Raw genomic sequence first — 57,671 nt, 5'->3', positions numbered from 1 at the left:
CCCGCAGCTTGGCGCTGACGTGGCGATTGGGCGGGAAGGCCAGGTACAGCGGCATGCTTTCCATGCTCCAGTCGCCGAACAGTTCCACCAGTTCCCCGCGCGCTACCGCATCCTGCGCCATGTAGCGCGGCAGCCAGAGCACGCCCATGCCGGCGATCCCGGCAGCCAGGTAGGCGTTGCCGTCGTCCACCGTGAGCACCGGGCGGCCGTGCACCTGCAGGGTTTCGCCGGCCTTGTGCATGGCAAAGGACAGCGGCTTGCCGGTGCGCGCCCAGAGGTAGCCGACGATACGTTGCTGGCTGTCTTCCAGGTCGCGCGGGTGCTCCGGCACGCCGAGCCGCTGCAGATAGCTCGGTGCCGCGAACACGCCCAAGGCCAGGTCGCCGACCTTGCGCGCCATCAGCGACTGGTCGGTGAGCTCGCCGCCGCGCACCACGCAATCGACGTTCTCGTCGATCAGGTCGACCAGGCGATCGCTCACCCCCAGGTCGATCTGGATATCCGGGTAGCGCTGGTGAAAGTCGGGCAGGGCGGGGATCAGCAGCAGGCGTGCCAGCGGGCTGGGCACGTCCACCCGCAATCGTCCGCGCGGCACGGCAGCCGCGCTGGAGAGGCTGGTCTCGGCGTCGTCCATGCCCGCCAGCAGGCGCACCACGCGCTCGTAGTAGGCGGCGCCGTCGGCGGTGAGGTTGAGCTTGCGGGTGGTGCGGTTGAGCAGGCGCACCCGTAGCCGCGCCTCCAACTGCTGGATCAGCTGGGTGACGCTGGTGCGGCTCATGTGCAGGGTGTCGGCGGCCTTGGTGAAGCTGCCGGTTTCCACCACGCGGGCGAAGGCTTGCATCGCATCGAAACGGTCCATGGGCGGCTCCGGCGGAGGGCTGGCGAGGGTCGGATTGTTTGGATTCTACAAACAATCCTGACCGGTGTTGCCCGATTATCCCGGCCGCTCGCCGCCGTAACCTGCCGCCATCGTTGAAACCGGGGCTGCGGTCCCTGATGGAGCAAGTCGATGAACACCCGTGACGTGGTATTCCCCGCGGGCCGCCAGGCCCTCTATGAACGCAACCGCTATTCCCCGGCGATCCGCAGCAACGGACTGCTGTTCGTTTCCGGCCAGGTCGGCAGCCGCGCCGACGGCTCGCCCGAGCCCGAGCTGGAAGCCCAGGTGCGCCGGGCTTTCGACAATCTCAATGCGATCCTCGCCGCCGCCGGCTGCAGCTTCGACGACGTGATCGACGTGACGGTGTTCCTGGTCAATCCCGAGCAGACCTTCGAGCGCATCTGGCAGATCGTCCCGGAATACTGGGGCGAGGCGCCGCATCCCACGCTGACCGGCATCGGCGTCACCTGGCTGTATGGCTTCGATTTCGAGATCAAGGTGGTCGCCCAACTGCCGGAGGGCCGCTAGGTATCGGCCAGCGCCCTGAGCATCTGCTCACGCAGCCAGCGCTGCCCTGGCCGGCTGGCGTGGCGCGGGTGGTAGAGGATGCGCAGGTGGTAGCTCGGCAGCTCGATGGGCGCCGGATACAACGCCAGCGTACCTTCGGCGTTGAGCTGTTCAGCCACTCGGCGGGGCAGGGTGAGCAGGTAGTCGGAGACGGCGACCAGGCTCGGCGCCGCCAGCAGGCTGGGCAGTTGCACGGCCACGTCGCGCTGGATGCCCTGGCGGGCCAGGGCCGTGTCGATCACGCCGACGGCATCGCTCCACGGCAGCACCGCCACGTGGCGCTCGGCCAGGTACTGCTCCAGCGACAGCTCGCCGGTGATCCGTGAATGCCCCTTGCGCGCGGCCACCACGTAGTCGTCGCTGAAGCAGTCGATGGCTTCCAGGGTGTCGTCCTGCAACCGCTGGTGGGAAACGCCCAGGGCGAAATGCACGCGACCTTCGCGCAGGTCGTCCAGCGAATCCTGCTGGGTGGCGTAGATCACCTTGATGCGCAGGTGCGGGGCGAGCTTCTCGATCCGCGCGATCAGGCCCGGCAGCAGGGTGAAGCTGGTGTAGTCGGTGGCGGCGAAGACGAAGGTCTGGGAACTGTGCGCCGGGTCGAAAGGCGCGGCGCTGGACAGCCGGTCGGCCAGCAGCGCCAGGGCTTCGCCGATGCCATCGGCCATCAGCTCGGCCTGGGCGGTGGGCTGCATGGCGCTGCCGGCGCGGACGAACAGTTCATCGCCGAGGCTGTCGCGCAGGCGGCCCAGGGCATGGCTGCAGGCCGACGGGCTCATGGCCAGTTCATCGGCGGCGGCCACCACGCTGCGCTGGCGGAACAGGGCGTCGAAGACCAGCAGCAGGTTGAGGTCGAGGCGACGCAGGCTGGCATGCACGATGTTCAGTATCCGGTGAAGAAAATGCAGTACGTGCATTCTGCGCTTTCATTATCCTGCTGTCTCCGATCCACCCGATTCGCCGGACCATCACCATGAACCAACCGACTTTCCGCACCGCCACCCTGGCCGACACCGACCGCTGCTTCGAGATCGAGATATCCGCCTACGAAGGCGACGAGGCCGCCACTCGGGAGAAGATCGCCACGCGTATCGCGCAGTACCCCGAAGGCTTCCTGATCATGGAGCTGGAAGGTGAGATCATCGGCTTCATCAACAGCGGCTGCGCGTTCGAGGTGGTGATGTCCGACGAGGCGTTCAAGGAGCTCATCGGCCACGACCCGGCAGCGCCCAACGTGGTGATCATGTCCGTGGTGATCGACCCGGCGCAGCAGGGCAGGAGCTATGCCACGCTGCTGATGCACACCTTCATCGAGCGCATGGGCGGCCTGGGCAAGCGCACCATTCACTTGATGTGCAAGGACCGCCACGTGCCGCTCTACGAGCGCTTCGGCTATCGCTACGTGAAGCCGTCGGCGTCCGACCACGGCGGCATGGCGTGGCACGAGATGGTGATGGAACTGCCAGCCGCCTGATCCCCGATGCTTGGCGGCCGGAGCTTCAGCGCTCCGGCCGGTCGTTCACCCGGTCACGGGTGGCGCGCTCGGCCAGCAGGTCGAAGGATTCCGGCAGCAGCGCGGCCTCGCCCTTTTCGTCGAGCAGCTGGCGGAACACCAGGTGGTCGGGGAAGCTGCGGCTGATCAGGGTCAGCAGCTCGTTGCCGCGCTCGGTCAGCTCGAAGTTGTTGCCGGTGCCGCCGTGTTCGCGCGGGCGTTCCTGGATGTAGCCGTTGGCGAACAGGTCACCCTCCAGGTCGCCGGCGACCTTCTTCAGGTGGTCGACGCTGCCGTCCACCGGCTCGCCCTGCAGCCGGTGCTGCTCGGCCACTTCCTCGCCGCACTCGCGGGCCTGGTAGGGTTGGTCGGCGCACTCCTGGGCGCGCAGCAGCAGACGTTCGATCAGGTCCCAGTCGTAGCTCATGGCGTGTCCTCCGGGTCATCAATGCAGGGCCTTCCTGAGTTGCGACCCGGCCGGGCGGGGAGGGTTCGAACTTCCTGCGCAGCGGTGCGTCATCGCCGGGCGGCGAATCATCAATACCGTCGAGTCTCACTATCGATGCAATCGAGTGGTGCGTGGGGCGCCCGCGGCTGACTATCTGTCCCACGAACCCGCTGAACCGGGGCCACGGAACAGAACCCATGAACACTTCGCGCCTTGCCTGTCGCCCATTGCTGGCACCGCTGCTGCTGACGCTGGCCAGCCTGACCGGCTGCGCCGCCACGTCGGCCACCTCCGAGAGCCAGCTGAGCTGGGACAGCCTCGGCGGTACCACCGCCCAGAGCAGCGACGCCTACCTGAGCTGCGTGGATGGCCGGGTGAATGCCCGCACGCCGATCTTCTTCAACGAGCAGGGCGCCACCCGCCAACTGCTTACCGGCAGCGCCGACCCGCTGCAGGCCAGCGGCATCGTCGAGGTCACGCCGATCGCTGGCGGCAATCACTTCAGCGCCTTCCAGCGCAGCGCCTGGCAGGACAAGGGCGAGTTGCTGGACGCCGCCTACCAGTGCGCGCAGCACAGTTGAATCGTCTTCGAGCGGGTCGCTCCCCCCAGCGACCCGCCCAGCGCCGGCAGGCGGCGAATAGCCTGCGTCAGTGTCGGCCATCGGGCTTGCGCTGATTCACTCTCCAGGGCGCTCCCCCCAGCGCCCGAACTGTCGCCCGGCGAGTCCCCCCACTCGGCGGGCGTTTTTTTTAATTTACGTCTGTTGTGTATTCTGATCGGGCATGCCAGTGTGTGCGCCCTGGCGGCTGTATTCGCCTTTCACAGCCTGTCTCGCTGCGCATCCGGTTTGTCCGCCGGGCGCTGAACCCTGCCGCCGGCCGACGGTACACTCACTCCCGTCGCGAAACAGAAGTACAAGAGAATTCAGATGAACACGCACTTTCCGACTTGCGCTGTCTTCGTCCTTCGCGACGCAGACCTGCCCCTTCCCACCAACCTTCAGCCGACGGTGACAGCATGATCGAGGTAACCGAAGTTTCCATTGCGCAGCTGCGTGAAGCCCTGGAGTCGGGCCGCACCACCGCGGTCGAACTGGTCAAGGCCTACCTCGCGCGCATCGATGCCTACGATGGCCCGACCCGGCTCAATGCCGTGGTCGTGCGCAATACCGAGGCCCTGAAGGAAGCCGAAGCCTCCGACGCCCGCCGCGCCCGTGGCGAGACCCTCGGCCCGCTGGACGGCATCCCCTACACCGCCAAGGACAGCTACCTGGTCAAGGGCCTGACCGCCGCTTCCGGCAGCCCGGCCTTCAAGGACCTGGTCGCCTACCGCGACGCCTTCACCGTCGAGCGCCTGCGCGCCGGCGGCGCCATCTGCCTGGGCAAGACCAACATGCCGCCCATGGCCAACGGCGGCATGCAGCGCGGCGTCTACGGCCGTGCGGAAAGCCCGTACAACCGCAAGTTCCTCACCGCGCCCTTCGCCTCCGGCTCCTCCAACGGTGCCGGCACCGCGACTGCCGCGAGCTTCTCGGCCTTCGGCCTGGCGGAAGAAACCTGGTCCAGCGGTCGTGGCCCGGCCTCGAACAATGGCCTGTGCGCCTACACCCCGTCCCGTGGGGTGATCTCGGTACGCGGCAACTGGCCGCTGACCCCGACCATGGACGTGGTGGTGCCCTACGCGCGGACCATGGCCGACCTGCTGGAAGTGCTCGACGTGGTGGTTGCCGAAGACAGCGAAAAGCGCGGCGACCTCTGGCGCCTGCAGCCGTGGGTACCGATCCCCGCCGTAAGCGAAGTGCGCCCGGCCTCCTACCTGGACCTCGCCGCCGGCCCGGAAGCCCTCAAGGGCAAGCGCCTGGGCGTGCCGCGCATGTTCATCAACCAGGACGAGCTCGCCGGCACCAGCGAGAAGCCCGGCATCGGCGGCCCGACCGGCCAGCGCATCAACACCCGCGCCTCGGTCATCGACCTCTGGGAGCAGGCCCGCAAGGCCCTGGAAGCCGCCGGCGCCGAAGTCGTCGAAGTGGACTTCCCGCTGGTTTCCAACTGCGAGGGCGACCGTCCTGGCGCACCGACCGTGTTCAACCGCGGCTTCGTCACCGAGCAGTTCCTGCATGACGAGCTGTGGGAACTGTCCGGCTGGGGCTTCGACGATTTCCTGCGCGCCAACGGCGACCCCAAGCTGAACCAGCTGGCCGACGTCGACGGGCTGAAAATCTTCCCCCACGATCCGGGCACGCTGCCCAACCGCGAGGATGACCTCTGCGCGGGCATGGACGAGTACGTCAACATGGCCAGGCGCGGCCTCAAGACGTGGGACCAGATCGAGACCCTGCCCGACGGCCTGCGCGGCCTGGAGAAGACCCGCAAGCTCGACCTGGAAGACTGGATGGACGAGCTGAAGCTCGACGCCGTGCTGTTCCCCACCGTGGCCGACGTCGGCCCGGCGGACGCCGACGTCAACCCGGAATCGGCCGACATCGCCTGGAGCAACGGCATCTGGGTCGCCAACGGCAACCTGGCGATCCGTCACCTGGGCGTACCGACCGTCACCGTGCCGATGGGCGTGATGGCCGACATCGGCATGCCGGTGGGCCTGACCTTCGCCGGTCGCGCCTACGACGACTCCGCGCTGCTGACCTTCGCCGCCGCCTTCGAAGCCACCGGCTCCAAGCGCCTGGTGCCACCGAGCACGCCGCCGCTGGGTTGATCGCTCTGCCGCTTCACGCTGCCTGAAAAACCGCGCCCCAGGGCGCGGTTTTTTTGCTGTCCCGAACGGCGGATTTTCCGGCGGATGCCCTTTGTAGGATGGGTGGAGCGCAGCGATACCCATGCTGTCGGCGATCGGGATTGATGGGTATCGCTGCGCTCCACGCCATCCTACGACGCTGCTTGAGGCGCTAGCCCCGCGCGAGCAGAACCCGCACCGGCGCCAGCGGAATATCCACGTGGCCGAGGTCGTCCACGCCGTCGAACCCGGCCTCGTGCAGCAATGCCAGCAGCTCGCCCGGCTCGGGCACCCAATGGCCGCGCAGGCGCAGCGGCAGGTAGTAGGGCAGTACCCGCTCGGCCAGCTCCGGCTGCATTTCCCAGTGCGCGTGCAGGCAGAGGAAGCGCCCGCCCGGCTTGAGTGCCGCGCGGATGCGCCGCAGCAGCCCGAGCCGGTCCTCGACGAAGTGCAGCACCGAGGCGCACCAGACCAGGTCGAAGCCGTCGCCCAGCTCGGCATCGCCCAGCTCTGCATCGCGCAGATCGGCGCCAATGGCCTGCAGGCGATTGGCGACTCCGGCGGCCCGCAGATTGTCCCGCGCCACCGCCGCGCTTTCCGGGAAGTCCAGCAGCACCCCACGGCAGTGCGGCCAGGCCAGCGCCAGGGCGATGGCCTGCAGACCGGGGCCGCAGCCCAGGTCGAGGAAGCGGCCATCCGCCGGCAGTTCGCCGAAGCCTTGCACCAGCCGGACCGCCGCCTCGGCGGTGACCGCCTGCTGCTCCTGGGCCAATTGTCGCCGCGCCGCCTCGGCCCAGCCGCTGCGCACGGCCTCGGCCGGTGGCGCGAAGGGCCCTGGCGAACCCAGCGCGGCACCGACTCGGCGCAACGCTTGCAGGCGCAGCAGCCAGGCCTCGCCGCAATACCGGGTGGAAGAAGGCACGAAATGGCGGCGGGCGACCTCGCTGGCGCTGTAGCGCTCGCCGTCGCGCTCCAGCAGGCCGAGGCTCCAAAGGCAGTCCAGCAGTGGTGCCAGGCTGGCGGCGGGCAGCGTGGTGCGCGGCATGAGGTGGTCGAGACTGACGGGCGCCAGCAGTTGGCTGAACAGCTCGTGCTCCAGCGCCGCACGCAGGCAGTCGGCGCCGACGCTGGCCAGCAGCAGGTCCCAGCTGCGGCGCAACGGATGCGATTCGAAGGGCAGGGTGGTCATGGCGGTACTCCAGCGTGATTGACGTGGCAGCCAGGGTGCGCGCTAATGCGAATGACTATCGTCTATTAACTCTGCGCGGCGGCGTTTTTCGTCTGCGCAATGCACGGCAGGAAGCCAATGGAGCCCTTCACGCAAAGCCGCCAGCTGGCGCCGGGATTGCTGCTGGTGCGCTCGCGCCTGCACCCGCTGCGGGACTGCCGCGAGCCCGGCGCATCGCCCCAGGGAAGCGCATCCCTGGTGATTACCCTCGGGCTGGCGGGGCGCTCCGCCTTTGTCGGCCGCGACGGCAATCGGGTGGATTTCCGCGAGGGCCACACCACTGTCACCAGCTTCCGCCACAGCGAGGGCCAGCGATGCTATCGCGGTGGGGAAACCCTCAGCCAGCTGCGCCTGATCGCCGACGAAGCCGTGCTGACGAATTACCTGGGCGCAGCTCGCGCCGGCGAGCTGCTGGGCAACGGCCACCTGCGCCGCCTGGCGTACCAGCGCACATCGCCGGCCAGCCTTGCGCTGGCCCGCGCGCTGCTGCGACCGGGGCAGGGTCTGCTCGACCTGCACCTCAACGGCCTGGCGCTGCTGCGCGAGCAGCTGCAGGGGCTGCTGCCGAGGGCGGCTATCGACCCGCAGCGCCGCTTGCAGACGGTGGAGATCGAATGCCTGGAGCAGGCGCGCGACTGGATGCGCGAGCGCCTGGATCAGCCCCTGACTGTGACATTGCTGGCGGCCGCTGCCGGCATGGGCGAGACCCGGCTGAAAACCGCCTGGAAGCGTCACTACGGCTGCACGCCGCAGCAGTCCCTCAACCAGCTGCGCATGGGGCATGCCCACGCCCTGCTCGAAGGCGGCTGCCAGGTGGCCCAGGCAGCCTGGGCAGTGGGCTATGGCCATGCGAACAATTTCAGCGTGGCCTTCGCTCGCTACTTCGGCTATCCGCCCCGCGCAGTGGGCAGGGGATGAGCGACGCAGCGGATGCTGGGTTCGCGAGCAAGCTCGCTCCTACCGTTCAGCTCTGGCTCGGATCGCTCTTCGCAGGAGCGAGCTTGCTCGCGAACCGATCGGGCGCCGGCCTTGTCGGCGGATCGCGGATGGAGCCCGCTCCTATCAGGGGCTCCAGCCGCCAAGCGTTCCCGTAGGGCGCATAACGCCTACGGCGTTATCCGCCGCCGTGGCGGATAACCCGTTCCGGGTTATGCGCCCTACAAAAAGCCGGAGCCGGCAGTCAGTTGCTCCTACAGAGGGCGCTCGACCGGGCGAAGGGCCTTGACGCAACCATGGCGCGCTTCCTTGGACGGCGAATAGCCGTAGAACGAGGTGTAGCACTTGCTGAAATGGCTGGGCGAGACGAAGCCGCAGGCCAGCGCCACCTCGACCATCGGCAGGCTGGAGTGCTGCAGCAGGCGGCGGCTTTCGGTGATGCGCAGCTCCAGGTAATAGCGCACCGGCGTGGTCCCCAGCTGCTCCTGGAACAGCCGCTCGATCTGCCGTTTCGAGCGTCCCACGTAGCGCGACAGCTGGTCCTGGTTCAGCGGCTCCTCGATGTTCGCGCTCATCAGGTTGATCGCCTCGCGCAGCGGCTCGCTGAGCTTCTCGTGCAGCGCCGGGCGGGTGCGGCGGAAACGCGATTCCTCGAAGGCGAGGATGTCGACGATGCCCTCCACCAGTTCGCGGCCGTGGCGCTGGTTGATCCACTCCAGCACCAGGTTGAAGGCGCCGGTGGGGCTGGCGGCAGTGAGCCGGTTGCGATCGGCCTGGTAGCTTTCGCTGGTGACTTCGCTGTGCCGGGCGATCTCCGCCAGCGCCGCGCGGTGCTCGGGGTGGATGGCGCAGCGGTAGCCGTCCAGCAGGCCGGCCTGGCCGAGGAACCAGGCGCCGTTCCACAGGCCGGCGAGGGCGATGTCCTTGTCGGCGGCGCTCTGCAGCAGGCGGGTCAGTTCGGGGATGGCGCGCAGGGGTGTGCGCAGGCCGCCGCAGACCACCAGCAGGTCCAGTTCGCCGAGCTGCGCCGGGGTCAGCGCGGCGCCGGGGCAGATCACCAGGCCGAGGTCGCTGGTGGCCGATTCGCCGTCCAGGCTGAAGGTCTGGCTGGCGAAGGTCTGCGCGCGGATCAGGTTGGCGGTGACCAGGGTGTCCAGCGCCTGGGTGAAGGCCGGCAGGGAGAAGTGTTCCAGCAGCAGGAAGCCCACCCGCGCGAGGCGGTCGGGCTGCTGCGGTTCACCGTCGAGGTAGCGCAGGTTGCGGCCCTGCATGGTTCCACTGAACTGGCGGCGTTCGACCAATCGGCACCTCGGCTGCTTTGTGGGCGATTGGCTCAGTTGCGCACGGCGCTGCGGCCGATGGCGGCCGGCGCGTGCGGCGAAGTGCGCCGGCTGGTCTGGCTGAGCAGGATGATGATCACCGTCAGCGCCAGGGTCGAACTCACTTCGATGCGGTGCGCGGGCATGCTGAACATCACCACCAGGATGAAGCTGATGATCCCGATCACCAGCCAGGTCAGCCAGGGGAACAGCCACATGCGGAACACCAGCTCATGGTTGCGCCGGCGCAGGATGCCGCGCATGCGCAGCTGCGACACGGCGATGGCGAGATAGACGAGCAGGGCGATGGAGCCGGAGCTGGCCAGCAGGAACTCGAACAGCCGCCCCGGCGCAAAGAAGTTGAGCAGGGTGGTGAACATGCCGATCAATGTGCTGGCGATCACCGCCGCGCGCGGCACGCCGGCCTTCGAGGTGCGCTGGATGAAGGCCGGCGCGTCGTGGCGACGGCTCAGCGAATAGATCATCCGCGAGGCGATGTACACCGAGGAGTTCAGGCAACTGGCCACTGCCACCAGCACCACCAGGTCCATCAGCAGTTGCGCGTTGGGGATGTTCAGCAGCTCCAGGGCACGCTGGTAGGAGCCGATCTCCACCAGGCGCGGATCGTTCCACGGCACCACCGAAATGATCACCAGGATCGACAGCAGGTAGAACACGCTGATGCGCCAGATCACCGAGCGCGTGGCCTTGGCGATGTTGCGGCTGGGGTCGCTGGATTCGGCGGCGGCGATGGTCACCGCCTCGGTGCCGATGAAGCTGAACAGGGTGGTGACCAGCGCGCTGAAGATGGCCGTCCAGCCGTTTGGCATGAAGCCGCCGTGCTCGTGCATGAGCTTGCTCAGGCCGCTGACCTCGCGCCCCGGCAGCAGGCCCAGCAGCGCGGCGGCGCCCAGCCCGATGAAGGCGACGATGGCGACCACCTTGAGCATGGCGAACCAGAATTCGAACTCACCGTACTTGGCCACGCTGAACAGGTTGGTGACGGTGAGCAGCAGCGTCATCGACAGGGCGAACACCCAGGTCTCCACCTGCGGGAACCAGTTGTTGAGGATGACCCCGGCGGCAATCGCCTCGATGGGGATCACCAGCACCCAGAACCACCAGTACAGCCAGCCGATGGTGAAGCCGGCCCAGCGGCCGATGGCCTGGTCGGCATAGGCGGAGAAGGAACCGGTGTCGGGGCTGGCCACGGCCATTTCGCCGAGCATGCGCATCACCAGTACCACCAGCAGCCCGGAAAGGGCGTAGGCGACGATGGCGGAGGGGCCGGCGGCGGCAATCGCGTGGCCGGAGCCGACGAACAACCCGGCGCCGATGATTCCCGCGATGGAAAGCATGGTCACGTGGCGGGGCTTGAAGCCCTGCACCAGATCGCCATTGGCGCCGTTTGCACTGGGAGCACTCATCTGTCGGCCTTTTCTTGAAATTGTTATGTAGGACGCGGCGACGTGGGATGAGCGCAACTTCCTTCCTGACCGATGGTTCCGCTCCTGGCGGGGTTGGGAATTGGCCGAGGAAGTGTGCAGCTGGATCAACACGCTTCACGCGGGACCCAAGCTAAGGCAGTGGATGGGCGGCGAGTTGCTCGAAATCGCCGCAGGCATGATCAAAAGCGACATGGACGGCCGGTGCAGTAGTGGCCATCAGCCGCTCTGCAGCGCTGCTTCCTGCTGGTCGGGACCTCGCGACGCCGGTGATCAGCCGCGGGTGCCGGGCAGGCTGGCGAGGAGTCTGGCCAGCAGCCCGGCCAACTGCTTCTGCTCGGCGGCGCTGAGCCCGGCGAGTACCTGGCGCTGGTTCTCGACATGGGCGCCGACTGCGGCGTCGATCAGCGCCAGTCCTGCTTCGCTCAGGCCCACCAGCGAGCCGCGGCCGTCCTCGGGGTTGGGCATGCGCTGCACCAGGCCCTGTTTTTCCAGGCGGTCGAGGCGGTTGGTCATGCTGCCGGAGGAGATCATTGCCGCCTCGTAGAGCACGGTGGGCGTGAGGCGGAAGGGCGGGCCGCTGCGGCGCAGGGTGGCGAGCACGTCGAACTCGCCCGGTTGCAGGCCGTACTCGGCGAACAGCGGGTTGAGGTGGTCGCGGGCGATCAGCTGCGCGGCCTCGCCCAGGCGGCCGAGCAGCAGCATGCCATCGGTGTCCAGCTCGGGGAGTTGCTCGCGCCATTGCGCGACGGCGAGCGCGGCTCTGTCCGGTGAGGTCATCGGGGGGCTTCCTTTTTATCTTGATGTCGAGATACATTGAATTTGTCTTGATGTAGAGATATTCGCCTGCGCCGTCCTCGCGATCAAGTGCTGGTGCCCACTGGAAGGATGTTTGCCATGTCTCGAACCGTTTCTCTTGTCGCCTGCCTGCTCGCCGTCGTGCTGGCCGGCCTCAACCTGCGCCCGGCGCTGGCCTCCATCGGCCCGCTGCTGGACGCATTGCAGGCCTCCGCGCAGTTGTCCGACAGCCTTGCCAGCCTGCTCACCAGCCTGCCGGTGCTGCTGATGGGCCTGGGTGCGCTGGGTGCTGCCCAGCTGTTGCGCCACTTCGGTGTGCGCCGTGGCGTGATGGGCGGCCTGCTGCTGATCGCGTGTGCCTGCGCACTGCGCCTGCTGCCGGGGCAGGTCGGGCTGCTCGGCGGCGCAGTGCTCGCCGGCCTGGGCATCGCCGCCTGCCAGGCGCTGTTGCCGGTGTTCATCCGCCGGCGCTTCGGTGCGCGGGTCGGCGGAGCGATGGGCGCCTATTCCACCGCAATCATGGGCGGTGCGGTGCTGGCCAGCGTCGCCTCGCCGTGGCTGGCGAAAGCCTGGGGCGAGTTGCCGGCGCTGGCGTTCTGGGCGTTGCCGGCCCTGTTGGCGCTGCCGGTGTGGAGCCGCGCCGCGAAGGGCGAGGTGCCCGCCAGCTCCGTCGCTCCGGCCTTTGCCGGTATCGCCCGGCGTGCGGTGTGGCTGGCGCTGTTCTTCGGCCTGGGCACCGGCGCCTACGTGCTAGTGCTCGCCTGGCTGCCGCCGTATTACACCGCCCTGGGCTGGAGCCCGGCCCAGGCGGGCGCATTGCTTGGCGGGCTGACGCTGACCGAGGTGGTCGCCGGGCTGCTGGTCTCGGCCTTCATCGATCGCCTGCCGGACCGTCGTCCGGCGCTGCTGCTGGCCATTGTCCTGCTGCTGGGCGGGCTGATCGTGCTGGTGCTGTGGCCACAGCAACTGGTGCTGGTGGCGATGATCTGTCTCGGCCTGGGCATCGGCGCGCTGTTCCCGTTGTCGCTGATCGTCGCCATGGACCGCGCCCGCAACCCGGCCGAGGCCGGTGCACTGGTGGGCTTCGTGCAGGGCGTGGGCTACCTGATCGCCGCGCTGTTCCCGCTGCTGGCGGGGCTGGCGCGGCAGTCCATGGCCAGCCTGGCGCCGGCCTGGATCGGCATGGCGCTGGTGTGCCTGGTGATGCTCGCCCTGGCCAGCCGCTTTGCGCCGGAGCGGCCGGCGGCGGGGCAGACGCAGGCCTGCTGAGAAATCCATGGCGCGGTCATTCGGGACTAGGCTGAGTACTTTCGTCTGCCCCAGGTGATCCGCCATGTCCCTCATCCTGTTCGGCCATCCGTTTTCCTCCTACACGCAGAAGGTGCTGATCGCCCTCTACGAGAACGCCACGCCCTTCGAGTTCCGCAGCCTCGGCCCGGATCAGCCGGAGCATGGCGCGCACTGGCTGCGCCTGTGGCCGCTGGCCAAGTTTCCGGTGCTGCTGGATGGCGAGCACAGCGTTGCCGAGACCAGCATCGTCATCGAGTACCTGCACCTGAAGCACCCCGGCCCGGTGCGCCTGCTGCCGGACGACCCGCTGAAGGCGCTGGACGTGCGATTCCTCGACCGCTTCTTCGATTGGCACGTGATGACCCCGGTGCAGCATGCCGTTCTCGGCGCCATGAGCGGTGAGGCGAACAAGCGCGCCGAAGGGCTGGCCCACGCCGTGAGCAAGCTCGAACTGGCCTACGCCTGGCTGGAAGAAGAGCTGGCCGGACGCACCTGGGCGGCGGGAGAGAGCTTCAGCCTCGCCGACTGCGCCGCAGCTCCGTCGCTGTTCTATGCCGACTGGACCCATCCCATCGGCGACCAATACCCGACCTTGCGCGCCTACCGCTCGCGCCTGCTGGCGCGCCCATCCTTCGCCCGCGCGGTGGAGGAGGCGCGGCCGCATCGGCCGCTGTTTCCGCTGGGGGCGCCGGAGCGGGATTGATCCGGACAAAAAAATCCCCCGGGCGCGGGTGCGAGCGGGGGATCAAGACCCGCGCAAGGGATGCGCGGGCGAGGTAGAAAGTTCGATATCAGGGGCTGTCTCCGGCCTCCGGCGCGATGCCGGCCTATCGCGGACGGAGTCCGCTCCTACGTAGTTTCCAGGCCGGTGTTTACAGGTGGATCAGGTCCGTAGGGCGCATAACCTGGAACAGGTTATCCGCCATGGCGTCGGCGGATTACGCTCACGCGTTTGCGCCCTACGACGACATCGCACGCGTGTGGGTATGGCGTAGGAGCGGACTTCGTCCGCGATGTTTCCGGCGTGCTGCGGAGCTATCGCGGACGTACCCATTCCCCACCTTCTCCAGCTGGCTTACAGGCGGATCAGCACCGACTTCAGCTCGGTGTAATGCTCGATGGCAGCGGCGCCCATCTCGCGGCCCACGCCGGACATCTTGAAGCCGCCGAAGGGCAGCGCCGGGTCCAGCGCGCTGTGGCAGTTCACCCACACCGAGCCGGACTTGATGCGCGGCACCATGCGGTGCACTGCCGCCAGGTCGTTGGACCAGATGCTCGCGCCCAGCCCGTAGGGGCTGTCGTTGGCCAGGCGCAGGGCGTCCTCGATGTCGTCGAAGGGCATGGCCACCAGCACCGGGCCGAAGATCTCTTCCTGCACCAACGGGTTCTTCTGGTCGACGTCGACGATCACCGTCGGTTTGACGAAGTAGCCGGGGCCGAACTGCTCGCCGCCGCAGGCGATGGTGGCGCCTTTGTCACGGCCCAGTTCGATGTAGTCGAACACGCGCTTCTGCTGCTTGGCGGAAATCAGCGGGCCCATGTCGATGCTCGGGTCCAGGCCGTTGCCCAGCTTCATGCCGTTGGCGATGCCGGAGATGTCGGCGATGACGTTGTCGAAGTGCTTGCGCTGCACGTACAGGCGCGAACCGGCGCAGCAGACCTGGCCCTGGTTGAAGAAGATCGCCTGCGCAGCGCCGGCGGCGGCGGTGGAAAGGTCCGCGTCGGCCATGACGATGGTCGGCGACTTGCCGCCCAGCTCCAGGGTCACGCGGGTCATGTTGTCCATGGCCGCCTTGCCGATTTCCTTGCCCACCGGGGTCGAGCCGGTGAAGGTCAGCTTGTCCACCAGCGGGTGGTGGGAGAGGGCGGCGCCGGCGCTGATGCCGGCGCCGGTGACGACGTTGAACACACCCGCCGGGTAGCCCGCTTCGAGCACCAGCTCAGCGAGCTTCAGCGCGGACAACGGGGTTTCGTCGGCGGGCTTCAATACCACGCTGCAGCCGGTGGCCAGCGCCGGGCCGAGCTTCCAGCAGGCCAGCAGCAGGGGGAAGTTCCAGGCGACGATGGCGCCCACCACGCCGACGGCTTCACGGCGGATGTAGCCGTGGAAGTCGCCATCGGGCATCAGCGGCATGGACACGTCCACGGTGCTGCCTTCGATCTTGGTGGCGTAGCCGGCCATGTAGCGCAGGAAGTCGATGGCCAGTTGCACGTCCATCACGCGGGCGACGGCGGCGCTCTTGCCGTTGTTCAGGCACTCCAGCTCAGCCAGCAGGTCGGCGTCGCGCTCCATCAGGTCGGCGAGCTTCCACAGCAGGTTCTGCCGTTCGCGCGGACGGGTGCGGCTCCAGGCCGAATCATCGAAGGCCTGGCGCGCGGCGCGCACCGCGCGGTCGACGTCGGCGGGGGTGCCGGCCGGCACCTGGCAGAGCACTTCGCCGGTGGCGGGGTTGCGCAGGTCCATCAGGGCGCCGTCGCTGGCGGAGGTCCAGTCGGCACCGATCAGCATCTTCGGGGCGCGCTGCAGGAAGGCGCGGGATTCGGGCTTGATGGGCAGGGAAGCGAGCATTGCGGTGGCCTCTTGTTGTCTGTTCGTGCTCCCGGTCCGGGAGGCGCTGAGGCGGAGCATCGCAACGGCTGTGCCAAGGATGGATTTATGATTCAACTATTTGAATTTGAAGAGATTATTTTATTTTTTGGTGCGCAGATGAAAAGGCCGCTGTCGCACATTGCGACAGCGGCTGAGATTTGTAGGGTTCGATTGGAAGGGAACTCTGGAGCTGGGCGTTCCCTCTCCCTAACCCTCTCCCTGAAGGGAGAGGGGACCGATCGGCGTTGTGCGATTTTTCACTTTCAGCCGGCACCGCGGGTGCAGGAAAGCATCGAGGCTTGCATTGCACGAACGCCCCCTCTCCCTTCAGGGAGAGGGCTGGGGAGAGGGGCTCTCCGGCATGGCACACCCCATCATTCGGTGATATCCCGATCCTTGGTCTCCGGCAGGAAGAAGATGCCCAAAATAGCCGTCATCACCGCGATGACGATGGGGTACCAGAGGCCGTAGTAGATGTCCCCGGTGGCCGCCACCATGGCGAAGGCGACGGTGGGCAGGAAGCCGCCGAACCAGCCGTTGCCGATGTGGTAGGGCAGCGACATGGAGGTGTAGCGGATGCGCGTCGGGAACAGCTCCACCAGCCACGCGGCGATCGGCCCGTAGACCATGGTCACGTAGATGACCAGCACGGTCAGCAGCACCAGCATCATCAGGTGGTTGATCTTCGCCGGGTCGGCCTTCTCGGGGTAGCCGGCTTCCTTGAGCGAGGCGGCCAGCTGCGCGGTGAAGACTTCCGACTGCACCTTGAATTCCGCCGCCGGCATGCCGGCCCCTTCGAAGCTGGCGATGACCTTGTCGCCGATGTGCACCTGGGCCAGTGCGCCGGTCTCGGCCTTGAGGTTCTCGTAGGGGATGGCGCGCTTGGCCAAAAGGCTCTTGGCCATGTCGCAGGAGCTGACGAATTTGGCCTTGCCCACGGGGTCGAACTGGAACGAGCAGGCATTCGGGTCGGCGACCACCGTCACCGGGTTCTTCTCCTGGGCGGCGAAGACGTCCGGGTTACCGTACTGGGTCAGCCCGTGGAAAATCGGGAAGTAGGTGAGGGCGGCGAGGATGCAGCCGGCCATGATGATCTTCTTGCGGCCGATGCGGTCGGACAGGCTGCCGAAGAACACGAAGAACGGCGTGCCCAGCAGCAGGGAACCGGCAATCAGCAGGTTGGCGGTCTGCGCATCGATCTTCAGCGTCTGCAACAGGAAGAATAGCGCGTAGAACTGCCCGGTGTACCAGACCACGGCCTGGCCTGCAGTGCCGCCCAGCAGCGCCATGATGACGATCTTCAGGTTCTCCCAGCGGCCGAAGGATTCGGTCAGCGGCGCCTTCGATGCCTTGCCTTCTTCCTTCATCTTCAGGAACACCGGCGACTCGGAGAGCTGCAGGCGGATGTAGACCGAGATGATCAGCAGCAGGATCGACAGCAGGAAGGGAATCCGCCAGCCCCAGGCCTCGAAGGCCTCGTTCCCCATCACCGTGCGGCAGGCCATGATCACCAGCAGCGAGAGGAACAGCCCCAGGGTTGCGGTGGTCTGGATCCACGAGGTGAAGAAGCCACGCTTGCCCTTGGGTGCGTGCTCGGCGACGTAGGTCGCCGCGCCGCCGTACTCGCCGCCCAGCGCCAGGCCCTGCAGCAGCCTCAGCGTAATGAGGATGATCGGCGCGGCAACGCCGATGGTGGCGTAGGCCGGTAGCAGGCCGACCACGGCGGTGGATACGCCCATGATGACGATGGTGATGAGGAAGGTGTGCTTGCGCCCGATCATGTCGCCCAGGCGGCCGAACACGATGGCGCCGAAGGGGCGTACCGCGAAGCCGGCGGCGAAGGCCAGCAGGGCGAAGATGAAGGCGGTGGTTTCATTGACCCCGGCGAAGAAGTGCTTGGCGATGATCGCCGCCAGGGAGCCATAGAGATAGAAGTCGTACCACTCGAAGACCGTGCCCAGGGAGGAGGCAAAGATGACCTTGCGCTCCTCCTTCGTCACGCCTTGGGAAGGAGCGTTGCCCGCGGACGGGCTGTATGTCTGTGCCATGTTCGTCTCCGTCTTGTTGTTGTTTTGGGCCGGAGTCCCTCAATACCGTTACCGCGCTCGAGCCCAGGGCTGATGTCAGGTCGTACGGATTGCACATGCAGGCAACCCTGCGAAAAGCCGCAAGGTCTTCTGAAAGCATAATCGTTCTCACGCATCTGGCCACTCGCCGCCATGGGCAAAGCCCCGGCTGGCGCGGATTGGCGCCTGTTCTGGACAGCTCGGATGAGGCGAGGCCTCTGGCTGGCGCTCCGAGGCTGTTGGTCCGCGCGGCATGGCCAGGAGCCATTAGACCATCGTCTATAACGGGTAGGGCTGTCGCAGACTGCTACAGCTGTCGCGATCTGCCACGAGCGGGCGGCCGTAAGGTCGTCGTAGCCTGCTGTTTCATAAGCCTTTTTTCGTCTGGCACGCAACGTGAAGAACCCAGGGTTCGCCCAGCGCCGCGTCGGCGCCGCACAAGGAGACCTGGCTTGAAGAGGATGCACCTGTCGTCGCCGTGGATCGTGGGGCCGCTGGCCGCCGCGTTGACCTGTCTGCTGTTGTGGCTGCTGCCCGTTCTGGGTAACGCCATCCTCTGGGTGTTGGCGGGGTTGATTGCCCTGGGTGCGCTGCGCAACGAGTGGCGTGCGCTGGCGTGGCCGGTGGCTGTCGGCGCGCTGTGCGGCGCCTGCCTGGCGCTGGGCCTGCACCTGGTGGCCGACCACTTCCAGCTGCGCTATGCCTGGCTCTACAGCAGTGCGGCGCTGCCGGCCTACCTGAAGTTTTCCAACCTGTGGGGCGGCGACGAGGGCACGGTGCTGCTGCTGGCGACCTTCTGCATGGTTATCGCCCTGCGCAGTGCCACCTTGCCCGGCTGGGCCGGGCGCGGCATGGCGTTGATCGCCGCCTGGTACGTCGCCACTGCCGCCTGGCTCGGCCCCTTCAGCGCCACGCCGGCGGACTGGCTGGCGGCTCAGCCGAGCCAGGGTATGAACGCCCACCTGCAGACCTTCTGGATGTCCCTGCATGCGCCGCTGATCCTCTGCGCCTACGCCTGGGTGCTGGCGCCCGCCGGCGCCGCGCTGGAAGCACTGGGGCGGGGAGGGCACGCCTACGCCTGGGTGATGCCGCGCTACAGTCGCCGCGCCTGGCTGATCCTCAGCGCCGGGATCGGCGTCGGCATGGCCTGGGCCATGGAGGATTTCACCTACGGCCAGCTGTGGCACTGGGACCCGGTGCAGACCTCGGCCTTCATCATCTGGGCCCTGCTCGGCGCGGTGCTTCACGGCGCCCGTCGCTGGCGCGCGGATGGCGCCTATGCACGGCTGCTGCCGGTGCTCAGCCTGCTGGCGGCGGCCATGGCCTGCGGCGCCATGGCGGTGACCCGCAGCACGGTGCTGGCCAGTTCGCACCGCTACATCGGCACTACTTCCTGGCTCAGCCACCTGGCGCTGACGGCGCTCCTGCTGGCGCTCGCCAGCTTCCATCTGCTCAAGGGCTGGCGCGCCGGCAGGCGGGCAGGGCGGCCGCGCGGGGCCAGGGACTGGACGCTGGACGTGGCCATCTACCTGTTCGCCGGCACCGGCCTGCTGGCCCTCGGCGCACTCCTGCAGGCGCACCTCTACGAGTGGCTGGGCATGGAGCGCCCGAGCGAGCTGAAACCCTTCTTCGAAACCCTCACCGCCTGGGCCACCACGGCGGAGATGGACAGCCTGCGCCGCGCCTTCGACCAGTGGGACGTCAACGGCTACAGCCTGGCTCCCTGGCTGGTACCGCTGTTGGCGGCGCTCGGGCTGATGGGCGGCTTCAGCTTCCTGCGCCGCTGCGGGCGGCCGCGGCTGGCGCTGCTGGCGACTGTGCTGATGGCCGCGGTGATGCTCTGGACCGGCTGGCGCGGTGGTTGGCTGAGCGACGGCTACAACGGCGACGGCATGCTCTCGCAGAACATCGTGCGGGTACTGCCGTGGCTGGATGCGGCGCTGCTGGGCGGCGCCTTCCTGATGCTCAGCTGCCTGCTCTGGGGATTGCAGACGATGTGGCGCAGCCGGCGCCTGGGCAACCTGCGCTACAGCGGCGGACTGGCGCTGGTGCACGGCGGCGCGGTGATCGCGCTGGTCGGCGGGCTGGCCGCCACCGCGCTGAACAGCTACCAGCAGATCAGCATTCCGGCGGGCACTTCCTTCGAGCAGTGGCACGCGGTGATCGGCGGCATGCAGATGCGCGTCTCGCCCGATGCCAGCCGGCCGGATTTCTCCGGTTACCACGCCCTGGCCAAGGTCGAATTGCGTGACGGCGAGCGTACGCTGGCCGGCCACGCGCTGTTCCAGGACAGCCGCGGCAACCCGCCGGCCTACCAGGGCCCGGTGCGCCAGCTCTGCGAAATCCTCGACTACCACTACGCGCGCTTCGCCTCGGATCGCGGCTACGTGCTGCATCCGTTCATCGTGCGCGGCTGGAGCGGCGATCTGCAGATCTGGGTGCCGGCCTCGGCGCGGCTGCTCAAGCAGCCCGGCGACGACATCGAGAGCGTGGTGGTGGTGCGCCGCTTCCCGTTCCTCTCGCTGGTCTGGGTCGGTCTGCTGACCATGCTGCTGGGCGCCCTGTTGCTGCCGGCGGGCGGCGCTTTGCGCAAGCCGGACCATACTGCTTCGCAGGGTGTTTCACCGGCCCTGTCTCAGAGTTAGACAGCAATCGCGAAATGTGACGCAGGCAAGGTGCCGTGATGCCTTGCCAGTGCCCGCAAGTGGCACCGAAAGCCTGATTCGGCGCGGCTTGCGCAGTAGTGGCACACAACCTGCTAAATCGCTTTGAAGAGCTCGCTCTTGGAATCTGCTTACGATCTTGCGAGCTAGAGCAGAACAAGGCGAAATCGGTTGAGGGAGCGGAGTTTACTCGCCGTAAATGAGCATCCCGAGACCGATTTCAACGCAGTTATGCCGACGCGCAGCAGATCGTAAGCAGGTTCTTAGCCCATCGGTGGGCGCGAATAACCAACAAGAATACCGAGGAGGCCTGACCTTGAAGATGACACGACTTCGGCACTATCTGGGTGCCGGAACCCTGGCCGCACTGGCCCTTGCGCTGCACCAGACGGCCCAGGCCGCACCCGAAGGCCAGGCGATCATCAACGCCAAGTGCCAGGCGTGCCATACGCCCGAAGGCAACAATTCCCTCAGCCGCATCAGCCACCAGCGCAAGACCCCCGAAGGCTGGCTGATGAGCATCGCCCGCATGCAGGTGATGTACGGCCTGAAGATCACCGACGAGGAGCGTCGCTCGGTGGTCAAGTTCCTCGCCGACAAGCAGGGCCTGGCGCCCAGCGAGACCGATGGCGTGCGCTACGCCCTCGAACGCCGGCTGAACACCGTCGAAGACTTCGATACCAACTTCGAGCAGATGTGCGCCCGCTGCCACTCGGCCGCGCGCATCGCCTTGCAGCGCCGCCCGGCGGCGGAGTGGGAGAAGCTGGTGAACTTCCACCTCGGCCGCTGGCCGTCGCTGGAATACCAGGCCCTGGCCCGCGACCGCGACTGGTTCGACCTGGCGAAGAAGGAAATGATCCCCGAACTGGCCAAGCGCTACCCGCTGGACAGCCAGGCCTGGTCCGACTGGCAGAAGAACCGGCCCAGGGCCGAGGCGCTGGCCGGCAGCTGGAGCTTCGCCGGACACATGCCGGGCAAGGGTGACCTGGCTGGCAGCATGAAGGTGACCCAGGACGGCGACGACGCCTTCAAACTCAGCGTGAAGGGCCAGTACGCCGACGGCTCGCCGTTCAGCGGCGAGGGCAGCGCTGTGCTGTACAACGGCTACGAATGGCGCGGCGCGGTCACAGTCGGTGACGTGACCATGCGTCAGGTATTCGCCGCTCTCAACGGCCAGATGCAGGGCCGCATGTTCGACAAAGCCCATGACGAGCGCGGCCTGGACTTCGTTGCGGCGAAGGACGGCACCAGCCACGTGCTGGGCGTGCAGCCGGCCTACATCAAGGCAGGTGCCGAGACCGAGGTCAGCGTGGTCGGCACCGGCCTGAAGGGCAAGCCGTCGTTCGGCAAGGGCGTGGAGGTCGTATCGGTAGTGTCCGAGACGCCTGAGCGCGTGACCGTGAAGGTCAAGGCCGATGCTGCCGCTGCCGCCGGCGAGCGCGACGTCACCGTGGGCAGCGCCAAGGGCGGCAACCTCGCGGTGTACAAGGACATCGCCGAAGTGAAGGTAGTCCCGGAGTTCTCCATTTCGCGCATCGGCGGCAATGGCGGTTCCACGCCCAAGGTGCAGGGCAGCTTCGACGCCGAGGCCTGGGGCAAGGGCGCCGACGGCAAGCCGTTCCGCATCGGCGTGTTCCCGGCGCAATGGTCGGTGGAGCCCTTCGATGACCGCGCCAAGGAAGACGAGGACATCAAGTACGCCGGGGTGATGGACGCCGACAGCGGCATCTTCACGCCGGGCGATGCCGGCCCCAACCCTGCGCGCAAGATGATGACCAACAACGCCGGCAACCTGAAGGTGATCGCCGCGGTGGATGACGCCGGCCAGTCGCACAAGGGCGAAGGGCACATGATCGTCACCGTGCAACGCTGGAACAACCCGCCGATTCCGTGATGAACGGGATTGGATGAACTGATGACGTGAGCCCCACCTGCGGGTGGGCAAACCCAAGAGTTCCGGGAGGTCGCCATGGGCGCCATCTTGAATCTGGTCGAACGCAACCTGCACGAAGTGCAGGTGGACGCCGACCGCCTGTTGTTCCACATCCCCAGTTCCTCGCTGTTCGCCAGCGACGAGCTCACCGGTGGGATCATCGACGCGCTGCGCGGGCAGGCCTGCTCGCCGGACGAGCTGACCCAGCGCCTGAGCGGGCGCTTCGGCGCCGAGGAAATCGACGAGACCCTGCGCGAGCTGATCGCGCTGGAGCTGGTCAGCGACGGCTCGCCGCTGACCCCTGAAATCGGCATCAAGAAGGTTGACCGCACTGCGCTCAACACCGTGGTGCTGAACGTCAACACCGGCTGCAACCTCAGTTGCACCTACTGCTACAAGGAAGACCTGGACAAGCCCTCCGCCGGCAAGAAGATGGGCGCGGAAACCGCCGAGGCTTCGGTGGAAATGCTGATCCAGGAATCCCCCGACGAGCCGCGCTACACCGTGGTGTTCTTCGGTGGCGAACCGCTGTCCAACCGCCCGCTGATCGAGCACATGGTCGCTTACTGCGAACGGCGCTTCGGCGAGCTGGGCAAGACGGTGGACTTCGTCATGACCACCAACGCCACGCTGCTCACCGAGGAAATCGTCGACTGGCTCAACGCCCATCGCTTCGGTATCTCGATCAGTATCGACGGGCCGAAGACGGTGCACGACCGCAACCGCATCACCGTGGGCGGGCAGGGCACCTATGACGTGGTGCGGCGCAAGGCCGACATGCTGCTGTCGCGCTACACCGCGCGGCCGGTCGGCGCGCGGGTGACGCTGACCACTGGCGTCACCGATGTCGAGACCATCTGGAACCATCTGTTCAACGAGATGGGCTTCGCCGAAGTCGGCTTCGCGCCGGTCACCTCGGGCGACATCAGCAGCTACAACCTCACCAGCGACGAGCTGAAGGAGGTCTTCGCCGGCATGAAGGCCCTCGGCCGTCGCTACCTGGTCGAGGCGCTGGAAGGGCGCAACATCGGCTTCTCCAACCTGCACCAGCTGATCACCGACATCCACGAAGGGCAGAAGAAGGCCCTGCCATGCGGCGCCGGCCTGAAGATGCTGGCGGTGGACCACAAGGGCGAGCTGAACCTCTGCCACCGCTTCACCGGTTCTTCGCTGCCGACCTTCGGCAACGTCCACGAAGGGGTGAAGCAGGCCGAGCTGAACGACTTCCTCTCGCAGCGCCTGGATCGCACCGACACCGGCTGCGCCAGCTGCCACATCCGCAACCTCTGCTCCGGCGGCTGCTACCACGAGAGCTATGCGCGCTACGGCGACCCGGCGCACCCCACCTACCACTACTGCGAACTGATGAGGGACTGGGTCGATTTCGGCATCGAAGTCTACAGCCGGATCATGGCTTCGAACCCCAGCTTCATCGACCGCCACATCACTCCGCGGAAGGCGCACTGACATGAAACATCTGAAAGCGATCAACACCAAAGCACAGAAGCTCGAACAGGCCGCCGCCGAGGATCGCATCGAGGACGTGGTGGCGATGAACTCCGTGGCCGGCTGCGCGGCGACCACCGATCCGGGCTGGGAAGTCGACGTGTTCGGCGGCGTGTCCTCGCTCTGCCAGCCGATGGAAGCGGACCTCTACGGCTGCTCCGACCCTTGCTGGTGGCCGGCCCAGGTGCCGGACATGATGAGCACCTACCCCGACTGGAACAAGGATGCGCAGGCCTCGGCCGAAAACTGGCGCAACCTCGGCACCGTATTCCCGGACGACAAATGATCGGACAGAAGAACAAGAGGAAAACCTGCATGTCCAGAAAAGCATTCGCCGCCGCGCTCGGCGGCCTCTCGCTGGCCTGCGCGCTGCAAGCCGTCGCCGCCGATGCCGGCGCCGACACCGGCAAGGCGCTGGAAAGTGGCCACGAGTACCTGATCAGCACCAACTACCCCAACAACCTGCACGTCATCGACATGCAGACCGACAAGCTGTTCAAGACCTGCACCATCCCCGGCGCATACGGCCCGGGCATGACCCAGCTGTCGCCGGACCGCAAGGTCGCCTACATCCTCAGCAACCACTACGCGGACATCTACGGCATCCAGCTCGATGACTGCAAACCGGTGTTCCACGCCACCATCGCGCAGAAGCCCGGCGAGAATGCCAAGGCGATGTTCTCCATGACCGTCAGCCACGACGGCAAGGAAATCTATGCCATCGCCAATCCGACGCTGATCCTCTCCGAGCACTACGAGGTGCAGCAGCCGCGCCTGCAGGTCTACTCCGTCGCCGACGGCATGGACGCCAAGCCGGTACGCACCTTCCCGGCGCCGCGCCAGCTGACCATCATGCAGAGCGGCGACGACGGCACCCTCTACGTGGCGGGCCCGGACATCTACAAGGTGGACGTGAAGACCGGCAAGTTCGACGTGGTGATCCCCAGCCGCAACTGGAAGCGCCCCAACTACGCGCCGCCAGATGTGCTCTACGTGTGGAACCAGCAGACCTATCCGCGTGACTTCTCGCTGCTCTACACCACGGCGAAGTTCAAGGACGCCAAGCAGGACATGGCCACGGCCGATTTCCTCTACGGCTTCTTCAACATCGACCTGGCCACCGGCAAGACCGAGACCGTCGACTTCGGCCCGGTCACCGAGGTGTACTTCAGCGGCATTCGCTCGGCCAAGGATCGCAACATCGTCTACGGCGTGCTCAACCGCCTGGCCAAGTACGACATCAAGGAACAGAAGCTGGTCAAGGCGGCGAACCTGGACCACTCCTACTACTGCCTGTCCACCAACAAGGCCGGCAACAAGCTGTACCTGACCGGCACCCTGAACGACGTGGCGATCTACGACGCCGACAGCCTGGAGCGTATCGGCGACCTGAAGCTGCCCGGCGGCGACATGGCGATCACCACTAGCCAGGCGTTCGTCGCCAACTGATTCCTGGCTGACTGATCGTCACAGGGCAACACCCGATGCCCGGAGCACGAAAGTGCTCCGGGCATTTTCTTTGGGCCGACTTCAGATTTCCGGCTCGGGGTTGAGGTATCGCTGTGCACCGCAGCGCGTGCAGCGTTGGCACAGCATCGGCACGCGGCCGACTTCGGTCAGACTCCCTTCATCCCAAACACATCCCAGGAAAAAGCAGCGCAATCGCATGGGTCCTCCTCCGGATCGCTCCGGTTCGTAGACGGCAGCCAAGTGCAGGTGACGCTCCGGGATTGTTCTTGTGTGGAGACGCCCGTGAGCCTCTCGCGGGCGCTCTGGAATGGGCAACCTAAACCGCCGGATGGCTTGTGGTGCCCGTCCTTCCTGGCTTCCAGACGTTTCTCGCGCCGTTCGTCAGCACTGCTGGATAGACCTTGACGGATAATATTATGAGTATAATATTCGAAATCAGATGACGGTCGTAATTCAACGCCGGACATGCTTCACGGCCACCTGGCCCACCCAACCTGTAAGCGGGGCGAATGCCTCCGGAGAACCAACCATGAATGCCAAATCCGAACTGGGCCGCGCACTGATCACCGGTGCTTCCTCCGGCATCGGCGCCACTTACGCCCAGCGCCTCGCCGCCCAGGGCTACGACCTGCTGCTGGTGGCCCGCGACCAGCAACGCCTGGAAGCCCTGGCCGCGCGCCTGGGCAAGGAGTACGGCGTCTCGGTGGACGTATTGAAGGCCGACCTGACCCGCCGCGAAGACCGCGCCCGCATCGAGGCCCGCCTGGCTGAAGACGCCAGCATCAGCCTGCTGCTGAACAACGCCGGCGTGGCGATCAACGGCACCCTGCTGGAAACCGACCTGGACCGCCTGGAAAGCATGATCGAGCTCAACGTCACCGCCACCGCGCGCCTGGCCGGCACCGCCGCCAAGGCCTTCGTCGGGCGCGGTCGCGGCACCATCATCAACGTGGCCTCGGTGCTGGCCCTGGCGCCGGAGCTGTTCAACGGCAGCTACAGCGCCACCAAGGCCTTCGTGCTCAATCTGACCCTGTCCATGCAGCAGGAGCTGGCGCCGCTGGGCCTGCGCATCCAGGCCGTACTGCCGGGCGCTACCCGCACCGAAATCTGGGACCGCGCCGGCACCGATATCTCCGCGCTGCCGGCGGAGATGCTGATGGACGTCAACCACATGGTCGACGCCGCCCTGGCCGGCCTGGCCCAGGGCGAAGTGGTGACCCTGCCGGCGCTGCCGGAATTCGGCGAATTCGAAGCCTTCACCGCCGCGCGCCTGAAGATGGCGCCGAACCTGTCGCGCAGCGCCCCGGCGCAGCGTTATGGCGTGGCGCTGGGCTGATCGCTGCAGGTAAAGCGAAGAGTTGAGTGGCGAAAAGCTTGCCCCGGCCCAGTGCCGGGGCTTTTTTATGCCCGGCTTTTGTCTTCGCGGGCGATCGCGGGCATGACTCGCTCCGGATGAGCATCCGCGCTCGGATTGGCCCTCACCCTAACTCTCTCCCAAGGGGAGAGGGGACCGTTCGGTGTGGCGTGAGTCCATGGCGTCAGCCGGCACGGGCGGCTCCCTCTCCCAGCGGGAGAGGGCTGGGGTGAGGGGAGTAAGCAGGCACGAACTTTCCAGAAAAGGAACGTAGGGCGAATAACCTGGAACAGGTTATCCGCCGGCCCTTGAACGGCGGATAACGCTGGCGCGTTATGCGCCCTACAAAAGCGCCTCACTCCGCCGCGCCGATCTCGCGCTTCAGATGCCGCCGCGTGCTCTCCAGGATGCGGTCGGACATCTGCGGATCAGCCACGCTGCGTGCCAGCACCAGCGCACCGATCAGCGTAGCGAGCATCGCGACACTCTCATCCTCGGCATGCTCGCTGGGCAGCGCCTTCTCGATGGCATCGATACGCGCCTGGACGATGGCGTCGGTGGTGGCGCTGGCATGGCCGCGGGCGCCCAGTTCGGCCGAGATGGTCGGCAGCGGGCAGCCCTTGCCGGGAGCGTTGCGATGGCCAGGGGAGAGGTACTGGTCGATGAAGCCGGGCAGCGGGTCAGTCTTTTCGAACTGCTGGTCGACCACTGGGCGCAGCTGCGCGGCGGCTTGCTGCAGGGCGATCTCCACCAACTCGTCCTTGGACTTGAAGTGCGCGTAGAAACCGCCGTGGGTCAGGCCCAGCGCCTTCATCAGCGTCTGCAGGCCGGTGGCGTCGACGCCCTCGCTGCGAAAGCGCTGCGCCGCCTCGTTGATGATGCGTTCGCGGGTCTGGGCCTTGTGGTCTTCGGAATAGCGCATGGCCGGTTTCTCCTGCGGCATTTGCATGGTGCCCATCATGTTACCCCATGCGCGCGCCCTGTGTTTTCCGCCGGGGCAAATCCTTATCACTCAAATGAATAGACCTGGCAATCAATAGATTAGGACTGGTCTAGGTCTGCCCTCAGTTGATTCCTACACCCGAGCCATTGGAGTGGCAAGTAGAGTTCGCGCGGTAATTCACCTCAACACACCCACTCAGGTTTGTTAAAAAAAATGGCAATTGAAAACATCGGTCTCATCGCCGTCACCGAGAACGCAGCCAGGAAGGTTGCGTTTAAATCCGGTGGCAAGATCAAGGCAAAGGCGGGTACCAAATACCTGTTCCAGGTCGAGAATGGCGACATCGCGCCGGAGAACGTGACCGTCAAGCGTGTCGGCAAGGATCTGCTGATCTCCTTCGAGGGCAGCGATGCGACGGACCTGACCATCGAGAATTTCTACGCCGACGGCATGGAGCAGCAGCTCTACGGCGTCGCTGAGGACGGTCAGCTCTACGCGTACGTGCGCACGGACGGCGAAGGCTTTTACGGTCAGCTGCAGCTGGCTGATGGCGAGAGCGCACCGATCGCCCTGGGTGGCGCGGGCCTCGGTCCGATGCCGGTAGTGTCGGGTGAGAGCGACGACGCGGCCGGTTTTGTGCTGTGGCCTTTGCTGCTGGGTGCTGCTGCGCTGGCGGCGGGTGCGGCGGCGATCATCCACCACAACAAGGATGATGGCCACAAGAAGCACACCAGCCCGGCCCCGACCAACATGAAAGCGATCGACGACGTCGGTCCGATCCAGGGTGAGCTGCACAACGGCGACATCACCGACGACGCGCACCCGGAAATTTCCGGTAACGGCGTTCCAGGCGCGATCATCCACGTCTTCGACAACGGCCAGGAAATCGGCTCGACCACCGTCAATCCGGACGGTACCTGGTCGTTCACGCCCGAACTCGCCGATGGCGCGCACAGCATCGATATCACCCAGGTAGTGCCGGGCGACAAGCCCAGCGGCCACGTACCGGTCGTCGACATCGTCGTCGATACCGTCCCGCCCGCCGCGCCGACCGCCGAAATCGACGGTGCCAAGAGCGATGGCGAGCACACCTACAGCAACGACGACAAGCCCACTATCCATGGTGATGGCGAGCCGGGCGACAAGATCATCATCGTCTTCCCCACCGGCGAGAGCGTGACCACCATCGTCGACCCCCAAGGTCACTGGGTAGCTCCCGAGCCGACCCAGCCGCTGCCCGAGGGCAACAACGAGATCAAGGTGATCGAGCAGGACCCTGCCGGTAACGAAACCGAAATCACCATCCCGGTGATCATCGACACCATCGCCCCGAATGCGCCGGAAGTGCACCTGGACCCGGCTTCGGACACGGGCATCAAGGGTGACGACATCACCAGCGACACCAAGCCGACCATCGATGGCAAGACCGAGCCGGGCGCTGACATCACCGTGATCATTCCGACCACTGGTGAAGAGATTCACACCAAGGCTGATGAGAATGGCGAGTGGTCGGTAACACCGACCAAGGACCTGCCCGAAGGCAACAACGACATCACCGTGATTGCAACGGACCCGGCGGGCAACCAGAGTGAGCCGACCGTCATTCATGTGGTGATCGACACCACCGCTCCGGACGCGCCCGAGGCCCATCTGGACCCGGCGTCGGATACCGGCGTGAAGGGTGACGACATCACCAGCGAAACCAAGCCGACCATCGACGGCCGGACCGAGCCGGGCGCTACTGTGGTCGTGGTCTTCCCGACCGGCGAGAGCGTTACCGCCAAGGCCGACGAGAAGGGTGAATGGTCGGTTACTCCGACCCAGGACCTGCCCGAGGGCAAGAACGACATCACCATCATTGCCACCGACCCGGCGGGCAACAGCAGTGAGCCCACGGTCATTTCCGTGGTGATCGATACCACCGCTCCAGACGCTCCGGATGCCTGGCTGGACCCGGCGTCCGATTCGGGCACCAAGGGCGACAACATCACCAACGAGACCAAGCTGACCATCGACGGCAAGGCCGAGCCGGGCTCCGATGTAAAAGTCATCTTCCCCACCGGCGAAGAAATCCACGTCAAGGCCGACGAGAAGGGCGACTGGAAGGTAACCCCGACCCAGGACCTGCCCGAAGGCATCAACGACATCACCGTCACCGCCACTGACGCCGCCGGCAACGAAAGCCAGCCGACCGTCATCAGTCTGGACATCGACACCACTGCGCCGGATGCCGACAAGCTCGCCATCACCGGCGTGCTGGACGATGTCGGCCTGGTCACCGGCAACATCGAGAATGGCGGCACCACCGACGATGCGCACCCGACTATCAATGGTACCGGCACCGCCGGCGACACCGTGGTCGTGTATGCCAAGGACGTCACTGGCGATCATCCGATCGGCAGCACCACCGTCAAGGAAGATGGCACCTGGTCCCTCACTCCGGAGCTTCCGCTGCACGCGGGTGTGAACGAGCTGACCGCACACGAGCTCGATGCGGCGGGTAACGAGACCATCAGCAAGCCGTACGACATCATCCTGGACATGGGCAGGCCGGACGTTCCGACCATCGACAGCGTCTACGACGACGTCGAGGCCTATACCGGTTTCCTGCAGAAAGGCGACGTCACCAACGACAGCAAACCGACCTTCGAAGGCACCGCGCAAGCCGGTAGCACCGTCAAGCTGTACGACGGCGACAATGTCCTGATCGGCAGTACCACCGCCGATGCCAAAGGCCATTGGACCATCACCCCCGAAACTGACCTGGCCGATGGCAAGCATGAAGTCCATGCCACCGCGACCAACGCCATCGGCGTGGTCAGCGATCCCACCGGCCCGTGGCCGTTCGTCGTCGATACCAAGGCTCCGTCCAACGTCACCGATCTGGTCATCACCGACGATGTCGGCGCCGTGACCGGTCCGCTGCACGACGGCGATACCACCGACGACAACAAGCCCACCTTCAGCGGTGATGCCGAGCCCAATGGCAAGGTCATCATCTATGACAACGGCGAGAAGATCGGCGAAGCCGACGTCGACCCCAATGGCAAGTGGGACTTCACGCCCACCACCCCGCTGGACGATGGCGAGCATGCCTTCACCACCGAAGTTCTGGACCCGGCCGGCAACAGCAGCGGCCAGAACCAGCCGATCCATGTGGTCGTGGATACTTCCGATATCGAAGTGGCCATCGTCCGCCTGATCGACGATGTCGGCAGCATCACCGGCGACATCGCGCCCAACGGCGTGACCGACGATACTCGCCCGGAAATCCAGGGCACTGGCAAGGCCGGCAGTATCGTTACCCTCTTCGACGGCGACGTCGAACTGGGCAGCACCACCGTCGACAGCCGCGGTAACTGGAGCTTCACTCCGAGCACCGAGCTGGCTGAAGGCGATCACAGCATCACCGCCAAGGCCACCGACAAGGCGGGCAACGTCAGCGAATCGGCGAAGTTCGATTTCAGCATCGATATCACCGCGCCGAACAAGCCGACCATCGACGGCGTCATCGACGACGTGGGCGCCATCCAGGGCCCCATCGCCAATGGCGGCGTGACTGACGATTCGACCCCGACCCTCAACGGCAAGGCTGAAGCCAACGCCATCGTCACCATCTACGACAACGGCGAGAAGCTGGGCTCCGTGGTGGCCGACAAGGATGGCGACTGGAGCTTCACTCCGACTTCGCCGATCAACGAAGGCAAGCACGACTTCACCGTCGATGCGACCGACAAGGCTGGCAACACCAGTCCGAAATCCGACGTTTACACCGTCATCACCGACTACACCGCGCCGGACATGCCGAGCATCACCGGCGTTCTGGACAGCGTCGGCGAAGTGACCGGCAACATCCCCAATGGCGGCAAGACCGACGACTCGCGTCCGGTCATCAGCGGTGAAGGCACCGCCGGCGACGTCATCACCGTCTATGCCAACGACCCGATTGCCGGCAACCACCCGATCGGCTCCACCACCGTCGGCGAAGACGGCAAGTGGTCGCTGACTCCGGAAGTGCCGCTCAACGTCGGCCTGAACGACCTGACCGCCGTCGAGACCGACCCGGCCGGCAACTCCACGCAGCCGTCCGAGCCCTACAGCTTCACCTTCGACCCGGTCGAGCCTGGCGTACCCGTCATCGTCAACATCTTCGACGACGTCGGCCCGTACACCGGCTTCCTGCAGAAGGGTGACGTCACCGACGACAACCAGCCGACCATCAACGGCACCGCCCAAGCGGGCAGTACCGTCAAGCTGTACGACATCAACAACGTACTGATCGGCAGCGCCACCGCTGACCAGGACGGCAACTGGAGCATCACTCCGGCGACCGCACTGGCCGATGGCAAGCACGACGTCTACGCCACTGCCACCAACGACATCGGCGTGGTCAGTCAGCCCACCGGCAAGTGGGACTTCATCGTCGACACCGCCGCACCGGACAACGTCACCAACCTCGTGGTCATCGACGACGTCGGCCCGAAAACCGGCCAGTTGTTCGACGGCGACACCACCGACGACAACCGCCCGACCTTCAGCGGCGACGCCGAGCCCAAAGCCACCGTCGTCATCTATGACAACGGCCAGCCGATTGGCAGCACCACCGCCGCCGACGATGGCAAGTGGGAGTTCACCCCGACCAAACCGCTCAACGACGGCGACCACGCCTTCACCACCGAAGTCATCGACCCGGCGGGCAACAGCAGCGGCCAGAACGATGATCCGCTGCACGTGATCGTCGACACTTCCGCCGTGGGCGTCGCCATCACCCACGTCATCGACGACGTCGGCAGCATCACCGGTGACATCGCCCTGGGCGGCGTGACCGACGACAAGCGTCCGGAAATCCAGGGCACCTCCAAGCCGGGCAGCATCGTCAAGATCTTCGACGGCAGCGTCGCGCTGGGCAGCACCGTGGCCGATGCCAAAGGCAACTGGAGCTTCACCCCGGCCAAGGACCTGGTCGAAGGCCCGCACACCATCGCGGCCATCGCCACCGACAAGACCGGCAATATCAGCGACCCGGCGAAGTTCAACTTCATCGTCGACACCACTGCGCCGAACAAGCCGACCATCGACCAGGTGTTCGACGACGTGGGCAGCATCCAGGGTCCGGTACCCAACGGCGGTGTCACCGACGATTCGACCCCGACCATCTCCGGTAAAGCCGAAGCCGGTTCCACTGTCGTCGTCTACGACAACGGCCAGAAACTCGGCTCCGTGGTTGCCGATGCCGATGGCAAGTGGAGCTACACCCCGACCACGCCGATCAGCGAAGGCAAGCACGACTTCACCGCCGATGCCACCGACAAGGCTGGCAACACCAGTCCGAAGTCCGACGTCTTCACCATCATCACCGACTACACCGCACCGGATGCCAGCAAACTGGCCATCACCGGCGTGGAAGACAGCGTCGGCACCATCACCGGCAACATCGACAACGGCGGCACCACCGACGACCCGCGTCCGGTGATCCATGGCACCGGCACCGCTGGCGACCTCGTCACCGTCTACACCAAGGACAGCACCGGCAATCACGTGATTGGCAGCGCCGTGGTGGATGCCGATGGCAAATGGTCCATGAAGCCGGAACTGCCGCTGGTCTCGGGCCTCAACGACCTGACCGCCGTCGAGTCCGACCCGGCCGGCAACGCCACCGCGCCGACCGACAAGTACAGCATCACCCTCGACCAGACCGCGCCCCAGGCACCGGTGATCGTCAGCGTGTATGACGACGTCGGTCCGTACCAGGGCTTCCTGCAGAAGGGCGACGTCACCGACGACAACAAGCCGACTGTCAATGGCACCGCGCAAGCGGGCAGCACCGTTCGCCTGTACGACACCAATGGCGTCGTGATCGGCAGCACCACCGCTGACAGCAAAGGCAACTGGACCATCACCACCAGCGAACTGGCCGACGGCAAGCATGAAATCTATGCCACCGCCACCAACGCCGTGGGCGTGGTCAGCGAGCCGACCGGCAAGTGGGACTTCACCGTCGACACCAGCGCACCGTCCAACGTCACCGACCTGGTCGTCACCGACAACGTCGGCGCCGTCACCGGCCCGCTGCACAATGGCGACACCACCGACGACAACCGCCCGACCTTCAGCGGCGACGCTGAGCCCAACGGCAAAGTCGTCATTTACGACAACGGCAACAAGATCGGCGAAGCCGATGTCGATGCCGACGGCAAATGGGAATTCCGTCCGACCACCCCGCTGGACGACGGCAAGCACGACTTCACCACCGAAGTGCTGGACAAGGCTGGCAACAGCAGCGGCCAGGGCGACAAGCTCGACGTGATCGTCGACACCTCAGGTGTTGGCGTCGCCATCACCCATGTGATCGATGACGTCGGTTCCATCCAGGGCGACATCGCCATGGGCGGCTCCACCGACGACAAGCGTCCGGAAATCCAGGGCACCTCCAAGGCCGGCAGCATCGTCAAGATCAGCGACAACGGCGTCGAACTGGGCAGTACCGTGGCCGATTCCAAAGGCAACTGGAGCTTCACCCCGTCCAGCGACATGGCCGACGGCAAGCACGACATCGTAGCCATCGCCACCGACAAGGCGGGTGTCGTCAGCGACCCGGCCAAGTTCGACTTCATCGTCGACACCATCGCCCCGGCCAAGCCGACCATCGATCAGGTGTACGACGATGTGGGCAGCATCCAGGGCCCGATCGAAAATGGCGGCGTGACCGACGACTTGACCCCGACCCTGTCCGGTAAAGCCGAAGCCGGTTCCACCGTAGTCGTCTACGACAACGGCCAGAAGCTGGGCAGCACCACCGCAGGCGCTGACGGCAAGTGGAGTTACACCCCGACCACGCCGATCAGCGAAGGCTCGCACGACTTCACCGTCGACGCGACCGACAAGGCCGGCAACACCAGTCCGAAGTCCGATGTGTTCAACATCATCACCGACTACTCGGGCCCGGATGCCAACTCCACGCAACTGGTCATCGACAACGTCACCAGCGACAACACCATCAACAACGCGGAGTCCAAGGGCAACGTCACCATCAGCGGCAAGGCGACTGGCGAGTTCCAGGCTGGCGACATCGTCAGCTTCAAGCTCGACGGCACCACCTACAGCGCCTCGGTAAAAGCCGACGGAAGCTGGAGCGTGGATGTGCCCGGCAGCAAGCTGGTCGACGACAGCGCCCACAGCATCAACGCCACCCTGGTGGCCCACGATGCCGCGGGTAACGCCGGCAGCATCAGCGCCAACCATCCGTACCAGGTGCAGCTCAACGGCCTGTCGATCACCAGCATGAGCAAGGACTCGGCGATTGATCTGGCGCACGCGTCGGACTTCATCACCGCTGATGGCTCAGCCGGCCGAGGTGTCTACGGCACCATCGAGCAGTCGCTGACTGGCACGCAGAAGGTGCAGATTTCCGTCGATGGCGGCGCCACCTGGAAGGACGCGGTCACCACCGGCCTGAACTGGGTTGCCGTGGATGCCGGGGCGCACGATGCCAACTGGACCATCCAGGCGCGCATCGTGGACAACGGTGTTTCCCAGGCCGAAGCGAGCAAGGCAGTGACCTTCCTCGGCGGCATCGGTGCACCGACCATCACAGACGTTCCGGGTACTGAGGGCACCTACACCGACGCCAAGGCAGCCAACGGCAACGACGTGAATGTCTCGCTGGCGGGCACCAATGCCAAGGCCGGTGACACCCTGCACATCATCTGGGGCGACACCACCTATGACCAGGTGCTGAGCGCGGCCGACGTGGCGGCGGGTACGGTGACGGCCAAGGTACCGGCCCAGCAGACCACCACCCAGGGCGGAAAGTGGGACTTCTCGGTGACGGCGCAGATCGTCTCGCAGGAAGGCCAGATCAGCGCACCGAGCGCGGCGATCGACGTGCATGGCGAGGGTTGGAAGACGCTGGCGATCGATGACTTGAACCGTAACGTGACCGGCACTGGTACTGAGGCGGTTTATCAAGGGGGCGGTGTGACCATCACCTCCAATTCGGCTTCGCTTGCTCATTTCAATGGCGATAGCTCGGGTAAGGCTGGTCTGAGTATCGACAACCCGGCCGTGGGTGATACTTCGGTCTATATGCAGATCAACTTCACCCAGCCGGTGAGTGAGTTCTCCATCAACATCACCAACCTGCAGAACACCTACGGTGGCTCGCACGTCGTCATCTACGACACCAGCGGCAACGTACTCTTCGACCAGATGGTGACGGCTGACGGAACGGCCGGTAACGCTGCTTCCAAAGCCTTCAGTTTTGCCGCCCCGTTGGGCGTCGATATCGGCAAGGCGATGATCTACGGTGATGGCTCGGGTAGCCTGGCCAACGCTGGTGGCCTGACGGTCGATACCCTGAAGTTCCAGCAGGTGCACCATGCGCCGGGCTACAACGACACCTTCACCAATGAAGTCGGCAAGACTACTTCTGGTGCCGGCTTCCACAGCGACGAAGGGCATTTCACCCTGACCTCGCAGGGCACGGTCTCGGTGCGCAGCGCGGCTGAGCACAACCTGGACGGTCCGTACCTGTACATCGGGACCGGCACCAGCGCGATCAACAACTCGGCGGCGATCTTCACCTTCGACCAGCCGGTGCAGTCGGTCTCCTACAACCTGTGGGGCCTGGAATCCGAGGCTTTTGCACCGGGCAACTACTCGAAGCTGGAGGTGTACGACACCAATGGCACGCTGATCTTCACCCGCAACGTCACCAACAATGGACAGAATGACAATGTGGCCACTTACAACTACGAGCAGGTGTCCTACACCGCGCCCGAAGGCATCAGTATCGGCCAGGTGAAAGTGTTCCAGGACAAGAACGGCACCCTGCTGGACAACTTCACCACCGTCCTGGCGCCGACGGCACCATCGGGCCAGAAGTTGGTCGACAACAGCTGGGAGACCTTCTTCGACGAGGCCAGCGCCACCCATGCCGTGGACTGGCACGGGCAGAGCTTCGGCACGACGGCATACAGCGGTGATGGTTCGTTGGTTGGCTTCCACAGTGATAGCGGCAGCTTCACCATCACTGGCAATGCGATGAAGAAGGCCTCTGGCTCGGTCTGGACCAATGCATCGGCAGGCTCCATGTTCGTGGACAACGCCCAGGTCGCCGTGGTGACCTTCGACAGTGCCCGCTCCAAGGTCGAAATCGGCGCCACCGGCATCGAGAAAGGCAACACCGCAGTCATCAAGGTGTTCGACACCGACGGCCAACTGCTCGATACCCTGAACCTGACCAACCCCTACGCGCAGTACGATATCCAGACGATCTCGTACGAAGCGGACGGCAACCGGATCGGGCGCATCGAGATCACGGGCGAGGCGGGCGGTACGCACATCATGAGCATCTCCTCCGCGGAAACCCAGGTATCGGTCGAGCACGACATCGTGTCCATGGTCGTCGACCCGGTGGCCTACTTTGCCCAGGACAATGCGCACATCTTCGGCGGCACCGGCCTGGATACGCTCAAGCTCACCGGCGCCAACCAGGTCCTGGACCTGACCACGCTCACCGGCGACAGTGGCGCGGCGAAGATCAGCAGCATCGAGAAGTTCGACATCACGGGTACTGGCAACAACACCCTGAAGATCTCGCTGAACGATGTGCTGCACCTGGGTGAAACCGACCTGTTCCAGAAGGACGGCAAGGTTCAGGTGCTGGTCGATGGCGACGCCGGCGACCAGGTGCAACTGGCCAACCTGCACGACCACGGCAGTGCGCCGGGGACCTGGCAGGCCAGCGGCACCACCAGCATCGGTGGCGCGACCTACAACGTCTACAGCTACAGCAACCTGGATGCCGAGGTCCTGATCAAGCAGGCCGTGACCGCCTCCATCGTCTAAGCCCGCTTCTGGAAAGGGCGGCGGGATAGCCATCCCGCCGCCTGCTCCGGACCCTATTGCCCGCTCCGCCGCCAGCGGCGGAGCCAACCAGAGACATGTCCAAATGACTTCGAATCTTCGCAATGGCGCCGCCAAGGCCAAGCGTCAATGGCCCCTGGCCCTGGCCGCCCTGGCGGTCTTCACCGGCCTGCATGCCCAGCAGAGTCTGGCTTTCTCCAACAACGATGCGATCTATGGTGAGGCCTACCAGAAGCAGCAGTCGGTGTCGGCGCAGCAGGCCCAGATCATCCTGTTCCGTGGCAATGACACCGGCAAGGAAGCCGCCCACGTCTACATTGACGGCCAACTGCAAAGCGCCCTGATGCCCGGTGGCTACACCACCTTCTGCACCCCGGCCGGCGAGCACTCGCTGGAGACCTACATCGGCGACGCGCCGCTGTATACCGGCAAGCGCAACCCGCAGAGCTACGCCAAGCTCAGTGGCGGGCAGACCTACGTCCTGGAGGCCCCGATCGCCGGCAGCACGCCGATCGTACACACCGGCCGCGAAGCCGAGCAGAGCCTGCAAGGTCTGCGCCGGCAGATCCACGTGATCAGCCGTGCCAGCTCGGTGGTGCCGTGCCAGGGTGAAACCAAGCTCACCCTGCGTAGCGACGTGCTGTTCCAGTTCGGCAAGAGCGGCTACAAGGACCTGACTCCTGAAGGTCGGCAAATGCTGAACAAGGCCGTGCAGGACATCCAGCAACAGTCGGATATCGGCAGCATCGACGTGATCGGCCACGCCGACCCCATCGGCAACGCCGCCGCCAACCAGCGGCTGTCCCAGCAGCGCGCCGAAACCATCCGCCGCGTCCTGCAGGAACAGGGCATCCAGGCCAACCTGCTGCATGCCAGCGGCCGCGGCAGCTCGGAGCCGGTGGTGCAGTGCGGCAGCGGTTCGCGCAAGGAACGCATCGCCTGCAACGCACCGAACCGCCGTGTGGAGGTGGTTATCCAGAACGGCCAGCAGTAAGCCCGGCCTGCGGGATCCGGCGCGCTGGCGTTTCGACTGCCCCCATCGGGTGTGTGAGACGTCGAGCCGGGAATCGCATATATGGCTTGCTCGTGCTGACTGAGCGCGGACAACGCCAACCGGAGTTCGATTCTTGCGGGCTTTCGGACCCTGAAGCGCGCCTCGAGAGGCGCGCTTTTTTTCGCCCGCGGAAAAGTGCCGGGCTGGCGCCGGATCTTCAGCGCCCGAGGATCAGGCAGGTGGTGGAGCCGGTGGCGTAGAGCCGGCCGTCGACATCGTAGAGGCGGCCCTCGGCCAGGGCGGTGGAGCGGCCGATGTGCACGATGCTGCCCTCGGCGCGGATCGGCCCGGTGTCGCGGGTCAGGGCGCGGATGTAGCTGATGCGCAGGTCGGTGGTGGTGTAGCCCAGCCCCGGTTCGAGCATGGTGTGCACCGCGCAGCCCATGGCTGAGTCCAGCAGGGTCGCCGCGTAACCGCCGTGCACGGTGCCCAGCGGGTTGTAATGGCGCATGTCCGGGGTGCCCTGGAAGATGAAGCGGCCCTGGCCCCATTCCAGCGGAACGAAGCCGATCAGCGCGTTGATCGGCGGGGCGGGCAGTTCGCCGGCGCCAATGCCGTCGAAGAACTCCTGGGGCGACTTGCCGCGCAGCTCCTGCAGCGACACCACGCCGGGTTCGGCCAGGCGTTGGCGCATGTCCGCCGCGGCAGCCTCCCAGGCGGCGATCTTCTGTTCACGGGTGAGGGTCAGGTCGGTCATCGCAGGCTCCAGTGCTTATCAAATATTACGTTCGTCATACTATCATTGAATGATGACGGGCATATAAGTGGTGGAAGCGCCATCCAGCAGGGCTGAAACGACAGGGGGAAAGGAAGAAAGGAGAGGGCGGCTGGCGGAGCGGTCTCCGCCAGCGCGAGGAGCAGCTTACTCGGCGGTGGCCGTGATGTTGGCTGCGCGCGCCTGGCTGCGCTGGGCCTTGTACTGCAGGGCGACGGCGGGCACCGGGGAGGCGACGCCGGTTTCCACCCAGCGGCGGATGCGGCTGGCGTCGGCCACGTGGGTGCGTTTGCCGAAGGCATCGAGCAGGGCCAGGGCGACCGGGCGGCCGTTCATCATGGTGATCATCACCAGGCAGTGGCCGGCGTCGTTGGTGAAGCCGGTCTTGGTCAGGCGGATGTCCCACTTGCCGTTGCGCACCAGCGGGTTGGTGTTGAAGAAGCTCAGTGAGTAGCTGGGCTTGCTGAAGCGCGCGTCGCTGGTGGCGGTGGTGCTCGCCGCGCGGATCTGCGGGTAGGTGTAGGCGGCCTTGGCCAGGCGGATCAGGTCGGTGGCGTCGGAGACGTTGTGGATCGACAGGCCGGTGGGCTCGACGTAGTGGGTGCGGGTCATGCCCAGGGATTTCGCCTTGGCGTTCATCGCTGCGACAAAGGCTTTGGAACCGCCCGGATAGTTGTGGGCGAGGCTCGCGGCGGCGCGGTTTTCCGAGGACATCAGCGCCAGCAGCAGCATGTTCTGGCGGCTGATCATGCTGCCCAGGTGCACGCGGGAGAACACGCCCTTCATCTCGGCGGTCTCGGAGATGTCCACCGGGATCAGTTCATTCATCGGCAGCTTGGCGTCCAGGGTGACCATGGCGGTCATCAGCTTGGTCACCGAGGCGATGGGCACCACCAGGTTGGGATTGCTGGAGTAGAGGGTCTTGCCGTTCTCCATATCGACCACCAGGGCGCTGCCCGAAGCAAGCACCAGCTCCTTGGGCGAGGCCGCTTTGGCGGTGGAGGCGGCGAGGGTGTTCGATGTACAGACAACAGCGGCACAGGCAAACAGCAGGCTCAGTATCGAACGACGACTAGTCATGGATGAAATTCGCAAACATTGAGTGGGAATGTGTCTACATCCATGTAGGCATTTTCGGCGAAGTCTACTGCAAGGTCCGTCATAGCGCACGTGGCGTGGGGCGTCTCAGTTTGCGACAGGCTGAGACGTGGCGCCGACCGCTACAGGGAAGCCGTGAATCGCGCTGCCAGTCGCGGCGCGGCAGCTTGCCCGAGCTGTTGCGAAATGCAACCGGAACGACTCCCCGGAAGTTAGCCAGAATCCCTCTGAAAGCCGCGCTGCATAGGGCTGCAAGCTTGGGTGGCACGCTTTGTGAGTAGCTATCCTGAAATGAGCGGAGGCATCCGGCCCGATCGGCTGCCGATGGTCGGGGTTGCGTTTACCTTTACGTTAACGTAAACATGTTTCGCAGCCCGCGACCGGCCAGTCAGTCCGGCAGGGCTGCCAGCTCGGCCCTCGGTGCATGCACCGCTGCCAGGGCCGATCGTTCAGCGTTGATCCCAGAACAAGCACAACAAGGGAAAGCCATGAACCACCTGAGTTACACCCGCGGTCCGCAGGACAAGCCCCTGCTGGCCATGACGGTCGGCGCAGCCTTCGACGCCACCGTCGAGCGCTTCGCCCAGCGCGAGGCTCTGGTCGTGCGCCACCAGAACCTGCGCTACACCTGGGCCGAACTGGCCGAGGTGGTCAATGGCATTGCCCGCGCTTTCCTCGCCCTCGGCCTGCGTCCCGGTGACCGCCTGGGGATCTGGGCGCCCAACTGCGCACAATGGTGCGTCACCCAGTTCGCCAGCGCCAAGGTCGGCGCCGTGCTGGTCAACATCAACCCGGCCTACCGGGTGAATGAACTCGAATACGCGCTCAAGCAGTCCGGCTGCCGCTGGCTGGTGTGCGCCGACGCCTTCAAGTCTTCCGATTACCACGGCATGCTCGCCGACCTGCTGCCCGAGATGGGGCAGGGGCGTCCGGGCGAGCTGTCCAGCGACCGCCTGCCGGAACTGCGCGGGGTGATCAGCCTGTCCGACAGCGCGCCCGCCGGCTTCCTGCGCTGGAGCCAGCTGGAGCCGCTGGGCCGTGGCATCGCCGCTGCCGAACTCGCCGAGCGCCAGGCGCTGCTGCAGTTCGACGAGCCGATCAACATCCAGTACACCTCCGGCACCACTGGTTTCCCCAAGGGCGCCACGCTCAGCCACTACAACATCCTCAACAACGGCCTGATGGTCGGCGACAGCCTTGGCCTCACCGAGCACGACCGCCTGGTGATCCCGGTGCCGCTGTACCACTGCTTCGGCATGGTGATGGGCAACCTCGGCTGCCTGACCCACGGCTCCACCATGATCTACCCCGCGCCCAGCTTCGAACCCGAAGCAACCCTGGCGGCGGTGGCGGAAGAGAAGGCCACGGCGCTTTACGGCGTACCCACCATGTTCATCGCCGAACTGGACCACCCGACCCGCCGCGACTTCGACCTCTCCAGCCTGCGCACCGGCATCATGGCCGGCGCCACCTGCCCGATCGAAGTGATGCGCCGGGTCATCGACGAGATGCACATGGCCGAGGTGCAGATCGCCTACGGCATGACCGAGACCAGCCCGGTGTCCCTGCAGACCGGCCCGGAAGACGACCTGGAAACCCGCGTCACCACCGTCGGCCGCACCCAGCCGCACCTGGAAAGCAAGATCATCGACGCCGACGGCCGCATCGTCCCGCGCGGCACCATCGGCGAGCTGTGCACCCGTGGCTACAGCGTGATGCTCGGCTACTGGAACAACCCGCAGGCGACCTCCGAGGCCATCAGCCCGGCGCGCTGGATGCTCACCGGCGACCTCGCCGAGATGGACGAAGCCGGCAACGTACGCATCGTCGGGCGCAGCAAGGACATGATCATCCGCGGCGGCGAGAACATCTATCCGCGCGAGATCGAGGAATTCCTCTACACCCACCACGCCGTGGCCGACGCCCAGGTGATCGGCATTCCCGACGAGAAGTACGGCGAGGAGCTGGTGGCCTGGGTCAAGTTCCACCCCGGCCACAGCGTCGCCGAGGACGAACTGCGCACCTTCTGCAAGAACGCCATCGCCCACTTCAAGGTGCCGCGTCACTTCCGCTTCTGCGACGAGTTCCCGATGACGGTGACCGGCAAGATCCAGAAGTTCCGCATGCGCGAGATCAGCATCGAAGAGGTGCGCATCAAGCGTGGCTGATTGCGGCAAGACCTCCTGCACCCAGGACCGCTTCAGCAGAACCGGGGCGCCATGGGCGTAGAGAAGGGCACCATCTCCATCCGCCTGGTCAGCGAAGCGCTGGCCGAGTTTCGTCGCGCCGGCCGCGACGACGCTCCGCTATTGGCCGCCGCCGGCATCGCTCCGGAGCTGTTTGGCAAACCCTACGCGCGGGTCTCCAGCCAGGCCTACGCGCGGCTCTGGCTGCGCCTGGCCAAGGAGATGGACGACGAGTTCTTTGGCATGAACGCCCGACGCATGAAGTCCGGTAGCTTCAACTTCATGGCCGCCGCGGCAGTACGCGAGCCGACCCTGGAAGCGGCGCTGAACGCTGCGCTGCGCTTCATGGGGCTGATCTTCGACGACTTCACCCCGCGACTGGTCCGCCAGGACGGCGTCGCCGCCATCGCCATCGACGAACCCTCCACTGACGCGCCGCGCGCCTTCTGCTACTTCACCTTCTGGCTGATGTTGCACGGCCTGGCCTGCTGGCTGGTGGGACGGCGTATCCCGGTGCTGGCCATCGAACTGCGCTGCCCGGCGCCGGATTTCATCGCCGACTACCGGGTGATGTTCACCGAGAACCTCAACTTTTCCCGACGCCAGTCGCGCCTGCTGTTCAACGCCGAGGCGCTGGACCTGCTGGTGCGCCGTGACGAGCGCGAACTGCGGCGCTTCCTCGGTGGCGCGCCGGCCAACATCCTGGTGCGCTACCGCGACCCGCAAAGCCTCGCCGCGCGCACCAAGGCTTACCTGCGCAGCCTGAAGTTCGAACGCTGGCCGGACCTCGACGCCCTCGCCGGACACTTCTACATGGCGCCCTCGACCCTGCGCCGCAAACTCGCCGCCGAAGGGCAGTCCTACCAGGCGCTCAAGGACCAGCTGCGCCGTGACCTGGCCATCGCGCGGCTGGACAGCGGCGACGGCAACTTCGCCGACCTCGCCGAAGAACTGGGTTTCGCCGACACCAGCGCCTTCTACAAGGCCTTCCGCAAATGGACCGGATCGACGCCCGGGCAATACCGCGCGCTGATCCGCCAGGAGCCCTGATATTTAAGGGCTTGGCTCAAGTGGCCGCCTTTCTAGCCGATACAACAAAACAGAATCGCTCTTGCCCAAGGACGTCCCGCCATGCCCCTGTCCCGCCTCTCGATCCAGTGGAAGATCACGCTGCTCACCGGCCTCTGCCTGCTGTGCATCGTCTGCCTGCTGGTCGGCCTCTCGCTGTTCCGGATGAACCACGACGCGCAGCTGATCAAGGCGGCCAACGCCGACATGCTCAAGGACGCGGCCAAGTCGCGGATGCAGGCGCGCAGCGAGCAGCAGGCGGAGATCATCCAGCGCTTCTTCACCGACGTTTACCACTTCGGCAACCAGTTCTCCCGGCAGGTCTCCCAACTGCGCGAGCAGTCGACCCGGCACGGCGTGGACGCTGCCAGCGTGCGCAAGGACCTCAACCAACTGGTGCGCGATGGCCTGAAGAGCAACCCCAACCTGCTCAGCCTCTACGTGGTCTTCCAGCCCGATGCGCTGGACGGCCAGGACGCGCAGTTCATCAATCAGCCCGATGCCGGCAGCAACGACAAGGGCCGCTTCGGCGCGTACTGGGCGCAGAAGGCCTCGGGCGAGATGACCGGCCTGGCGGTGACCGAAGACATGATCGCCGACACCTCGGTCATGCTCGACGGCAGCCCGTTCAACACCTGGCAGCTGTGCCCGCTGCAGACCCGCAAGGCCTGCGTGCTCAACCCGTATTTCGACAGCGCCTCGGGCAGCAAGGTACTGATGACCACCGTGACCTTCCCGCTGATCGACCAGGGCAAGGTCATCGCCGTGATCGGCATCGACATCAGCCTCAGCCGCCTGCAACAGCTGGCGGTCGATGGTGATCGCCAGCTGTATGACGGCGCCGGCAGCGTCAGCATCGTCAGCCCGGCCGGCCTGCTCGCCGGCTACAGCAGCGATGAAGCGCTGCTCGGCCAGCCGCTGGCCAAGGCCATTCCCGGCCAGGCCGCCGAGCTGCTCAGCCTGCAGGCAGGCGGTCGTCCGGAAGTCCTGGAGCAGGGCGGCCAGCTGCGCGTGGTCGAGCCGCTGCTGCCGATCCCGGATGCCAGCAAACCCTGGGCGGTAGTCCTGGATGTGCCGCAGGACGTGCTGCTGGCTCCCTCCCTCGAATTGCAGAAGAAGCTGGATGAGCGCAACTCCAGCAGCGCCCTGTGGCAGACCCTGTTCGGCCTGATCGCCGCGGTGGCCGGCCTGCTGCTGGTGTGGCTCACCGCCCGTGGCGTGACCCGGCCGATCCTCGGCGTCGCCGCCATGCTGCGCAACATCGCCAGCGGCGAAGGTGACCTGACCAAGCGTCTGGACTACGCCGGCAAGGACGAGCTCGGCGAGCTGGCCGGTTGGTTCAACCGCTTCCTCGACAAGCTGCAACCGATCATCCGCGACGTGAAATCCTCAGTGCACGACGCCCGCGCCACCGCCGACCAATCCTCGGAAATCGCCAGCCAGACCAGCGCCGGCATGCAGCAGCAGTTCCGCGAAGTCGATCAGGTGGCCACTGCGTCCCAGGAAATGAGCGCCACCGCCCACGACGTCGCCAACAGCGCCGCCATGGCCGCCGATGCCGCCCGCGGCGCCGACGGCGCGACCCGTGATGGCTTGAGCGTGATCGACAACACCACCCGCCTGATCGACGAACTGGCCAGCGACATGAGCAATGCCATGAGCCAGGTGGAAGGACTCGCTGCCAGCAGCGAGCAGATCGGTTCGGTGCTGGAAGTGATCCGCGGCATCGCCGAGCAGACCAACCTGCTGGCGCTCAACGCCGCCATCGAGGCGGCCCGCGCCGGCGAGGCCGGTCGCGGCTTCGCCGTGGTGGCCGACGAGGTGCGCAACCTCGCCAAGCGCACCCAGGATTCGGTGGAGGAAATCCGCCAGGTCATCGAAGGCCTGCAGAACGGCACCCGCGATGTCGTTGGCGCGATGAGCAACAGCCATCGCCAGGCGCAGGACAGCGTGAGCCAGGTCGAACAAGCGGTTGCCGCGCTGAAACGCATCGGCGACGCGGTGGGCGTGATCACCGACATGAACCTGCAGATCGCCAGCGCCGCGGAGGAACAGAGCGCGGTGGCCGAGGAGATCAACCGCAACGTGGCGGGCATCCGCGACGTGACCGAGTCGCTGTCGAGTCAGGCGCAGGAATCGGCGCAGGTCAGCCAGTCGCTGAACAAGCTGGCGAATCATCAGCAGGGGTTGATGGATCAGTTCCGCGTTTAAGGGCGATTCATTCGCGAGCGCCGATTTCCCAAGGGCGTTCGAACCGTAGGATGGTGTGGAGCGAAGCGATACCCATCGTTCGATTCGCCGTCCCCCGGAGCTCGGGCCTCCCCTCACCCCAGCCCTCTCCCGGAGGGAGAGGGGGCAGTCCGCTGCAGTCGATAGGCTCGCAGTTCTTCCTGCACCTCCCCTGACCAGCTAACGCCGAGCATCCAGCCCGCTCCGAACGGTCCCCTCTCCCCTTGGGAGAGGGTTAGGGTGAGGGCGAGCCAGCGCGCCGATGTTCCCGTAGGAGCGGACTCCGTCCGCGATCCGCCGGCAAGGCCGGTGCCAGGGTGGGTTCGCGAGCAAGCTAGCTCCTACAAGGTCCGCACCGAGCCAACCGGCCGGGGTAGGACCGAGGGGGACGCCTAGTCCTTGCTCGCGAACCGCACGGCCCCCAGCCCATCGCGGACAAAGTCCGCTCCTGCGCAACTTCCACCATCGTGCCACCCCCAGGCTGTCCAATCCGCTCATCCAGATTGGCGGCTTTCGACATTGCCCGCGCCGCGCTGCGGCGGGAACATCAGGGAACTCCACACAAGAACAAACCAGGAGTTCCGCGATGCGTTCCCATACCGCCGCCACGGCCGAGTTCGACTACTGCGCCACCGCCGATGCCGTCCTGGACGGCAACCTCGATGCCCTCAACGCCTGCGTCGAATGCTGCGACCGCCACGCCATCCCCGGCCGTGTCGCGCTGTTCTGGGAGGGCAAGGACGGCGACAGTGCCACCTACACCTTCACCCAGCTCAAGGAACTCTCCGGCCGCTTCGCCAGCTTCCTCCACGGCCTCGGGGTGCGCCCTGGCGACGTAGTCTCCGGCATGTTGCCGCGCACTCCGGAACTGCTGATCGCCGTGCTCGGCACCTGGCGCCTGGGCGCGGTCTACCAGCCGCTGTTCACCGCCTTCGGGCCCAAGGCCATCGAGCACCGGGTCAAGCTCGCCGGCAGCAAGGTGGTGGTCACCGACGGCGCCAACCGCGGCAAGCTCGACGAAGTGCCCGACGCGCCCATGCTGGTCACCGTTGGTGGACCGAAGGGGCAGGGCATCCGCCACGGCGACTACAGCTTCTGGGCTGAACTGGAGCGTCACTCGCCGGACTTCGAGCCGGTGCTGCGCAGCGGCGAAGACACCTTCCTGCTGATGTTCACCTCCGGCACTACCGGGCTGGCCAAGCCGCTGGCCGTGCCGCTGAAGGCCATCGTCGCCTTCGTCGGCTACATGCGCGACGCAGTGGGGCTGCGCGAGGAGGATTCGTTCTGGAACCTCGCCGATCCGGGCTGGGCCTATGGCCTCTACTACGGTGTCACCGGGCCGCTGGCCATGGGGCACCCGATCACCTTCTACGAAGGCGCGTTCACGGTGGAGAGCACCTGCCGCATCGTGCGCAAGTACGGCATTACCAACCTGGCCGGTTCGCCCACTGCATACCGTCTGCTGATCGCCGCTGGCGAGGCGGTGTCCAAGCCGCTCAAGGGTCGCCTGCGCGCGGTGAGCAGCGCCGGTGAGCCGCTGACGCCGGAAGTCATCCGCTGGTTCGCCAGCGAGCTGGGCGTGACTATCCATGACCATTACGGCCAGACCGAACTGGGCATGGTGCTGGCCAACCACCACGCGCTGGAGCACCCGGTACACCTGGGCGCCGCCGGCTTTGCCATTCCCGGCCACCGCGTGGTGGTGCTGGACGAGCAGGGCCACGAGCTGCCCGCCGGCCAGCCCGGCATCCTCGCCATGGATCGCCAGCGCTCGCCGATGATGTGGTTCGCCGGCTATCAGGGCATGCAGACCAAGTCCTTCGTCGGCGACTACTACCTGAGCGGCGACACCGTGGAGCTGAACGCCGACGGCAGCATCAGCTTCGTCGGCCGCGCCGACGACCTGATCACCACCTCCGGCTACCGCGTCGGCCCGTTCGACGTGGAGAGTGCGCTGATCGAGCACCCGGCGGTGATCGAGGCGGCGGTGATCGGCAAGCCGGACCCGGAGCGCACCGAGCTGGTCAAGGCCTTCGTGGTGCTCTGTTCGTCCTTCCGGCCGGGCGCGGAGCTGGCCGAGGAACTACAACAGTACGTGCGCAAGCGACTGTCGGCGCATAGCTACCCGCGGGAAGTGGAGTTCGTCGACGAACTGCCCAAGACCCCCAGCGGCAAGATCCAGCGCTTCCTCCTGCGCAACCAGGAGATCGCCAAGCAACGCGAAGCAGCCGAGCAAGCGGCTGCTCACTAAGTCCAGCGGAGAGATTCCATGCAGATCCAGAACAAGGTATTCCTCATCACCGGCGGCGGCTCCGGCCTCGGCGCGGCCACCGCGAAGCTGCTGGTGAGCGCCGGCGCCAAGGTGGTGCTGGCGGACATCAACGCCGAAGCCGGCACGGCCCAGGCCGCCGAGCTGGGCGAGGCGAATGCGCGCTTTATCCGCACCGATGTGTGCAGCGAAGCCGACGGCAAGGCTGCCGTACAACTCGCCCTGGACGCCTTCGGCGCACTGCACGGTCTGGCCAACTGCGCGGGCGTGGCCCCGGCGGAAAAAGTCATCGGCCGCAACGGCGTGCACGGGCTGGAAAGCTTCACCCGCACCATCAATATCAACCTGATCGGCACCTTCAACATGCTGCGCCTGGCCGCCGAAGCCATGGTGCAGAACGCGCCGGATACCGGCGGCGAGCGCGGCATCATCATCAACACGGCCTCGGTGGCCGCCTTCGACGGGCAGATTGGCCAGGCCGCGTATTCCGCGTCCAAGAGCGCGGTAGTTGGCATGACCCTGCCGATTGCCCGTGAGCTGGCACGCTCGGGCATCCGCGTGATGACCATTGCCCCTGGCATCTTCGAGACGCCGATGATGGCCGCCATGCCCCAGGAAGTGCGCGACTCCCTCGGCGCCAGCGTGCCGTTCCCGCCGCGTCTCGGCCGCCCGGACGAGTACGCCGCGCTGGCCCGTCACATCATCGAGAACAGCATGCTCAACGGCGAGGTGATCCGTCTCGACGGCGCCATCCGCATGAACGCGAAGTAACAGGAGCAGAGCCATGAACGATCCCATCGTCATCGTCAGCGCCACCCGTACCCCCATGGGCGGCTTCCTCGGCGACTTCAAGGATGTCACCGCCGCTACCCTCGGCGCGGCAGCTATTCGTGCCGCCGTCGAGCGTGCCCGCCTGGGCGCTGAAGAAGTGGATGAGGCCGTGCTCGGCTGCGTGCTCGCCGCAGGACAGGGCCAGGCGCCGGCGCGTCAGGCGGTGCTGGGCGCGGGCCTCGCGCGCGGCACGCCATGCTCCACGGTGAACAAGATGTGCGGCTCGGGCATGAAGGCCGCGATGATGGCCCACGACGCCATCCTTGCCGGCAGCGCCCGCGTCGCCCTGGCTGGCGGCATGGAGAGCATGTCCAACGCGCCGTACCTGCTGGAGCGCGCCCGTAGCGGTTACCGCATGGGCCACGGCAAGGTCCTCGACCACATGTTCCTCGACGGCCTCGAAGACGCCTACGACAAGGGCCGGCTGATGGGCACGTTCGCCGAGGACTGTGCCGAGAAATACGGCTTCACCCGCGAGCAGCAGGACGACTACGCCATCACCTCGCTGACCCGTGCGCAGAAGGCCATGAGCGAGGGCCGCTTCAAGGACGAGATCGTTGCGGTCACCGTCAAGGCCGGCAAGGAACTGCGCGCCATCAGCGAAGACGAGCAGCCGCCCAAGGCCCGGCTGGACAAGATTCCGACCCTGAAACCGGCTTTCCGCGACGGCGGGACGGTGACGGCGGCCAATGCCAGCTCCATCTCCGACGGCGCTGCCGCGCTGGTGCTGATGCGCCTGTCCGAAGCCGAGAAGCGCGGCCTGACCCCGCTGGCGGCGATCCGCGGGCATTCCTCCTATGCCGATGCGCCGAACCTGTTCCCCACCGCCCCGGTGGGCGCGGTGGAGCGCCTGATGCAGCGCACCGGCTGGGCGCTGGGCGACGTCGATCTGTTCGAGGTCAACGAAGCCTTCGCCGTGGTGGCCATGGCCGCGATGCGCGACCTCGACATCCCCCACGACAAGCTCAACATCCACGGCGGCGCCTGCGCCCTCGGCCACCCCATCGGCGCCTCCGGCGCGCGGGTGATCGTGTCCCTGCTGTCGGCGCTCAAGCAGTACGACCTCAAGCGCGGCGTGGCCTCGGTGTGCATCGGTGGCGGCGAAGCCACGGCCATCGCGGTCGAGCGCCTGGTGTAAGGAGCGAGCCATGATTCCCAGCGAAGAAGACATCCAGATCCGCGACGTCGCCCGCCAGTTCGCCCAGGAGCGGCTGAAGCCCTTTGCCGCCGACTGGGACCGCGAGCACCGCTTCCCCGCCGAGGCCATCAAGGAAATGGCCGACCTCGGCTTCCTCGGCATGCTAGTGGCGGAGGAGTGGGGTGGTGCGCAGACCGGCCACCTGGCCTACGCCATGGCGCTGGAGGAAATCGCCGCCGGCGACGGCGCCTGCTCGACCATCATGAGCGTGCACAACTCGGTGGGCTGTATGCCCATCGCCAAGTTCGGCAACGATGAGCAGAAGCGCCAGTTCCTGGTGCCCCTGGCCCGTGGCGAGATGATCGGCGCCTTCGCCCTGACCGAACCCCAGGCCGGCTCCGATGCCAGCTTCCTGAAGACCCGCGCGCGCCGCGACGGCGACCATTACGTGCTGAACGGCAGCAAGCAGTTCATCACCTCCGGCAAGCATGCCGGGCTGGTGATCGTCTTCGCGGTGACCGACGCGGCGGCGGGCAAGAAGGGCATCAGCGCCTTCATCGTGCCCACTGATACGCCCGGCTACCGCGTGGTGCGCGTCGAGGACAAGCTCGGTCAGCACGCTTCCGATACCTGCCAGATCGCCTTCGATGACGTGCGCATCCCGGCCAGCTACCGCCTGGGCGAGGAAGGGCAGGGCTACGCCATCGCCCTGGCGAACCTCGAAGGCGGGCGCATCGGCATCGCCTCCCAGGCGGTCGGCATGGCTCGGGCGGCCTTCGAATACGCCCGCGACTACGCCCACGAGCGCGAGACCTTCGGCAAGCCGATCATCCAGCACCAGGCGGTGGCCTTCCGCCTGAGCGACATGGCCACCGAGATCGCCGTGGCGCGGCAGATGGTGCATCACGCGGCCAGCCTGCGCGAAGCCGGCCTGCCGTGCCTGACTGAAGCCTCCATGGCCAAGCTGTTCGCCTCGGAGATGGCCGAACGGGTTTGCTCCGCGGCGATCCAGACCCTTGGCGGCTATGGCTACCTGCAGGACTACCCGGTGGAGCGCATCTACCGCGACGTGCGCGTGTGCCAGATCTATGAAGGGACCAGCGACGTGCAGCGGCTGGTGATTGCGCGGAGTCTCTGAAGGGTTCGCCGGCAGACCCCGCCTGGCTCGTTGGACAGGCACCTCGGCGGGGCGGGGCTTGCCGGTGGCTTGCTTTTTGTAGGAGCGAGCTTGCTCGCGATCAGCTTTCGCGATGAACCACCGGGCTGGGCGGTTCGCGAGCAAGGACTAGGCGTCCCCCTCGCTCCTACAGGGTAGGTCGTAGCGCAATTCCGTAGGGCGAATAACCCGGAACGGGTTATCCGCCGACCTGGCGGATAACGCCCTAGGCGTTATGCGCCCTACGTTCTGGCGTTACGTAGGATGGCGTGGAGCGAAGCGATACCCATCAACCGGCACCGCCCGAAATATCAGGCGCGCTCCGCCGCCTCGCGCGCTTCCCGCGCCGTCACCTGCTGGCACAACTCGATGATCTGCTCGCGCATCCAGCGGTTGGCCGGGTCCTGGTCGGTGCTTTCGTGCCAGTACAGGTGGGTCTCCAGCTTGGGCACGTCGTTCACCGGCAGGTCGACGAAATGCAGGCCGTGGTGGCGGGCGAAGCGCTCAGGCACGGTGACCACCATGTCGGTCTGCTGCACCACGGTGGAGGCCATCAGGTAGTGCTGCGAGCGCAGGGCGATCTTGCGCTGAAGGCCCATCTTGCCCAGCGACAGGTCCACGTAGCCCAGGCCGCTGCGGCGGCTGGAAATCTGGATGTGCGCCACCGACAGGTATTCCTCCAGGCTCAGCTTGTCCTTGGCCAGCGGGTGGCCCTGGCGCATGGCGCAGACGTAGCGGTCCTCCATCAGCTTGACGTGGCGCACCTGCGGGTCGGTGTTCAGCGGCGCGTCCACGGCGAAGTCCAGGCGGCCAGCGGCCAGCTCCTTGGTGGTCTCGCGGCGCTTGGAGAGGAAGCTCTCGATGTGCACGTTCGGCGCCAGACGGCGCAGGCGCTGGAACAGCGGCGGCAGGACGATGGCCTCGGTGAGGTCGGTCATGCTGATGCGGTAGGTCTTGCTCGCCTGGGTCGGCGTAAAGGTGCGACTCTCCTGCACCGAGACGCGCAGCAACTGCAGCGCGTTGCGCACCGGCCCGATGATGTTCTGCGCCATGGGCGTGGGCACCATGCCCTGCGCGGTGCGCACGAACAGCGGGTCGTTGAAGGTTTCGCGCAGGCGGGCGAGGGCGTTGGAGACGGCGGGCTGGGTGATGCCGACGATCTGTCCGGCGCGGGTCAGGTTGGCTTCGGTGTAGATCGCGTCGAAGACGATGAACAGGTTCAGATCGACCTTGCTGAGGTTCATTCCGGGGCTCCGCTTGTAGTTGTTCTGCGGCCGATCATACCCGAACCGGCGCTCAGGTCCATATGGGTTATGAATGTTCATTGATTCGGATAATAGGCTGGGTAAATGCTCTTGCCTGTTCTAGCATCATCACCACACAAACAACCGCCGCCAGAAGGTTAGCCCCCATGGATTTCGCTTATTCCGCCAAGGTTCAGGACCTGCGTGAGCGCGTTACCGCGTTCATGGATGCCTATGTCTATCCCGCCGAGAAGGTGTTCGAGGAGCAAGTGGCCCAGGGTGACCGCTGGCAGCCCACGCCCATCATGGAAGAGCTCAAGGCCAAGGCGAAAGCCGAAGGCCTGTGGAACCTGTTCCTGCCCGAATCCGAGCTGGGTGCCGGTCTGACCAACATGGAATACGCGCCGCTGGCCGAAATCATGGGCCGCTCGCTGATGGGCTCCGAGCCGTTCAACTGCTCCGCGCCGGACACCGGCAACATGGAAGTTCTGGTGCGCTACGGCAGCGAAGAGCACAAGCGCACCTGGCTGGAGCCGCTGCTGCGCGGTGAGATCCGCTCCGCCTTCGCCATGACCGAGCCGGGCGTGGCTTCGTCCGATGCCACCAACATGGAAGCCAACGCGGTACGCGACGGCGACGAGTGGGTCATCAACGGCCGCAAGTGGTGGACCTCCGGCGCCTGCGACCCACGCTGCAAGATCATGATCTTCATGGGCCTGACCAACCCGGATGCGCCGCGTCACCAGCAGCACTCGATGATCCTGGTGCCCACCGACGCCCCCGGCGTGAAGATCCTCCGTCCGCTGCCGGTGTTCGGCTATGACGACGCCCCCCACGGCCACGCCGAAGTGCTCTTCGAGAACGTCCGCGTGCCTTACGAGAACGTACTGCTCGGCGAAGGCCGCGGCTTCGAGATCGCCCAGGGCCGCCTCGGCCCAGGCCGCATCCACCACTGCATGCGCTCCATCGGCATGGCCGAGCGCGCCCTGGAACTGATGTGCAAGCGCGCCGTCAGCCGTACCGCCTTCGGCAAGCCGCTGGCCCGCCTGGGCGGCAACATCGACCACATCGCCAACTCGCGCATCGAGATCAACCAGGCCCGCCTGCTGACCCTCAATGCCGCGTACATGATGGACACCGCCGGCAACAAGATCGCCCAGAGCGAGATCGCCCAGATCAAGGTGGTGGCGCCCAACGTCGCCCTGCAGGTGATCGACCGCGCCATCCAGATGCATGGCGGTGCCGGTGTTTCCAACGACACCCCGCTGGCGTACTTCTATGCGATGCAACGCACCCTGCGCCTGGCCGACGGCCCGGACGAAGTGCACCGTGCCGCCATCGGCAAGTTCGAAATCGGCAAGTACGTGCCGCGTGACGCGCTGCGCAGCAGCCGCTGATCCCAGGCAGCAACGAAAAAGGCCCGCTGATGCGGGCCTTCTTTGTTAGCTCTGCGTAGGAGCGGACTTCGTCCGCGATGATATCCGGCGCGAAGCAGACCTATCGCGGACGGAGTCCGCTCCTACGCCCCGGTTAGGGGTAGGGCGGATAACGCCTGAGGCGTTATCCGCCATCGATGCCATCGGCGGATAACCCGTTCCGGGTTGTGCGCCCTACGATCTGGTTCGCGAGCAAGCTCGCTCCTACGGCCAGGGGTAGGGTGAATAACGCGCAAGCGTTATCCGCCCCGCGTCTCAACAAAAAGGCCAGCTTGCGCTGGCCTTTTTATTCATGGATCGGAAGATGGCTCCGGTCCGTCGGTTTTCGCCCGCTGCTCGATCAGCCATTCCCGCCGCGTGTGCAACTGGGCGGCGAAGGCGCGCGCGGCAGCTTCATGGGGAAAGCGCAGTGCACGGCGGCCGAGGCGGACCTGCCAATAGGCCTGGCCGCGAAACTCAACGGTTTCGATCCTCACCTCCAACGCTGGCATGCACCCTCTCCTGGCTGACGATTTCCAGCGGTTCCTCGCTGGTACGGCGGGTCTTGAGCAGGGATAGCAGTATGCCACCCGCCAAAAGGCCGAAGGTTACGCCAAGGGACAGGGCCGCGGGAACCTTGCCGATGAATCCGTGGAGGAAAATCTTCGTGCCGATGAACACCAGCACCAGCGCCAGCGCGTATTTCAGGTAGACGAAGCGGTGGATCATCGCCGCCAGCGAGAAGTACAGGGCACGCAGGCCGAGGATGGCGAAGATATTCGAGGTGTAGACGATGAACGGGTCCTGGGTGATGGCGAAGATCGCCGGCACGCTGTCCACGGCGAATACCAGGTCGGCCAGCTCGATCAGGATCAGCGCCAGGAACAGCGGGGTGGCGTAGCGCACCAGCTTGCCGGAGGCGTCCGGCATCTTCACGAAGAAATGGTGTTCGTGAATGGTGTCGGTCATGCGGATGCGCTTGCGCAGGAACTTCAGCACCGGGTTGTTGGCCAGGTCCGGCTCCGCATCATGATTGGCGAACAGCATCTTCACGCCGCTGAACAGCAGGAAGGCGCCGAACACGTACATGATCCACTCGAACTCCTTCACCAGCGCGGCGCCCAGGCCGATCATCAGCGCGCGCATGACGATGGCGCCGAGGATGCCCCAGAACAGCACCTGGTGCTGGTAGCGGCGGGGGATGCCGAAGAAGCCGAAGATCATCGCCATGACGAACACGTTGTCCAGCGACAGCGATTGTTCGACCAGGAAGCCGGTGTAGAACTCCACCGCGCTGGTGGCGCCGAACTCGTACCAGACCCAGCCGCCGAAGGCCAGGCCGCAGGCGAAGTAGCCGGCAGAAAGCAGCAGGCTCTCGCGCACACCGATCTCGTGGTGATCGCGTTGCAGGACGCCCAGGTCGAGTACGAGCAGGAAAATCACGATGGCCAGGAAGGCCAGCCAGAACCAGGTGGCGGTTCCGAGGAATGGTTCGGTCAAAAAGGCGTGCAGAGCTGTCATGTGGCCCCTCCCTTAGTGTCGTTGTCGAAAAGTGACTCCGACATGGCGGTTGGCAACCGTCAGAGGGGCCCGGCGTCACAGGCGGAAAAATAGCAGAGCGGATGCCGCAGGCAAGCGATGGAACGTAACAAGTTCCTACATGGCTTGAGGAATTGAAAGTCAGCGTCTGACAGAAAGCCTAGACGCTGATCCTCGGAAGACGTGGGAGACTCAGTAGACCCACACCTCGACGCGGCGGTTTTTCACCCGGCCATCGTTATCGCTGTTGGCCGCCACCGGCAGGGCGTCACCCAGGCCGCTGATCTCGCGGAACATCACACCTTCCTTCGCCAGCTCGCGGCGCACGGCCATCGCCCGCAGCTTGGAAAGCAGCTCGGCGCGGGCAGGGTCCTGCTTCGGGTCGCCGAAGCCGACAAGCACCGCCTGCTTGTTCATCTTGCCGTTCTGCTGCAGGTACGCCAGCAGCCGGTCGATGTCTCGCTGGGCCTTGTTGTCCAGGGTGGCGCTGCCCTCGCGGAAACGGAAGTTCACCGACAGGCGCTCGGCATCGCGGGCCAGCGCCTGGTAGTTCTCCGGCATGCTGGCGCGCGGCGCCATCTTCACCGCCTGCACCCGCTGGCCGACGAAGCCGCTGGCACTGACCAGCGCCTGGCCCTGGACACCCTGGGCGAACTGCAGCAGGGCGCGGGCCCAGCGGTTCGACTCCTCGGGCTTCATGTAGAGGAACAGGCGGCGCGACAGCGGGTAGTCCTCGGTAGCGATCAGTGTGGTGGATGGCGGCATGGCCTGGGAATCGCCATCGGCGATGCGCAGCGCCTTGGACTTCTGGATCGACGACAGGCCGACGAAGCCGATGCCCTGCGGGTCCTTGCTGACCTCGGCGGACAGCTGGTCGCTGGACTCGAAGCGCTGCACGCCATTGGCCAGGGCCTTGCCGTGGCTGGCCAGCACCAGCTCCTTGAAGGTATCGAAGGTGCCGGAGTTGTCATCGCGGGAGTACAGGCGGATGGCACCGCCGCGGCCGCCGATTTCCTCCCAGGTCTTCACCTCGCCCGAGAAGATCTTCGCCAATACATCGGTGGTCAGTTCGTCCAGTGGGTTGGCGGCATTGACGATGATCGCCAGGCCGTCGATGCCGATCACCTGCTCGGCCTTGGCGCTGCGCAGGTTGCCCGAGCCCGACAGGCCGGCCACCTCGGCGTCCTTGATCGGCCGCGAAGCGGCGGCCAGTTCGGCGCTGTTGTCCTTGAGGGCGACGAAGCCGGTGCTGGAACCGTGGGCCGCCAGGTCGACGATGGCCTCCTTGCCGTCGGCGCTGCGGCCGATGATGCGCTGTTCGTTTTCCGCCTTGCCCGGCCTGGCGCTGACGTCACTGAAGCCTTCGCTGACCAGCAGGCCCTTGACCAGCTCCGGCAGCAGGTGCGCGCCGATGGTGTTGGAGCCCTGGATGCGCAGCACCGGCTCGCCACCCTGGGAGGAGGGAAGGGCAGCATAGGCCTGCCAGGGGAAGGCGTAGCAGATGAATCCGATGATCAGCCACGCGATAGCGGCGGGCCACGCCTGTTCTTCACTCGCGCTCGACTTGTACGACATGGAGCAACTTCCCTTTAGAGGCATCGATTGCGCGGCAGATTAAGTCGGAATCATTGCATCGATATGACGCTTGCCGGCGTTGCAGAGCCCTTTCTGTCGCCATCGGAGATCACTGGTGGATTGTCGGAGATTTCCGATCCCCAGGCTTTGGGGTGGAGCGCTATACAGCCGACTTGAATCCGTACTGCTGGAGATCGGAATGGACGAGAACATCGAGTTCGCTTCCCTACTGATGAAGCTGGTCATCCTCCTCACGGTCGTGCTCATGGCCGTGTCGCTGGTCGCCGCACCGGAGAGCCTGCCGCTGCTGGGTGAGGCGATGCTCCTGCTGGTGGTGCCGCTCTTCGTGTTCACCACGCTGCTCGACCTCGCGGTCAGCTGGCGGCGCAGGTCCTGAGACCTCTTTGGAGGAGAGGCCCGGCGTGCTCGTCGATAGCGGAAGTAATAGGAGAAATCCCACGGTGTATCAGGAAAGCCTGATGACATGCGATTCGACCGCCAAGCGACACTTGCGCGGTTTTCACAGGCCCCTCGCCGGTGAACTGACCCCCGAAAGTTGGACAGTTGGACTGGGCCGCTAAGCTGCCAATGACTGAGCCCTGTATTGAACGGGGCTCAGTCCCTTCAACTT

At 65.8% G+C, this 57,671-nt stretch carries 41 protein-coding genes and 1 pseudogene (1 of these 42 running past the window's edge); 25 read left to right on the top strand and 17 right to left on the bottom strand.

Annotation, left to right across the window (positions count from 1 at the left end; translation table 11 throughout):
- Positions 1–859 carry the 5' portion of a LysR family transcriptional regulator gene (locus HNP46_RS22365; protein WP_184593317.1) on the bottom strand. It extends 65 nt beyond the left edge of the window, so only the first 859 of its 924 coding nucleotides appear in the window; it begins with the start codon at positions 857–859; its stop codon lies beyond the left edge, outside the window.
- Positions 860–1,009: 150 nt separating this feature from the next.
- On the opposite strand from HNP46_RS22365, the gene HNP46_RS22360 reads away from it, so the two are divergent.
- The gene (locus HNP46_RS22360; protein WP_184593315.1) at positions 1,010–1,408 is read left to right on the top strand and encodes a RidA family protein; all 399 of its coding nucleotides are present in this window, start codon (positions 1,010–1,012) and stop codon (positions 1,406–1,408) included.
- Here the strand turns inward: HNP46_RS22360 and HNP46_RS22355 are convergent.
- Positions 1,405–2,361, bottom strand: a complete 957-nt coding sequence (locus tag HNP46_RS22355; protein ID WP_184593313.1) for a LysR family transcriptional regulator — start codon at positions 2,359–2,361, stop codon at positions 1,405–1,407. The two genes, HNP46_RS22360 and HNP46_RS22355, sit on opposite strands and share 4 nt — an antisense overlap.
- A 56-nt stretch (positions 2,362–2,417) precedes the next feature.
- Here HNP46_RS22355 and HNP46_RS22350 point away from each other — a divergent pair, with 56 nt between their 5' ends.
- Positions 2,418–2,918 carry a GNAT family N-acetyltransferase gene (locus HNP46_RS22350; RefSeq protein ID WP_184593311.1) on the top strand — a complete coding sequence of 167 codons (501 nt, stop codon included), beginning with the start codon at positions 2,418–2,420 and terminating at the stop codon, positions 2,916–2,918.
- Between the two features lie 25 nt (positions 2,919–2,943).
- Here the strand turns inward: HNP46_RS22350 and HNP46_RS22345 are convergent, their stop codons facing one another.
- The gene (locus HNP46_RS22345; protein ID WP_184593308.1) at positions 2,944–3,363 is read right to left on the bottom strand and encodes a transcriptional regulator; all 420 of its coding nucleotides are present in this window, start codon (positions 3,361–3,363) and stop codon (positions 2,944–2,946) included.
- Between the two features lie 218 nt (positions 3,364–3,581).
- Here HNP46_RS22345 and HNP46_RS22340 point away from each other — a divergent pair, with 218 nt between their 5' ends.
- Both HNP46_RS22340 and HNP46_RS22335 read left to right on the top strand, forming a co-directional pair.
- On the top strand, positions 3,582–3,965 hold the full coding sequence (locus HNP46_RS22340; protein ID WP_260403236.1) for a hypothetical protein: 384 nt from the start codon (positions 3,582–3,584) through the stop codon (positions 3,963–3,965).
- Between the two features lie 437 nt (positions 3,966–4,402).
- The gene (locus HNP46_RS22335) at positions 4,403–6,097 is read left to right on the top strand and encodes an amidase (protein WP_184593307.1); all 1,695 of its coding nucleotides are present in this window, start codon (positions 4,403–4,405) and stop codon (positions 6,095–6,097) included.
- A 190-nt stretch (positions 6,098–6,287) separates the two neighbouring features.
- Here the strand turns inward: HNP46_RS22335 and HNP46_RS22330 are convergent, their stop codons facing one another.
- Positions 6,288–7,304, bottom strand: a complete 1,017-nt coding sequence (locus tag HNP46_RS22330) for a class I SAM-dependent methyltransferase (RefSeq protein ID WP_184593305.1) — start codon at positions 7,302–7,304, stop codon at positions 6,288–6,290.
- A gap of 117 nt (positions 7,305–7,421) precedes the next feature.
- On the opposite strand from HNP46_RS22330, the gene HNP46_RS22325 reads away from it, so the two are divergent.
- Entirely contained in the window at positions 7,422–8,261 is an 840-nt protein-coding gene (locus tag HNP46_RS22325; protein WP_184593303.1) for an AraC family transcriptional regulator, read from the top strand.
- A 272-nt stretch (positions 8,262–8,533) separates the two neighbouring features.
- On the opposite strand, the gene HNP46_RS22320 is transcribed toward HNP46_RS22325, so the two are convergent.
- From HNP46_RS22320 to HNP46_RS22310, 3 genes are all read right to left on the bottom strand, one after another.
- Positions 8,534–9,550 (bottom strand): GlxA family transcriptional regulator, encoded by a 1,017-nt coding sequence (locus HNP46_RS22320; RefSeq protein ID WP_184593462.1) that lies wholly within the window; start codon positions 9,548–9,550, stop codon positions 8,534–8,536.
- 62 nt (positions 9,551–9,612) lie between these two features.
- Positions 9,613–11,025, bottom strand: coding sequence for a GABA permease (gene gabP, locus HNP46_RS22315; RefSeq protein WP_184593301.1), 1,413 nt, complete (start codon positions 11,023–11,025; stop codon positions 9,613–9,615).
- A 291-nt stretch (positions 11,026–11,316) separates the two neighbouring features.
- Entirely contained in the window at positions 11,317–11,823 is a 507-nt protein-coding gene (locus HNP46_RS22310) for a MarR family winged helix-turn-helix transcriptional regulator (RefSeq protein ID WP_184593299.1), read from the bottom strand.
- Between the two features lie 117 nt (positions 11,824–11,940).
- On the opposite strand from HNP46_RS22310, the gene HNP46_RS22305 reads away from it, so the two are divergent.
- Both HNP46_RS22305 and HNP46_RS22300 read left to right on the top strand, forming a co-directional pair.
- Positions 11,941–13,110, top strand: coding sequence for an MFS transporter (locus HNP46_RS22305; protein WP_184593297.1), 1,170 nt, complete (start codon positions 11,941–11,943; stop codon positions 13,108–13,110).
- A gap of 64 nt (positions 13,111–13,174) precedes the next feature.
- The gene (locus HNP46_RS22300; protein ID WP_184593295.1) at positions 13,175–13,834 is read left to right on the top strand and encodes a glutathione S-transferase family protein; all 660 of its coding nucleotides are present in this window, start codon (positions 13,175–13,177) and stop codon (positions 13,832–13,834) included.
- A 372-nt stretch (positions 13,835–14,206) separates the two neighbouring features.
- Here HNP46_RS22300 and HNP46_RS22295 read toward each other — a convergent pair whose 3' ends face one another.
- Positions 14,207–15,700 carry an aldehyde dehydrogenase family protein gene (locus tag HNP46_RS22295; protein ID WP_184593293.1) on the bottom strand — a complete coding sequence of 498 codons (1,494 nt, stop codon included), beginning with the start codon at positions 15,698–15,700 and terminating at the stop codon, positions 14,207–14,209.
- Between the two features lie 395 nt (positions 15,701–16,095).
- Positions 16,096–17,769, bottom strand: coding sequence for an MFS transporter (locus HNP46_RS22290; protein ID WP_184593291.1), 1,674 nt, complete (start codon positions 17,767–17,769; stop codon positions 16,096–16,098).
- 479 nt (positions 17,770–18,248) lie between these two features.
- Between HNP46_RS22290 and ccsA the strand changes: the two genes are divergently transcribed.
- The 5 genes from ccsA to peaD all read left to right on the top strand — a co-directional run bounded on the left by ccsA (position 18,249) and on the right by peaD (position 25,338).
- A complete protein-coding gene (ccsA, locus tag HNP46_RS22285) occupies positions 18,249–20,432 on the top strand; it encodes a cytochrome c biogenesis protein CcsA (protein WP_184593460.1) in 2,184 nt (727 codons plus the stop codon).
- 340 nt (positions 20,433–20,772) lie between these two features.
- Positions 20,773–22,344, top strand: a complete 1,572-nt coding sequence (peaA, locus tag HNP46_RS22280) for a quinohemoprotein amine dehydrogenase subunit alpha (protein WP_184593289.1) — start codon at positions 20,773–20,775, stop codon at positions 22,342–22,344.
- A gap of 75 nt (positions 22,345–22,419) precedes the next feature.
- Positions 22,420–23,850 (top strand): quinohemoprotein amine dehydrogenase maturation protein, encoded by a 1,431-nt coding sequence (gene peaB, locus HNP46_RS22275; protein WP_184593287.1) that lies wholly within the window; start codon positions 22,420–22,422, stop codon positions 23,848–23,850.
- 1 nt (position 23,851) lies between these two features.
- On the top strand, positions 23,852–24,175 hold the full coding sequence (qhpC, locus tag HNP46_RS22270; protein WP_015477047.1) for a quinohemoprotein amine dehydrogenase subunit gamma: 324 nt from the start codon (positions 23,852–23,854) through the stop codon (positions 24,173–24,175).
- Positions 24,176–24,204: 29 nt separating this feature from the next.
- Positions 24,205–25,338: a quinohemoprotein amine dehydrogenase subunit beta gene (gene peaD / locus HNP46_RS22265; RefSeq protein ID WP_184593285.1), complete on the top strand. Its 1,134-nt coding sequence runs from the start codon at positions 24,205–24,207 to the stop codon at positions 25,336–25,338.
- An 81-nt stretch (positions 25,339–25,419) separates the two neighbouring features.
- On the opposite strand, the gene HNP46_RS36085 is transcribed toward peaD, so the two are convergent.
- Positions 25,420–25,557, bottom strand: coding sequence for a PSPA7_2676 family Cys-rich small protein (locus HNP46_RS36085; protein ID WP_311771830.1), 138 nt, complete (start codon positions 25,555–25,557; stop codon positions 25,420–25,422).
- Between the two features lie 331 nt (positions 25,558–25,888).
- On the opposite strand from HNP46_RS36085, the gene HNP46_RS22260 reads away from it, so the two are divergent.
- Complete coding sequence (locus HNP46_RS22260) at positions 25,889–26,695, top strand: SDR family NAD(P)-dependent oxidoreductase (protein ID WP_184593283.1); 807 nt, start codon at positions 25,889–25,891, stop codon at positions 26,693–26,695.
- A 373-nt stretch (positions 26,696–27,068) separates the two neighbouring features.
- On the opposite strand, the gene HNP46_RS22255 is transcribed toward HNP46_RS22260, so the two are convergent.
- Positions 27,069–27,635, bottom strand: coding sequence for a TetR/AcrR family transcriptional regulator (locus HNP46_RS22255; protein WP_184593281.1), 567 nt, complete (start codon positions 27,633–27,635; stop codon positions 27,069–27,071).
- A gap of 234 nt (positions 27,636–27,869) precedes the next feature.
- Between HNP46_RS22255 and HNP46_RS22250 the strand changes: the two genes are divergently transcribed.
- Both HNP46_RS22250 and HNP46_RS22245 read left to right on the top strand, forming a co-directional pair.
- Entirely contained in the window at positions 27,870–37,505 is a 9,636-nt protein-coding gene (locus tag HNP46_RS22250) for an Ig-like domain-containing protein (RefSeq protein ID WP_184593279.1), read from the top strand.
- Between the two features lie 103 nt (positions 37,506–37,608).
- Complete coding sequence (locus HNP46_RS22245; RefSeq protein ID WP_184593277.1) at positions 37,609–38,517, top strand: OmpA family protein; 909 nt, start codon at positions 37,609–37,611, stop codon at positions 38,515–38,517.
- Between the two features lie 217 nt (positions 38,518–38,734).
- On the opposite strand, the gene HNP46_RS22240 is transcribed toward HNP46_RS22245, so the two are convergent.
- Both HNP46_RS22240 and pbpG read right to left on the bottom strand, forming a co-directional pair.
- Complete coding sequence (locus tag HNP46_RS22240) at positions 38,735–39,211, bottom strand: PaaI family thioesterase (RefSeq protein ID WP_184593452.1); 477 nt, start codon at positions 39,209–39,211, stop codon at positions 38,735–38,737.
- Between the two features lie 228 nt (positions 39,212–39,439).
- Entirely contained in the window at positions 39,440–40,372 is a 933-nt protein-coding gene (pbpG, locus tag HNP46_RS22235) for a D-alanyl-D-alanine endopeptidase (protein ID WP_184593275.1), read from the bottom strand.
- 506 nt (positions 40,373–40,878) lie between these two features.
- Between pbpG and HNP46_RS22230 the strand changes: the two genes are divergently transcribed.
- The 8 genes and pseudogenes from HNP46_RS22230 (at position 40,879) to HNP46_RS22200 (ending at position 51,249) form a co-directional block, all read left to right on the top strand.
- Positions 40,879–42,558, top strand: coding sequence for an AMP-binding protein (locus HNP46_RS22230; RefSeq protein ID WP_184593273.1), 1,680 nt, complete (start codon positions 40,879–40,881; stop codon positions 42,556–42,558).
- Between the two features lie 51 nt (positions 42,559–42,609).
- On the top strand, positions 42,610–43,626 hold the full coding sequence (locus HNP46_RS22225) for an AraC family transcriptional regulator (RefSeq protein ID WP_184593271.1): 1,017 nt from the start codon (positions 42,610–42,612) through the stop codon (positions 43,624–43,626).
- 81 nt (positions 43,627–43,707) lie between these two features.
- A pseudogene (locus tag HNP46_RS36225) lies at positions 43,708–44,997 on the top strand (HAMP domain-containing protein); the annotation flags it as partial.
- A gap of 102 nt (positions 44,998–45,099) precedes the next feature.
- Positions 45,100–45,855, top strand: a complete 756-nt coding sequence (locus HNP46_RS36220; RefSeq protein WP_409372448.1) for a methyl-accepting chemotaxis protein — start codon at positions 45,100–45,102, stop codon at positions 45,853–45,855.
- A gap of 604 nt (positions 45,856–46,459) precedes the next feature.
- Positions 46,460–48,124, top strand: coding sequence for an acyl-CoA synthetase (locus HNP46_RS22215; RefSeq protein WP_184593267.1), 1,665 nt, complete (start codon positions 46,460–46,462; stop codon positions 48,122–48,124).
- Between the two features lie 18 nt (positions 48,125–48,142).
- Positions 48,143–48,913: a 3-hydroxyacyl-CoA dehydrogenase gene (locus HNP46_RS22210; RefSeq protein ID WP_184593265.1), complete on the top strand. Its 771-nt coding sequence runs from the start codon at positions 48,143–48,145 to the stop codon at positions 48,911–48,913.
- A gap of 13 nt (positions 48,914–48,926) precedes the next feature.
- A complete protein-coding gene (locus HNP46_RS22205; RefSeq protein ID WP_184593263.1) occupies positions 48,927–50,111 on the top strand; it encodes an acetyl-CoA C-acyltransferase in 1,185 nt (394 codons plus the stop codon).
- Positions 50,112–50,121: 10 nt separating this feature from the next.
- Entirely contained in the window at positions 50,122–51,249 is a 1,128-nt protein-coding gene (locus HNP46_RS22200) for an acyl-CoA dehydrogenase family protein (protein WP_184593261.1), read from the top strand.
- A 329-nt stretch (positions 51,250–51,578) separates the two neighbouring features.
- Here the strand turns inward: HNP46_RS22200 and HNP46_RS22195 are convergent, their stop codons facing one another.
- Positions 51,579–52,511 (bottom strand): LysR family transcriptional regulator, encoded by a 933-nt coding sequence (locus HNP46_RS22195; protein ID WP_184593259.1) that lies wholly within the window; start codon positions 52,509–52,511, stop codon positions 51,579–51,581.
- A 167-nt stretch (positions 52,512–52,678) separates the two neighbouring features.
- Here HNP46_RS22195 and HNP46_RS22190 point away from each other — a divergent pair, with 167 nt between their 5' ends.
- Positions 52,679–53,908 carry an acyl-CoA dehydrogenase gene (locus HNP46_RS22190; RefSeq protein ID WP_184593257.1) on the top strand — a complete coding sequence of 410 codons (1,230 nt, stop codon included), beginning with the start codon at positions 52,679–52,681 and terminating at the stop codon, positions 53,906–53,908.
- A gap of 329 nt (positions 53,909–54,237) precedes the next feature.
- Here HNP46_RS22190 and HNP46_RS22185 read toward each other — a convergent pair whose 3' ends face one another.
- The 3 genes from HNP46_RS22185 to HNP46_RS22175 all read right to left on the bottom strand — a co-directional run bounded on the left by HNP46_RS22185 (position 54,238) and on the right by HNP46_RS22175 (position 57,040).
- Positions 54,238–54,438, bottom strand: a complete 201-nt coding sequence (locus HNP46_RS22185) for a hypothetical protein (protein ID WP_184593255.1) — start codon at positions 54,436–54,438, stop codon at positions 54,238–54,240.
- Positions 54,404–55,447, bottom strand: a complete 1,044-nt coding sequence (locus HNP46_RS22180; protein ID WP_184593253.1) for a TerC family protein — start codon at positions 55,445–55,447, stop codon at positions 54,404–54,406. The genes HNP46_RS22185 and HNP46_RS22180 overlap by 35 nt, the downstream gene beginning before the upstream one ends.
- 210 nt (positions 55,448–55,657) lie before the next feature.
- The gene (locus HNP46_RS22175; protein ID WP_184593251.1) at positions 55,658–57,040 is read right to left on the bottom strand and encodes a substrate-binding domain-containing protein; all 1,383 of its coding nucleotides are present in this window, start codon (positions 57,038–57,040) and stop codon (positions 55,658–55,660) included.
- A 199-nt stretch (positions 57,041–57,239) separates the two neighbouring features.
- Between HNP46_RS22175 and HNP46_RS22170 the strand changes: the two genes are divergently transcribed.
- Positions 57,240–57,437: a hypothetical protein gene (locus tag HNP46_RS22170; protein ID WP_184593249.1), complete on the top strand. Its 198-nt coding sequence runs from the start codon at positions 57,240–57,242 to the stop codon at positions 57,435–57,437.
- The last annotated feature ends 234 nt before the right edge of the window (positions 57,438–57,671 follow it).

This window comes from Pseudomonas nitroreducens (genome assembly GCF_014204515.1).
In the GTDB taxonomy this organism is placed as follows: domain Bacteria; phylum Pseudomonadota; class Gammaproteobacteria; order Pseudomonadales; family Pseudomonadaceae; genus Pseudomonas; species Pseudomonas nitritireducens_A.
The sequence above is the reverse complement of the archived record's forward strand: the minus strand, read 5'-3'. Positions and strand labels throughout refer to the sequence as shown.

Bases quoted from the DNA above. Each gene is read 5' to 3' on its own strand.
- HNP46_RS22360 (WP_184593315.1), top strand. From the start codon at position 1,010: ATGAACACCCGTGACGTGGTATTCCCCGCGGGCCGCCAGGCCCTCTAT.
- HNP46_RS22355 (WP_184593313.1), bottom strand. From the start codon at position 2,361: ATGCACGTACTGCATTTTCTTCACCGGATACTGAACATCGTGCATGCC.
- HNP46_RS22350 (WP_184593311.1), top strand. From the start codon at position 2,418: ATGAACCAACCGACTTTCCGCACCGCCACCCTGGCCGACACCGACCGC.
- HNP46_RS22345 (WP_184593308.1), bottom strand. From the start codon at position 3,363: ATGAGCTACGACTGGGACCTGATCGAACGTCTGCTGCTGCGCGCCCAG.
- HNP46_RS22340 (WP_260403236.1), top strand. From the start codon at position 3,582: ATGAACACTTCGCGCCTTGCCTGTCGCCCATTGCTGGCACCGCTGCTG.
- HNP46_RS22335 (WP_184593307.1), top strand. From the start codon at position 4,403: ATGATCGAGGTAACCGAAGTTTCCATTGCGCAGCTGCGTGAAGCCCTG.
- HNP46_RS22330 (WP_184593305.1), bottom strand. From the start codon at position 7,304: ATGACCACCCTGCCCTTCGAATCGCATCCGTTGCGCCGCAGCTGGGAC.
- HNP46_RS22325 (WP_184593303.1), top strand. From the start codon at position 7,422: ATGGAGCCCTTCACGCAAAGCCGCCAGCTGGCGCCGGGATTGCTGCTG.
- HNP46_RS22320 (WP_184593462.1), bottom strand. From the start codon at position 9,550: ATGCAGGGCCGCAACCTGCGCTACCTCGACGGTGAACCGCAGCAGCCC.
- gabP (WP_184593301.1), bottom strand. From the start codon at position 11,025: ATGAGTGCTCCCAGTGCAAACGGCGCCAATGGCGATCTGGTGCAGGGC.
- HNP46_RS22310 (WP_184593299.1), bottom strand. From the start codon at position 11,823: ATGACCTCACCGGACAGAGCCGCGCTCGCCGTCGCGCAATGGCGCGAG.
- HNP46_RS22305 (WP_184593297.1), top strand. From the start codon at position 11,941: ATGTCTCGAACCGTTTCTCTTGTCGCCTGCCTGCTCGCCGTCGTGCTG.
- HNP46_RS22300 (WP_184593295.1), top strand. From the start codon at position 13,175: ATGTCCCTCATCCTGTTCGGCCATCCGTTTTCCTCCTACACGCAGAAG.
- HNP46_RS22295 (WP_184593293.1), bottom strand. From the start codon at position 15,700: ATGCTCGCTTCCCTGCCCATCAAGCCCGAATCCCGCGCCTTCCTGCAG.
- HNP46_RS22290 (WP_184593291.1), bottom strand. From the start codon at position 17,769: ATGGCACAGACATACAGCCCGTCCGCGGGCAACGCTCCTTCCCAAGGC.
- ccsA (WP_184593460.1), top strand. From the start codon at position 18,249: ATGCACCTGTCGTCGCCGTGGATCGTGGGGCCGCTGGCCGCCGCGTTG.
- peaA (WP_184593289.1), top strand. From the start codon at position 20,773: ATGACACGACTTCGGCACTATCTGGGTGCCGGAACCCTGGCCGCACTG.
- peaB (WP_184593287.1), top strand. From the start codon at position 22,420: ATGGGCGCCATCTTGAATCTGGTCGAACGCAACCTGCACGAAGTGCAG.
- qhpC (WP_015477047.1), top strand. From the start codon at position 23,852: ATGAAACATCTGAAAGCGATCAACACCAAAGCACAGAAGCTCGAACAG.
- peaD (WP_184593285.1), top strand. From the start codon at position 24,205: ATGTCCAGAAAAGCATTCGCCGCCGCGCTCGGCGGCCTCTCGCTGGCC.
- HNP46_RS36085 (WP_311771830.1), bottom strand. From the start codon at position 25,557: ATGCGATTGCGCTGCTTTTTCCTGGGATGTGTTTGGGATGAAGGGAGT.
- HNP46_RS22260 (WP_184593283.1), top strand. From the start codon at position 25,889: ATGAATGCCAAATCCGAACTGGGCCGCGCACTGATCACCGGTGCTTCC.
- HNP46_RS22255 (WP_184593281.1), bottom strand. From the start codon at position 27,635: ATGCGCTATTCCGAAGACCACAAGGCCCAGACCCGCGAACGCATCATC.
- HNP46_RS22250 (WP_184593279.1), top strand. From the start codon at position 27,870: ATGGCAATTGAAAACATCGGTCTCATCGCCGTCACCGAGAACGCAGCC.
- HNP46_RS22245 (WP_184593277.1), top strand. From the start codon at position 37,609: ATGACTTCGAATCTTCGCAATGGCGCCGCCAAGGCCAAGCGTCAATGG.
- HNP46_RS22240 (WP_184593452.1), bottom strand. From the start codon at position 39,211: ATGCGCCAACGCCTGGCCGAACCCGGCGTGGTGTCGCTGCAGGAGCTG.
- pbpG (WP_184593275.1), bottom strand. From the start codon at position 40,372: ATGACTAGTCGTCGTTCGATACTGAGCCTGCTGTTTGCCTGTGCCGCT.
- HNP46_RS22230 (WP_184593273.1), top strand. From the start codon at position 40,879: ATGAACCACCTGAGTTACACCCGCGGTCCGCAGGACAAGCCCCTGCTG.
- HNP46_RS22225 (WP_184593271.1), top strand. From the start codon at position 42,610: ATGGGCGTAGAGAAGGGCACCATCTCCATCCGCCTGGTCAGCGAAGCG.
- HNP46_RS36220 (WP_409372448.1), top strand. From the start codon at position 45,100: ATGCAGCAGCAGTTCCGCGAAGTCGATCAGGTGGCCACTGCGTCCCAG.
- HNP46_RS22215 (WP_184593267.1), top strand. From the start codon at position 46,460: ATGCGTTCCCATACCGCCGCCACGGCCGAGTTCGACTACTGCGCCACC.
- HNP46_RS22210 (WP_184593265.1), top strand. From the start codon at position 48,143: ATGCAGATCCAGAACAAGGTATTCCTCATCACCGGCGGCGGCTCCGGC.
- HNP46_RS22205 (WP_184593263.1), top strand. From the start codon at position 48,927: ATGAACGATCCCATCGTCATCGTCAGCGCCACCCGTACCCCCATGGGC.
- HNP46_RS22200 (WP_184593261.1), top strand. From the start codon at position 50,122: ATGATTCCCAGCGAAGAAGACATCCAGATCCGCGACGTCGCCCGCCAG.
- HNP46_RS22195 (WP_184593259.1), bottom strand. From the start codon at position 52,511: ATGAACCTCAGCAAGGTCGATCTGAACCTGTTCATCGTCTTCGACGCG.
- HNP46_RS22190 (WP_184593257.1), top strand. From the start codon at position 52,679: ATGGATTTCGCTTATTCCGCCAAGGTTCAGGACCTGCGTGAGCGCGTT.
- HNP46_RS22185 (WP_184593255.1), bottom strand. From the start codon at position 54,438: ATGCCAGCGTTGGAGGTGAGGATCGAAACCGTTGAGTTTCGCGGCCAG.
- HNP46_RS22180 (WP_184593253.1), bottom strand. From the start codon at position 55,447: ATGACAGCTCTGCACGCCTTTTTGACCGAACCATTCCTCGGAACCGCC.
- HNP46_RS22175 (WP_184593251.1), bottom strand. From the start codon at position 57,040: ATGTCGTACAAGTCGAGCGCGAGTGAAGAACAGGCGTGGCCCGCCGCT.
- HNP46_RS22170 (WP_184593249.1), top strand. From the start codon at position 57,240: ATGGACGAGAACATCGAGTTCGCTTCCCTACTGATGAAGCTGGTCATC.